At 59.9% G+C, this 56552-nt stretch carries 55 protein-coding genes (1 of these 55 running past the window's edge); 14 read left to right on the forward strand and 41 right to left on the reverse strand.

The annotated features are described in order from the left end of the window. The 3 genes from ACB039_RS09040 to rluA form a co-directional block, all read left to right on the forward strand. The coding region (locus tag ACB039_RS09040) for a hypothetical protein (protein ID WP_371165536.1) at positions 1 to 182 on the forward strand (182 nt) is incomplete at its 5' end. A gap of 339 nt (positions 183 to 521) precedes the next feature. Continuing rightward, complete coding sequence (rapA, locus tag ACB039_RS09045) at positions 522 to 3389, forward strand: RNA polymerase-associated protein RapA (protein WP_041206378.1); 2868 nt, start codon at positions 522 to 524, stop codon at positions 3387 to 3389. Between the two features lie 132 nt (positions 3390 to 3521). After that, entirely contained in the window at positions 3522 to 4178 is a 657-nt protein-coding gene (rluA, locus tag ACB039_RS09050) for a bifunctional tRNA pseudouridine(32) synthase/23S rRNA pseudouridine(746) synthase RluA (protein WP_371165537.1), read from the forward strand. A 71-nt stretch (positions 4179 to 4249) separates the two neighbouring features. Here rluA and ACB039_RS09055 read toward each other — a convergent pair whose 3' ends face one another. From ACB039_RS09055 to ACB039_RS09075, 5 genes are all read right to left on the reverse strand, one after another. Further along, positions 4250 to 4438: a hypothetical protein gene (locus tag ACB039_RS09055; RefSeq protein ID WP_041206379.1), complete on the reverse strand. Its 189-nt coding sequence runs from the start codon at positions 4436 to 4438 to the stop codon at positions 4250 to 4252. 58 nt (positions 4439 to 4496) lie between these two features. After that, positions 4497 to 6428, reverse strand: a complete 1932-nt coding sequence (locus tag ACB039_RS09060; RefSeq protein WP_041206381.1) for a bifunctional diguanylate cyclase/phosphodiesterase — start codon at positions 6426 to 6428, stop codon at positions 4497 to 4499. Positions 6429 to 6453: 25 nt separating this feature from the next. After that, positions 6454 to 6951, reverse strand: coding sequence for a molybdopterin-binding oxidoreductase (locus tag ACB039_RS09065; RefSeq protein WP_041206383.1), 498 nt, complete (start codon positions 6949 to 6951; stop codon positions 6454 to 6456). 95 nt (positions 6952 to 7046) lie between these two features. Further along, a complete protein-coding gene (gene groL, locus ACB039_RS09070) occupies positions 7047 to 8681 on the reverse strand; it encodes a chaperonin GroEL (RefSeq protein WP_005331807.1) in 1635 nt (544 codons plus the stop codon). Between the two features lie 44 nt (positions 8682 to 8725). Continuing rightward, positions 8726 to 9019 carry a co-chaperone GroES gene (locus ACB039_RS09075; protein WP_005309514.1) on the reverse strand — a complete coding sequence of 98 codons (294 nt, stop codon included), beginning with the start codon at positions 9017 to 9019 and terminating at the stop codon, positions 8726 to 8728. 242 nt (positions 9020 to 9261) lie between these two features. Between ACB039_RS09075 and ACB039_RS09080 the strand changes: the two genes are divergently transcribed. After that, complete coding sequence (locus ACB039_RS09080; protein WP_005331804.1) at positions 9262 to 10596, forward strand: MATE family efflux transporter; 1335 nt, start codon at positions 9262 to 9264, stop codon at positions 10594 to 10596. A gap of 37 nt (positions 10597 to 10633) precedes the next feature. Here the strand turns inward: ACB039_RS09080 and ACB039_RS09085 are convergent, their stop codons facing one another. Beyond that, on the reverse strand, positions 10634 to 11110 hold the full coding sequence (locus tag ACB039_RS09085; protein ID WP_041206385.1) for an FxsA family protein: 477 nt from the start codon (positions 11108 to 11110) through the stop codon (positions 10634 to 10636). A gap of 448 nt (positions 11111 to 11558) precedes the next feature. Between ACB039_RS09085 and aspA the strand changes: the two genes are divergently transcribed. Together aspA and ACB039_RS09095 are read left to right on the forward strand one after the other, a co-directional pair. Then, complete coding sequence (gene aspA / locus ACB039_RS09090; protein WP_005331800.1) at positions 11559 to 13001, forward strand: aspartate ammonia-lyase; 1443 nt, start codon at positions 11559 to 11561, stop codon at positions 12999 to 13001. 129 nt (positions 13002 to 13130) lie between these two features. Next, positions 13131 to 14450: an anaerobic C4-dicarboxylate transporter gene (locus tag ACB039_RS09095; RefSeq protein WP_041206386.1), complete on the forward strand. Its 1320-nt coding sequence runs from the start codon at positions 13131 to 13133 to the stop codon at positions 14448 to 14450. A gap of 128 nt (positions 14451 to 14578) precedes the next feature. Here the strand turns inward: ACB039_RS09095 and gshA are convergent, their stop codons facing one another. From gshA to ACB039_RS09115, 4 genes are read right to left on the reverse strand one after another with little or no spacing between them, the layout of a single operon-like run. Next, positions 14579 to 16177, reverse strand: a complete 1599-nt coding sequence (gshA, locus tag ACB039_RS09100) for a glutamate--cysteine ligase (protein WP_042648807.1) — start codon at positions 16175 to 16177, stop codon at positions 14579 to 14581. A 60-nt stretch (positions 16178 to 16237) separates the two neighbouring features. Further along, entirely contained in the window at positions 16238 to 19051 is a 2814-nt protein-coding gene (locus ACB039_RS09105) for a pitrilysin family protein (RefSeq protein ID WP_139751228.1), read from the reverse strand. 27 nt (positions 19052 to 19078) lie between these two features. Continuing rightward, on the reverse strand, positions 19079 to 19516 hold the full coding sequence (locus ACB039_RS09110) for a YqaA family protein (RefSeq protein WP_005331793.1): 438 nt from the start codon (positions 19514 to 19516) through the stop codon (positions 19079 to 19081). Further along, positions 19513 to 20487, reverse strand: coding sequence for an NADP-dependent oxidoreductase (locus tag ACB039_RS09115; RefSeq protein WP_042648809.1), 975 nt, complete (start codon positions 20485 to 20487; stop codon positions 19513 to 19515). Before ACB039_RS09115 ends, ACB039_RS09110 begins: the two co-directional genes overlap by 4 nt. Before the next feature lie 56 nt (positions 20488 to 20543). Here ACB039_RS09115 and ACB039_RS09120 point away from each other — a divergent pair, with 56 nt between their 5' ends. Then, positions 20544 to 20711, forward strand: a complete 168-nt coding sequence (locus ACB039_RS09120) for a hypothetical protein (protein WP_162472074.1) — start codon at positions 20544 to 20546, stop codon at positions 20709 to 20711. 44 nt (positions 20712 to 20755) lie between these two features. On the opposite strand, the gene ACB039_RS09125 is transcribed toward ACB039_RS09120, so the two are convergent. Next, positions 20756 to 21754 carry a hypothetical protein gene (locus tag ACB039_RS09125; protein ID WP_042648810.1) on the reverse strand — a complete coding sequence of 333 codons (999 nt, stop codon included), beginning with the start codon at positions 21752 to 21754 and terminating at the stop codon, positions 20756 to 20758. Positions 21755 to 22000: 246 nt separating this feature from the next. Between ACB039_RS09125 and ACB039_RS09130 the strand changes: the two genes are divergently transcribed. Then, entirely contained in the window at positions 22001 to 22291 is a 291-nt protein-coding gene (locus ACB039_RS09130) for a hypothetical protein (RefSeq protein WP_042648811.1), read from the forward strand. A 26-nt stretch (positions 22292 to 22317) separates the two neighbouring features. Beyond that, positions 22318 to 22698 (forward strand): hypothetical protein, encoded by a 381-nt coding sequence (locus ACB039_RS09135; RefSeq protein ID WP_005331789.1) that lies wholly within the window; start codon positions 22318 to 22320, stop codon positions 22696 to 22698. 497 nt (positions 22699 to 23195) lie between these two features. Here ACB039_RS09135 and ACB039_RS09140 read toward each other — a convergent pair whose 3' ends face one another. The 4 genes from ACB039_RS09140 to rpsF form a co-directional block, all read right to left on the reverse strand. Beyond that, positions 23196 to 23939 (reverse strand): ferredoxin--NADP reductase, encoded by a 744-nt coding sequence (locus tag ACB039_RS09140; protein WP_042648812.1) that lies wholly within the window; start codon positions 23937 to 23939, stop codon positions 23196 to 23198. 113 nt (positions 23940 to 24052) lie between these two features. Further along, the gene (gene rplI / locus ACB039_RS09145; RefSeq protein WP_005331773.1) at positions 24053 to 24499 is read right to left on the reverse strand and encodes a 50S ribosomal protein L9; all 447 of its coding nucleotides are present in this window, start codon (positions 24497 to 24499) and stop codon (positions 24053 to 24055) included. A 49-nt stretch (positions 24500 to 24548) separates the two neighbouring features. Further along, positions 24549 to 24779 (reverse strand): 30S ribosomal protein S18, encoded by a 231-nt coding sequence (rpsR, locus tag ACB039_RS09150; protein ID WP_005313392.1) that lies wholly within the window; start codon positions 24777 to 24779, stop codon positions 24549 to 24551. A gap of 32 nt (positions 24780 to 24811) precedes the next feature. Next, positions 24812 to 25198: a 30S ribosomal protein S6 gene (gene rpsF, locus ACB039_RS09155; protein WP_005331771.1), complete on the reverse strand. Its 387-nt coding sequence runs from the start codon at positions 25196 to 25198 to the stop codon at positions 24812 to 24814. 236 nt (positions 25199 to 25434) lie between these two features. Here rpsF and ACB039_RS09160 point away from each other — a divergent pair, with 236 nt between their 5' ends. Together ACB039_RS09160 and ACB039_RS09165 are read left to right on the forward strand one after the other, a co-directional pair. Continuing rightward, on the forward strand, positions 25435 to 26658 hold the full coding sequence (locus ACB039_RS09160; protein ID WP_042648813.1) for an Nramp family divalent metal transporter: 1224 nt from the start codon (positions 25435 to 25437) through the stop codon (positions 26656 to 26658). A gap of 113 nt (positions 26659 to 26771) precedes the next feature. Next, positions 26772 to 27620, forward strand: a complete 849-nt coding sequence (locus tag ACB039_RS09165; RefSeq protein WP_042648814.1) for a hypothetical protein — start codon at positions 26772 to 26774, stop codon at positions 27618 to 27620. Between the two features lie 27 nt (positions 27621 to 27647). On the opposite strand, the gene ACB039_RS09170 is transcribed toward ACB039_RS09165, so the two are convergent. The 5 genes from ACB039_RS09170 to rnr all read right to left on the reverse strand — a co-directional run bounded on the left by ACB039_RS09170 (position 27648) and on the right by rnr (position 32817). After that, entirely contained in the window at positions 27648 to 28484 is an 837-nt protein-coding gene (locus tag ACB039_RS09170) for an EamA family transporter (protein ID WP_371165538.1), read from the reverse strand. 104 nt (positions 28485 to 28588) lie between these two features. Continuing rightward, the gene (locus tag ACB039_RS09175) at positions 28589 to 29044 is read right to left on the reverse strand and encodes a GNAT family N-acetyltransferase (protein WP_005331762.1); all 456 of its coding nucleotides are present in this window, start codon (positions 29042 to 29044) and stop codon (positions 28589 to 28591) included. Positions 29045 to 29100: 56 nt separating this feature from the next. Next, a complete protein-coding gene (locus ACB039_RS09180) occupies positions 29101 to 29667 on the reverse strand; it encodes a Crp/Fnr family transcriptional regulator (protein ID WP_041207080.1) in 567 nt (188 codons plus the stop codon). 10 nt (positions 29668 to 29677) lie between these two features. Then, on the reverse strand, positions 29678 to 30427 hold the full coding sequence (gene rlmB, locus ACB039_RS09185) for a 23S rRNA (guanosine(2251)-2'-O)-methyltransferase RlmB (protein ID WP_005331757.1): 750 nt from the start codon (positions 30425 to 30427) through the stop codon (positions 29678 to 29680). Continuing rightward, positions 30424 to 32817, reverse strand: a complete 2394-nt coding sequence (gene rnr / locus ACB039_RS09190; RefSeq protein WP_042648815.1) for a ribonuclease R — start codon at positions 32815 to 32817, stop codon at positions 30424 to 30426. The genes rlmB and rnr overlap by 4 nt, the downstream gene beginning before the upstream one ends. Before the next feature lie 133 nt (positions 32818 to 32950). Here rnr and ACB039_RS09195 point away from each other — a divergent pair, with 133 nt between their 5' ends. Further along, positions 32951 to 33973 (forward strand): GGDEF domain-containing protein, encoded by a 1023-nt coding sequence (locus ACB039_RS09195; RefSeq protein ID WP_042648816.1) that lies wholly within the window; start codon positions 32951 to 32953, stop codon positions 33971 to 33973. A gap of 58 nt (positions 33974 to 34031) precedes the next feature. Here ACB039_RS09195 and luxS read toward each other — a convergent pair whose 3' ends face one another. From luxS to ACB039_RS09235, 8 genes are all read right to left on the reverse strand, one after another. Continuing rightward, positions 34032 to 34541: an S-ribosylhomocysteine lyase gene (gene luxS / locus ACB039_RS09200; RefSeq protein ID WP_017782209.1), complete on the reverse strand. Its 510-nt coding sequence runs from the start codon at positions 34539 to 34541 to the stop codon at positions 34032 to 34034. A gap of 17 nt (positions 34542 to 34558) precedes the next feature. Further along, positions 34559 to 35152: a transglycosylase SLT domain-containing protein gene (locus ACB039_RS09205; RefSeq protein ID WP_139751230.1), complete on the reverse strand. Its 594-nt coding sequence runs from the start codon at positions 35150 to 35152 to the stop codon at positions 34559 to 34561. A 61-nt stretch (positions 35153 to 35213) separates the two neighbouring features. Then, positions 35214 to 35552 carry a nitrogen regulatory protein P-II gene (gene glnB, locus ACB039_RS09210; RefSeq protein ID WP_005308848.1) on the reverse strand — a complete coding sequence of 113 codons (339 nt, stop codon included), beginning with the start codon at positions 35550 to 35552 and terminating at the stop codon, positions 35214 to 35216. A 9-nt stretch (positions 35553 to 35561) separates the two neighbouring features. After that, positions 35562 to 37184: an NAD+ synthase gene (locus ACB039_RS09215; protein ID WP_270823653.1), complete on the reverse strand. Its 1623-nt coding sequence runs from the start codon at positions 37182 to 37184 to the stop codon at positions 35562 to 35564. A gap of 86 nt (positions 37185 to 37270) precedes the next feature. Next, positions 37271 to 39370: a prepilin-type N-terminal cleavage/methylation domain-containing protein gene (locus tag ACB039_RS09220; protein ID WP_042648819.1), complete on the reverse strand. Its 2100-nt coding sequence runs from the start codon at positions 39368 to 39370 to the stop codon at positions 37271 to 37273. An 11-nt stretch (positions 39371 to 39381) separates the two neighbouring features. Then, a complete protein-coding gene (locus ACB039_RS09225; RefSeq protein ID WP_042648820.1) occupies positions 39382 to 40512 on the reverse strand; it encodes a PilX N-terminal domain-containing pilus assembly protein in 1131 nt (376 codons plus the stop codon). A 1-nt stretch (position 40513) separates the two neighbouring features. Then, positions 40514 to 41158, reverse strand: a complete 645-nt coding sequence (locus ACB039_RS09230) for a PilW family protein (protein ID WP_081000885.1) — start codon at positions 41156 to 41158, stop codon at positions 40514 to 40516. Further along, the gene (locus tag ACB039_RS09235) at positions 41152 to 41685 is read right to left on the reverse strand and encodes a GspH/FimT family pseudopilin (protein ID WP_042648821.1); all 534 of its coding nucleotides are present in this window, start codon (positions 41683 to 41685) and stop codon (positions 41152 to 41154) included. Before ACB039_RS09235 ends, ACB039_RS09230 begins: the two co-directional genes overlap by 7 nt. A gap of 93 nt (positions 41686 to 41778) precedes the next feature. On the opposite strand from ACB039_RS09235, the gene ACB039_RS09240 reads away from it, so the two are divergent. Beyond that, complete coding sequence (locus tag ACB039_RS09240; protein WP_042648822.1) at positions 41779 to 42156, forward strand: type IV pilin protein; 378 nt, start codon at positions 41779 to 41781, stop codon at positions 42154 to 42156. A gap of 364 nt (positions 42157 to 42520) precedes the next feature. Here the strand turns inward: ACB039_RS09240 and ispH are convergent, their stop codons facing one another. From ispH to murJ, 6 genes are all read right to left on the reverse strand, one after another. Next, positions 42521 to 43456 carry a 4-hydroxy-3-methylbut-2-enyl diphosphate reductase gene (gene ispH, locus ACB039_RS09245; RefSeq protein ID WP_042648823.1) on the reverse strand — a complete coding sequence of 312 codons (936 nt, stop codon included), beginning with the start codon at positions 43454 to 43456 and terminating at the stop codon, positions 42521 to 42523. Continuing rightward, positions 43456 to 43908: an FKBP-type peptidyl-prolyl cis-trans isomerase gene (gene fkpB, locus ACB039_RS09250; RefSeq protein ID WP_042648824.1), complete on the reverse strand. Its 453-nt coding sequence runs from the start codon at positions 43906 to 43908 to the stop codon at positions 43456 to 43458. The genes ispH and fkpB overlap by 1 nt, the downstream gene beginning before the upstream one ends. Next, complete coding sequence (gene lspA / locus ACB039_RS09255; protein WP_042648825.1) at positions 43905 to 44408, reverse strand: signal peptidase II; 504 nt, start codon at positions 44406 to 44408, stop codon at positions 43905 to 43907. The genes fkpB and lspA overlap by 4 nt, the downstream gene beginning before the upstream one ends. After that, a complete protein-coding gene (gene ileS, locus ACB039_RS09260) occupies positions 44408 to 47269 on the reverse strand; it encodes an isoleucine--tRNA ligase (protein WP_042648826.1) in 2862 nt (953 codons plus the stop codon). Before ileS ends, lspA begins: the two co-directional genes overlap by 1 nt. After that, positions 47269 to 48243: a bifunctional riboflavin kinase/FAD synthetase gene (gene ribF / locus ACB039_RS09265; protein ID WP_042648827.1), complete on the reverse strand. Its 975-nt coding sequence runs from the start codon at positions 48241 to 48243 to the stop codon at positions 47269 to 47271. The genes ileS and ribF overlap by 1 nt, the downstream gene beginning before the upstream one ends. 120 nt (positions 48244 to 48363) lie before the next feature. Then, positions 48364 to 49926: a murein biosynthesis integral membrane protein MurJ gene (gene murJ, locus ACB039_RS09270; RefSeq protein WP_042648828.1), complete on the reverse strand. Its 1563-nt coding sequence runs from the start codon at positions 49924 to 49926 to the stop codon at positions 48364 to 48366. A 191-nt stretch (positions 49927 to 50117) separates the two neighbouring features. Between murJ and rpsT the strand changes: the two genes are divergently transcribed. Beyond that, the gene (gene rpsT / locus ACB039_RS09275) at positions 50118 to 50381 is read left to right on the forward strand and encodes a 30S ribosomal protein S20 (RefSeq protein WP_005308808.1); all 264 of its coding nucleotides are present in this window, start codon (positions 50118 to 50120) and stop codon (positions 50379 to 50381) included. A 49-nt stretch (positions 50382 to 50430) separates the two neighbouring features. On the opposite strand, the gene ACB039_RS09280 is transcribed toward rpsT, so the two are convergent. The 7 genes from ACB039_RS09280 to ptsP form a co-directional block, all read right to left on the reverse strand. Continuing rightward, on the reverse strand, positions 50431 to 50733 hold the full coding sequence (locus ACB039_RS09280; RefSeq protein WP_005332359.1) for a metalloregulator ArsR/SmtB family transcription factor: 303 nt from the start codon (positions 50731 to 50733) through the stop codon (positions 50431 to 50433). A 49-nt stretch (positions 50734 to 50782) separates the two neighbouring features. Next, the gene (gene nhaR / locus ACB039_RS09285; RefSeq protein ID WP_005332358.1) at positions 50783 to 51715 is read right to left on the reverse strand and encodes a transcriptional activator NhaR; all 933 of its coding nucleotides are present in this window, start codon (positions 51713 to 51715) and stop codon (positions 50783 to 50785) included. Continuing rightward, entirely contained in the window at positions 51702 to 52082 is a 381-nt protein-coding gene (locus ACB039_RS09290) for a hypothetical protein (RefSeq protein WP_371165579.1), read from the reverse strand. The genes nhaR and ACB039_RS09290 overlap by 14 nt, the downstream gene beginning before the upstream one ends. Before the next feature lie 20 nt (positions 52083 to 52102). Further along, the gene (gene nhaA, locus ACB039_RS09295) at positions 52103 to 53293 is read right to left on the reverse strand and encodes a Na+/H+ antiporter NhaA (RefSeq protein ID WP_042648830.1); all 1191 of its coding nucleotides are present in this window, start codon (positions 53291 to 53293) and stop codon (positions 52103 to 52105) included. A 285-nt stretch (positions 53294 to 53578) separates the two neighbouring features. Then, a complete protein-coding gene (gene thyA / locus ACB039_RS09300; protein ID WP_171272655.1) occupies positions 53579 to 54373 on the reverse strand; it encodes a thymidylate synthase in 795 nt (264 codons plus the stop codon). Continuing rightward, the gene (gene lgt, locus ACB039_RS09305; protein WP_041207083.1) at positions 54370 to 55197 is read right to left on the reverse strand and encodes a prolipoprotein diacylglyceryl transferase; all 828 of its coding nucleotides are present in this window, start codon (positions 55195 to 55197) and stop codon (positions 54370 to 54372) included. The genes thyA and lgt overlap by 4 nt, the downstream gene beginning before the upstream one ends. A 67-nt stretch (positions 55198 to 55264) precedes the next feature. After that, positions 55265 to 56552 carry the 3' portion of a phosphoenolpyruvate--protein phosphotransferase gene (ptsP, locus tag ACB039_RS09310; RefSeq protein WP_041206408.1) on the reverse strand. Its footprint extends 992 nt past the window's final position, so 1288 of the gene's 2280 nt are visible here — the last part of the coding sequence; the start codon falls outside the window, past its right edge; the stop codon is at positions 55265 to 55267.

A 56552-nucleotide genomic window follows, 5' to 3' on the forward strand; every position in this document is an offset into this window, starting at 1 on the left:
CAACCGAAGTTGTCTTGGTCACTTCACCAGACATTGAAAATCAACAAAATTGTTTGATGTTCGATGCTGTGAGTGCCCACACAGATTGCTTGATTCAAATTGTTAAAGAGCGATGCAAAAGTGTGCTGCTGCGGGAGTGGAATTCTACTCAACCGCTTTCTCGAGTCAAGCCTTATTTTTAAAGGCTTTTCGAGGTTATCAACCAGGTTGTTTGCGTTGCCGCTTGCCCTGTCGATGGAGGCGCATTATAGGGAGCTGGCTCGGATTGGCAAGGGTGATTTCGCATAAAATTCGCATTTCCAGCTCAACCGCTCACCAATCAACCAAGGTGGTGTTTTAATGCTCATACAGGGTTCCGTATGCAGGCACTTTCTGCCCCTTGCGGGGTCAAGGGTGTCAGTAGATCAAGGTTGTATCGAATTGCCTTTCCCGAATACCACAACCATGGTGATCGGGATCCGGCCTTCGGGTAACATAGCGCCCCTTTGCGATTCTCACACTCTTGGGCTTTGGAGAGTTTAATGCCTTTTGCACTTGGCCAGCGTTGGATTAGTGATACAGAGACGGATCTGGGGTTGGGGACTGTCGTTGCTGTTGAAGGACGCATGGTTACCCTGTTGTTTCCGGCTACCGGTGAAAACCGCATGTATGCCAAAGAAGAGGCGCCGGTCACCCGGGTCAGCTTCAATGTGGGCGATCAGATTGCCAGTCACGAAGACTGGACCATGATGGTCGAAGAAGTGCAGGAGAAAGACGGCCTGCTTATATATGTCGGTGTTCGCACCGACAATGATGAGCCCGTTGCCCTCAAGGAAGTGTTTCTCAACAACTTCATCAAATTCAACAAGCCGCAGGATCGCCTGTTTGCCGGTCAGATTGACCGGATGTCCCGCTTTACCCTGCGCTACGAGGCGTTGGTCAACCAGCACCAGCGTCGTCGCAACCCGACCCGCGGTCTGGCCGGTGGCCGGGTCAGCCTGATCCCGCACCAGCTCTATATTGCCCACGAAGTGGGTCACCGCTACGCCCCGCGCGTATTGCTGGCTGATGAGGTGGGTCTGGGTAAGACCATAGAAGCGGGCATGATCATTCATCAGCAGTTGCTCTCCGGTCGCGCCCATCGGGTGCTGATCCTGCTGCCCGAAACTTTGCAGCACCAGTGGCTGGTCGAGATGCTACGCCGCTTCAACCTGCACTTCTCCCTGTTTGACGAGGAGCGCTGCATCGAGGCGTTCGCCGATGCGGAGAACCCCTTCGAGACCGAACAGCTGGTGATCTGCAGCCTCGACTTCCTGCGCAAGAAGCGTCGTCGCTTCGAACAGGTGCTGGAAGCCGAGTGGGATCTGCTGGTTGTCGACGAAGCACACCATCTGGAGTGGAGCGAAGAGGCCCCCAGCCGCGCCTACGAAATGGTGGAAGCGCTGGCCGAACAGGTGCCGGGCGTGCTGCTGCTGACCGCCACCCCGGATCAGTTGGGCCACCAGAGCCACTTTGCCCGTCTGCGCCTGCTCGATCCCGAGCGTTTCTACGACTACGACGCCTTCCTCGCCGAGGAGCAGGCCTATGGCCAAGTCGCCAGCGCCGCGCAAGAGCTGCTGGAAGGCGAAACCCTGAGCGATGCAGCCAAACAGATCCTCGCCAGCCAGCTGGAAGGGCTGGATTTGAGCGATGCTGCTGCCCGCCAACAAGCGGTCGCAACGCTGCTGGATCAGCACGGCACCGGCCGGGTGTTGTTCCGCAACAGCCGCGCCAATATTCAGGGCTTCCCCGAGCGTCACCTCAACGTCTACCCCATGCCACTGCCGGATCAGTACAAGACCGCCATCAAGGTGATGGGCATGATGGGTGGCAACGGCGGCGATCTGCAGACCCGCGCCCTGCGCTACCTCTATCCCGAGAAGATCTTCCAGCAGTTCGAAGGCGACAACGCCACCTGGACCCAGTTCGACCCGCGCGTTGACTGGTTGCTGGGGCTGCTGCTTTCTGCCCGCCAGCAGAAGGTGTTGGTGATCTGCTCCGAAGCGGCCACCGCCATCGCACTGGAAGAGGCGCTGCGCACCCGTGAAGGGATCCGCGGTACCGTGTTCCATGAAGGGATGTCCATCCTCGAGCGGGACAAGGCCTCTGCCTATTTTGCGCAAGAGGATGGTGGCGCCCAGGTGTTGCTCTGCTCCGAGATCGGTTCAGAAGGTCGCAACTTCCAGTTTGCCAGTCATCTGGTGCTGTTCGATCTGCCGCTCAACCCGGATCTGCTGGAACAGCGCATCGGTCGACTGGATCGTATCGGTCAGCAGAATACCGTCGAGATCCACGTTCCCTATCTGGAGGGCACCTCCCAGCGCGCCCTGCAGCTCTGGTATCACGATGGTCTGGACGCATTCGAGCAGACCTGCCCGACCGCTCGCCCGGTATTCGAAGCAGTGCGCGATGAACTGTTCGAGCTGCTGGCTGCCAACACCGGCGATCAGGCCACCCTCGACGCCCTGCTGATCAAGACCCGCGAACTGCACGAGCCGCTCAAGGCCCGTCTGGAACAGGGCCGCGATCGCCTGCTGGAGATCCACTCCAGCGGTGGCGCCGCCGCCCAGCAGCTGGTTGACAAGCTGGCCGCCGAAGATGGCGACACCGGCATGATCTCCTTCGCCCTCAAGATGTTCGACGAGATCGGCGTCAATCAGGATGACCGTGGCGAGAACGCGCTGGTGCTGACCCCCGGGGATCACATGCTGGTCTCCAGCTTCCCGGGGCTGCCGCAAGATGGCATGACCATCACCTTCGATCGCAACACCGCCCTGTCGCGGGATGACATGGCGCTGCTCTCCTGGGATCACCCCATGATGCGCGGCGGTATCGACCTGATCCTCGGCTCCGAGATCGGTGCTACCTCGGTCGCCCTGCTCAAGAACAAGGCGCTGCCCATCGGCTCCATCCTGCTTGAGCTGATCTTCGTTGCCGAGTCTGCGGCCCATCCCCAGCTCTACCGTTTCATGCCGCCGACGCCGATCCGTCTGCTGATGGACAAGAACGGCCAGAATCTGGGTGAAAAAGTGGCGTTCGATGCCTTCAACCGCCAGCTGACTCCGGTCAACCGCCACCTCGGCAGCAAGCTGGTCACCGCGTCGCAACCGGTGATCCACGGTCTGATTGGCAAGGCTCAACCGATTGCCGAAGAGCTGAAAGCCGGGATTGTCGACAAGGCCCGTACCCAGATGGCGCAGACCCTGCAGCAGGATCTGGATCGGCTGGAAGCGCTCAAGGCGGTCAACCCGAACGTGCGCGACAGCGAACTGGATTATCTGCGCAATCTGCAGGCAGAATTGCACCACCTGATCGATCAGACCCAACTCAAGCTGGATGCAATCCGCTTTATCGTGGTCACTCATAACTGATAAAGCTGTGAAGGCATCATCTGGTTGATAACGACCAGACCCAACGCGAGTTGGCTGCCATGCACTTTATGATTGTGGTTACCCATAACTGATGGGGGCTTGCCCCCGCTTTGACCAAAGATGCGAGACGCTATGTTTGTATACTCACCGCCCCTGGAACCCTGGCTCGATATCCTGTTCAAGGACAAGGACATCATGGTGGTCAACAAGCCCACTGGCCTGCTGAGCGTCCCCGGGCGCGGCCCCGAGAATGAAGACAGCGTCCTGCATCGGGTGAAGCAGCAGCACCCCAAGGCGGCGGCAGCTCATCGCCTCGACATGTCCACCACTGGCGTCATTGTCATTCCCCTCAATCCCAACTCTCATCGGGAGTTGAGCCGACAATTTCGCGAGCGGGAGACCGAGAAGCACTACCTCGCCTGGGTGTGGGGCGAGCCGGAGGCAGAGTCGGGTCAGATTGACCTGCCGCTCTGCGTCGACTGGCCCAACCGCCCGAAACAGAAGGTGGACTTTGAGGAGGGACGTCACGCTCTGACCCTGTGGGAGAAACTGAAGGTGGAGAACGGCAACAGCCTGATCAAGCTGACCCCCATCACCGGTCGCTCGCACCAGCTGCGCGTCCATATGTTGGAACTGGGGCATCCGATCCTGGGTGACAACCTCTACGCCCATCCGGATGCGCTGGCGGCAGCGCCCCATCTCTACCTGCATGCGGCCAGCCTGACCATCAGCCACCCACGCAGTGGCGAGCGGATGACCTTCGAGGCACCAGCCCCCTTCCCGCTCTGAATGGAAGAGACTGCGCCAAATCGCAGAGATAAAAAAGCCCCCATCGCGAGATGGGGGCTTTTTCATTAGGGTCAGACGCGAATATCGATCTTGCTTCCCAGAGAAGCGCTGGCCGATGTCGGTGCTGCTGGAGCTGACTGAGCTGCTGTTGCCAGCAGTTTCAAAGCCGACTCGCCCTCCTGGGTCTGCTGTTTTTTGGCCAGGCTGGCCACCATCAGTGCAGAACCAAACGACGCATTTGCAGAACTAGAAATATCCATTGTGTACCTCCTGCCTAATCACTATCGGCCAGAGAATGGCAGACATGAGACCTATCGTTCAGAGCAGGTATGCCTTGTCTGGTGCACGCCGTGCGAGCCAACGTTCCTCCATCTCCAGCAGGGTCTGATAGGCCTTTGATGCCTGCTCCGGGCGACTGAACAGATAGCCTTGTCCGTAGAGATGGATGTCGGTCAATGAACGCAGCACGTCGAGCTGGCCCTGGGTTTCAATCCCCTCGCATACCAGCTTCTTGCCCAGCATGGAACCCATGCGGCAGATGTTGGCCACCAGCTCGGCCGCCTCGATGGAGGTGTCTATGCCCTGGATGAAGGATCTGTCTATCTTCACCTTGCTCACGGGCAGCTTCTGCAGATAGCTGAGAGAGGAGTAACCGGTCCCGAAGTCATCTAGCGCCAGATGAACCCCCTGCTGACTGAGATCCTGCATCAACTGCAGCGAATTCTTCACCTCGCGCATGGTGGTGTCTTCCGTCACTTCCAGCACCAGGCAGGAGGCCGGAATGTGGTGTTCCATCAAGGCCTTGGCCACCAGCTTCAACAAGTTGCGCTGGTACATGCCAGGGGAGATGTTGACGCACATCTGCAGATCGACCAACCCCAGGTGTTGCCACTGGTGGAGCTGCTCGCACGCCGTGTTCAGTACCCAGCTGCCAAGCTTCTCGGCCAGCTGGAACTCTTCCGCCACCTGGATCACCTCGTTGGGAGGAATGAAGCCAAGCTCAGGATGACGCCATCTCAGCAGCGCCTCGACCGCCTCGCAGCGACCGCTTTCCAGGTTGACGATGGGTTGGTAGTAAAGCTCCAGGGCGTTGTGTTCAAGAGCCATCACCATGTCGGAAGCGAGGTGCTTGCGCCTGGTGGTTTCGTTGAGCAGGGAGCTGTCATAGATGACATAAGGGACATGGGTCTTGCGGCTGTGGAACAGCGCCTGCTCCGCCCGGCTCAGCAGCTCCTGGGTCTGGTTGCTGTCCGTGGGGAAGAAAGCGATACCTATGCCCACTTCTAGCCGGAAGGGATAGTTGTCGATGATGATGTCTTGTTTGATGGAGTGGAGCACTCTCGCCACCAGCTCCCTGACCTGACGCAGATCGCTGCTGTCCCGTTGCAGCATGGCGAGCTGATCGCCCCCCAGACGAGCCACCCACTCGCCGTTTTCACACAGGGCCCGCAGCCGCTTCGCCAGCTCCTGCAGCAGTATGTCCCCAGTGCTGTAGCCAAACTTGCTGTTGATGTCACGAAAGTCATTGATGTCGACCAGTACCAGGCCAAAGGGGGTATCACGGCTGACGTAAGACTCCATCTTCTCCAGCAAGGCCAATCGGTTGGCCAGGCCGGTCAGCGGATCGACCCGGGCCGTTCTGAAATGACGCCTGGCTTCACGCACCAGCAGACCGCTAAGCAGAATGACGGATATCACCAGGCCCAACACCATGAATAACAGCGCATCGCGCAGTTGGCCGAAGCGCTTGTCATTGCCCGAATAGACGTTGATGTTCTTCTGCATCATGGAGGCGAGAGAGTAGGAGAGCGGCTCCTGCAAGGGCGCAAGGGTCATCATGATCTGCTGGTAATCCGACATCCCCGGCTTCAGCTTGGTCAGCTCCGGCTCCAGCTTGCGGATGTTGTTCTCGGTCAGCTGCACCAGCCGCAGCGTCTTCGGATTATCCGACAGGCTCTTGCGCAGCTGCCCACTCAGCAGAATCGGCGTCCGGCTCCACAGGATGTCGTAACGCAGCAGCAGGGTTTCATGATCGATACCGCCGTAGTGGTAAATCTCGACGGCATTGAGAAAGCGCCCCAGCTCTAGCTGCAACTGCATCAATGCCCAGGAGACGTCATAGGTGTACTTCTCCATTACCCGGGTCGCATTTTGTATCTGCACCAGGCAATACAGCGTGCTACCCGTGAATAACAGAATGGATAGATAAAGAACGCCGAGTAAGGGCCAAGCCCTGGTCTTCGCTTTCACCCAGTACTCCCGTAAGCCACCGTCTTTACTGCTGAATATCGATCGCGCTCAGTTGCCAGATCATCATGTCGGTGAACTCGGATCGCTTGAGTTCAGGATGCTGATCCAGCGGCAGGATAAACCAAAGCGGCCCTTTGTCACGTACCCGCATGGTTACCCCATCATCTTGCCAGGCCAGAATGGGATCGTATTGCCTGACCTTATCCCAGTTGATCCGGATCTGAAAGCTGTTCAAGGCAGTGAGCGTGATGCTCTTGCCATTGGCCTTCACCGCCGTCAGCACGTCCGCCAGCTTGGGCCCCACGTATTTGTGCGGTTTGTCCACCCAGGGATTGCTCGTCACTATCTCATGCTGTGGCAGGGCCTGGATCATGGCCATGTCGAAATCAACTTCACCATCAGCCGGGTTGGCGGGGTCCAGATTCCCTGTCACCTTGAGGATCACCGGCCCCTCGGGAGCGGCCAGGACCATGGTGGGAACGACAAGGGAAAACAGTAGCGGGATCAAACCTAATGTTCGCATGCTCACCTCAGATCATTTCACTATCAACAGCTTCAGCTTAGTAGCACTAAAAAAAACGGCCCGCAAAAGCGAGCCGTTTGATGACTATGACGGAATTACATCATACCCATACCGCCCATGCCACCCATATCAGGCATGGCAGGGGTATCTTTCTTCGGCAGCTCGGAGATCATGCACTCTGTGGTGATCATCAGGCCAGCGATGGAAGAGGCGAACTGCAGGGCAGAACGGGTCACCTTGGTCGGATCCAGGATGCCCATGGCCAGCATGTCACCGTACTGCTCGGTGTAGGCGTTGTAGCCGAAGTTACCCTCACCGTTCTTCACGGCGTTGGCAATGACGGAGGCTTCTTCACCGGCGTTGATGACGATCTGACGCAGCGGTGCTTCCATGGCGCGCAGAGCGACCTTGATGCCCACGTTCTGGTCTTCGTTGTCACCACGCAGGGAGGCCAGCTTGGCGGCCACGCGCACCAGCGCCACACCACCACCGGCAACCACGCCTTCTTCTACTGCAGCGCGAGTGGCGTGCAGGGCATCGTCAACACGGGCTTTCTTCTCTTTCATCTCGACTTCGGTGGCAGCGCCAACCTTGATGACAGCAACACCGCCGGCCAGCTTGGCCACGCGCTCTTGCAGCTTCTCACGGTCATAATCGGAAGAGGTATCTTCGATCTGCTGACGGATCTGAGCCACGCGGCTCTCGATCAGGGCTGCATCACCCACGCCATCGATGATGGTGGTGTTCTCTTTGGTGATGACGATGCGCTTGGCACGGCCCAGATCTTCCAGGGTCGCTTTTTCCAGCTCCATGCCCACCTCTTCGGAGATCACGGTACCACCGGTCAGGATGGCGATATCCTGCAGCATGGCCTTGCGACGGTCGCCGAATCCCGGCGCCTTGACGGCGGCGACTTTTACGATGCCGCGCATGGTGTTGACCACCAGGGTAGCCAGCGCTTCACCTTCCACATCTTCGGCCACGATGATCAGCGGTTTGCCCGCCTTGGCCACGCCTTCCAGCACCGGCAGCATTTCACGGATGTTGGAGACTTTCTTGTCCACCAGCAGGATGAAGGGATCATCCAGCTCGACGGAGCCGGTTTCCGGCTTGTTGATGAAGTAGGGGGAGAGGTAGCCACGGTCGAACTGCATGCCTTCTACCACAGCCAGCTCGTCTTCCAGACCCTGACCGTCTTCCACGGTGATCACACCGTCACGGCCGACCTTATCCATGGCTTCGGCGATCAGTGCACCCACTTTCTCGTCGGAGTTGGCGGAGATGGTACCGACCTGAGCGATGGCGTTGTTGTCGGCGCAGGGCTGGGACAGGGCCTGCAGCTCGGCGACGGCAGCTACAACGGCCTTGTCGATACCGCGCTTCAGATCCATGGGGTTCATGCCGGCGGCAACGGCCTTCAGGCCTTCGTTGACGATGGCTTGCGCCAGTACGGTAGCGGTGGTGGTACCGTCACCGGCGGCGTCGTTGGCCTTGGAAGCAACTTCCTTGACCATCTGGGCGCCCATGTTCTGGAACTTGTCTTCCAGCTCGATCTCGCGGGCAACGGAGACGCCATCCTTGGTGATGGTCGGGGCACCGAAGGACTTGTCCAGTACCACGTTGCGGCCTTTCGGGCCCAGGGTCACCTTGACGGCGTCGGCCAGGATGTTGACGCCTTCCAGCATTTTGATGCGGGCTTCGTTGCCAAACTTAACTTCTTTAGCTGCCATGTTCTTCAGTCCTTAAATCAATTCGGGAAAAAGGGGGGAGGTGATTACTCTTCGACAATCGCCAGGATGTCGGTCTCGGACAGGATCAGCACGTCCTGGCCATCCAGCTTCTCGGTCTTCACGCCGTAGCCTTCGTTGAAGATCACCTTGTCACCCACCTTGACGGCGAGGGCTTTGACATCGCCATTGTCCAGAATTCGGCCAGTCCCCACGGCAAGAACTTCACCACGGGTGGACTTCTGGGCCGCAGTGCCAGTCAAGACGATGCCGCCAGCGGATTTGGCTTCAGCTTCGATGCGCTTGATGATGACGCGGTCGTGCAGTGGACGAATTTTCATCGATAACTCTCCCAAAATGAGTCTCTGTGTTGCTTGAGGAATGGCCGCAGTCGGCCAAATTTGTTATGCCCCTGATCTGGGGCAATTTGGGTAGCCCTTCAAGGGCAAATACAAAAAAAATATTTTCACGTACTATGAGTATCTTTGATGGATCACCCACCCCCAATCAGGAAGGCGGATGGACGCGGCCAGCATTTCGGCCCAGAGCACATAGAGACCCTGCCTTGAGCCGACCCAACCCCATGCTGACCGCCCCCATGACGCCAATGCTGCTGCGCATGACGGGGCCCATGATCCTCGGCATCGTTGCCATCCTCGCCTTCAACCTGGTCGATACCTTCTTCATCGGCATGCTGGGCACGGAAGCGCTCGCCGCCATCAGCTTCACCTTCCCGGTCACCTTCGTGGTCACTTCCCTCACCATGGGGCTGGGAGCTGGACTGTGCGCCCTGCTCGGCCATGCCCTGGGCCAGGGCCGTCACGACGAGGCCGCCCGCATCACCACCGACTGCCTGTTCCTTGCCGTCATCCTAGTGACCCTGCTCGCCGTGCTGGGGGCGCTGACCATAGAACCCCTCTTTACCTTGCTGGGCGCCAGCGCCGAGCTCATTTCTCTCATCCACGACTACATGCTGATCTGGTATCTGACCGTACCCATGCTGGTCATTCCCATGGTCGGCAATGCCGCCATCCGGACCACGGGGGATACCAAGACCCCCAGCCTGGTGATGGGGGTGGCCGGTCTGGTCAACGGGGTGCTGGATCCCCTGCTCATCTTCGGGCCCGGCCCTTTCCCCGAATGGGGCATTCGCGGCGCCGCCATCGCCACCTCCCTCTCCTGGTTGATGGCCATGCTGGTCAGCCTGCACATACTGCGCCAGCGGGAGCAACTGCTGTCATGGCGCCTCTCCCCTCGCCCGCAGCGGCTGGCCCACTGGCGCGCCCTGCTGCAGGTGGCCGTGCCCGCCTCCTTTACCAACATGCTCAATCCGCTGGCCAGCGCCGTGCTGATGGTCATCTTCGCCGGTCTGGGTACCGAGGTGGTGGCCGCCTATGGAGCCGCCTCCAGGGTGGAGGCGCTGCTGCTGATCGTGATGATGGCGCTCTCCTCGGTGCTGGCACCCTTCGTCTCGCAGAACTGTGGAGCGGGCAATCCGGCGAGGGCCAGGGCCGCCCTGCTGCTCTGCATGCGGTTCGCCCTGCTGTTCCAGCTCGCCATCTACGGCCTCGTCTGGCTGCTGGCGCCGCTCATCGCCAACCTGTTCAGCGATCACCCTCAGGTCGTTCGGCTGATCGTGCTCTACCTGCATTTGGTGCCCATCGGCTACGGTTTTCAGGGCATGGTGATGTTGCTGGCTTCGGCACTCAACGGCGTCAGGGCCTCGACGGTGTCATTCGTCTTCAACGGCATGCGGCTGTTCGTCTTCTTGCTGCCAGGGGCCTGGCTGGGGGCAAAGCTGGGGGGTGAGCAGGGGATCTATCTGGGGATATTGCTGGCAAACCTGGCGGCGGGGCTGCTGGCCTGGGGCTATGCCCACCGCAGGTTTGAGAGGCTCTGCCATCAGGTCAACCCCTGACGGCAAGGGCCCCAGGATGGCGGCCGATTCCGTTCACTCACTCTTTGCGTTCAAATTCCCCTTCAATCGTGGTTCCGCCACCCTTGGCCTGATCCGGCTGCCCCTCGCCAGGGTGCGCCCCGAACGGCGGTTGCTGTGCCTGGAAGCCCCCCATCTGCATCCTGAACTGGCTGCTGCTCACCAGCTTGTCGGCCAGCTTGTTGCGCAGCCAGGGCTGCAGCAGCAGGATGCCGAAGAAGTCGGTCACGAAGCCCGGAATGATCAGCAGCAGACCGGCCAACGCCAGCAGCATGCCGCCCATCACCTCGCGGCCCGGCATCTCTCCCTGTTGCATCTTCTGCTGGGCGCTGAACAGGGTCTTGATCCCCTCGCTGCGCACCAGAGAAGAGCCCAGCACCGCGGTCAGTACCAGCAGGCCCACGGTCGGCAAGGCACCTATCACCGAGCCCACCTCTATCATCACGGTGAGCTCCAGCAATACCAGGCCAACCAACAACAGTAACAACTTGCCCATAGCAACCTCAGTGCGGTGAATAAATGAACCTGCAATCACACAGTCAGCGGAGTATGGCCCATACCAACTCGCCATCATGCAGGTCTCTTGTCACTAAAATGGGGAGTCATGCCGGTTTTTCAAGTCTGCGACGCCAGACACCTCGGGATCGGAAGAAATATTTGGTCGCCCAACTGTGATTGAAGTGATTGTTCTGTCAAAGTTAATCGCTCAATTGCAATATCTGTTTAATGACCACAAGATATTTGAGGTTGCCTCAAATTTAGTGATCTAAGTCTAATATCAGATACCCCAATTGAGGTAAAATCTATTCCAGTCATTGCACAGGGAACCACGGGTTCCCCACTGCCCCACCCGATGTGTGGTGCTTCAGGATGAAATGTGCGTAAGGATGTCGCGGCCACTCGGTGAGGATCGTTTCCATTTATCTGATTTCTGAGGCATTACAATGAGCGACATCAAGAACGTCCGCATTGAAGAAGACCTGCTGGGCACCAAAGAAGTTTCCAACGATCTCTATTACGGTGTGCATACCCTGCGCGCCGTCGAGAACTTCAAGATCAGCACTCAGAAGATTTCTGACGTTCCCGAATTTGTCCGTGGCATGGTGCTGACCAAGAAGGCCGCCGCACTGGCCAACGGTGAGCTCGGCACCATACGTCCCGAAATTGCTGACAAGATCATCGAAGCCTGTGATCTGATGCTGAATACCGGCAAATGCTTCGACCAGTTCCCGGTCGATGTCTATCAGGGCGGCGCCGGTACCTCCGTCAACATGAACACCAACGAAGTGCTGGCCAACATCGCCTTGGAAATCATGGGTCTGGAGAAGGGACGTTACGACGTCATCAACCCGAACGACCACGTCAACAAGTGCCAGTCCACCAATGACGCCTACCCCACCGGTTTCCGCGTCGCCGTGGTCAACAGCACCGACACCACCCTGTATGCCCTGGAAGCGCTGATCGCAGCCTTCGATACCAAGGCCCAGGAATTCAAGAGCATCCTGAAGATGGGCCGTACCCAGTTGCAAGATGCTGTCCCCATGACCCTGGGTCAGGAGTTCCATGCCTTCGCCGTGACCCTGCGCGAAGAGATCAAGTCCATCAAGCGTTGCCAGGAACTGCTGCTGGAAGTGAACCTGGGTGCCACCGCCATCGGGACCGGTCTGAACACCCCGCCCGAGTACTCCGCCCTGGCCATCAAGCGGCTGGCCGAGATCACCGGTCGCGCCTATGTGCCGGCAGAGGATCTCATCGAAGCGACCTCCGACTGCGGTGCCTATGTGATGCTGCACGGTGCCATCAAGCGTCTGGCCATGAAGCTGTCCAAGATCTGCAACGACCTGCGTCTGCTCTCCTCCGGTCCGCGCACTGCCCTGAAGGAAATCAACCTGCCGGAAATGCAGGCTGGCTCCTCCATCATGCCGGCCAAGGTCAACCCGGTCATTCCGGAAGTGGTCAACCAGTCCTGCTTCAAGGTGTTCGGCAATGACGTCACCATCACCTTCGCCGCCGAAGCCGGTCAGCTGCAGCTGAACGTCATGGAGCCGGTGATTGGTCAGGCCATGTTCGAATCCCTGAGCCTGATGGAAAAAGCCTGCATTTCCCTGCGCGAGAAGTGTGTGGAAGGCATCACCGCCAACCCGGACATCTGCATGAACCACGTGCTGAACTCCATCGGCATCGTGACCTACCTGAACCCCTTCATCGGTCACCACGAAGGCGACATCGTCGGCAAGATCTGTGCCCAGACCGGCAAGAACGTCCGCGAAGTCGTGCTTGAGCGCGGCCTGCTGACCGCCGAGCAGCTGGACGAGATCCTCTCCATCGAGAACCTGATGAACCCGCAATACAAGGCCAAGCGTTACACCCGCGAAGCCACCGTATAAGCGAGCAGATGGGCCGGGTTTATCCCGGCCCATTAAAGTCAATTCCCGAGCGACCTCCTGCAAGTCCCATCGGGAATTGGCTTTTCAGCCCAATAAAACCTAAAAAAACTGGAAAATGGAGTGTTCGCTATGATTGGAATCGAGTTACTTGTGGTGCTCGCCGCTATCTATCTGGGAGCCCGGATAGGCAGCATAGGTATCGGCTTCGCCGGTGGTCTGGGGGTATTGGTGCTGACCTGGGGGCTGGGCATGCCCATCCCGAGCGATCAGCTGGTGACCTACCTCCCCTGGGACGTGATCATGATCATCGCGTCCGTCATCTGCGCCATCGCCTGCATGCAGCTCGCCGGCGGGATGGACTATCTGGTGCACCTGGCCGAGAAGGCCCTGCGCAAGAATCCCAAGCACATCACCTTCGCCGCCCCGGTCGTCACCTACCTGATGACCATGCTGGCCGGTACCGGTCACACCGCCTTCTCCACCCTGCCGGTGATCGCCGAAGTGGCCAAGGAGCAGGGCATTCGTCCCTCCCGTCCGCTCTCCATCGCGGTCGTTGCCTCCCAGATAGCCATCACCGCCTCCCCCATCTCGGCGGCCGTGGTTGCCTTCTCCGGCATGCTGGAGCCGCTGGGCGTTGACTACCTGACCCTGCTGGCCATCTGCATCCCGTCCAGCTTCATCGCCTGTCTGCTGGGGGCCTTCGTGGCCAACATGCTGGGCAAGCCGCTGGAGCAGGATGAGGTCTATCTGGAGCGCAAGGCCAAAGGCCTGATCAAGCTGCGCGGCACCAGCAAGGTGGAGCTCAAGCCCTATGCCAAGCTCTCCGTCGGCATCTTCATCGTCGCCATCGTCGCGGTCATGGCCTATGCCACTGCCATCTCAGGCAACGTGGGCCTGATCGCCAGCCCGCCCATCCCCCGCGATGGCGCCATCATGGGCATCATGCTCTCCGCCGCCACCCTGATGGTGCTGTTCTGTAAGCTGGACGCCGCCCAGATCACCAACATGCCGACCTTCAAGTCCGGCATGTCGGCCTGTATCTGCGTGCTGGGCGTGGCCTGGCTCGGCAACGTCTTCGTGAAAGGCAACATGGTCGAGATCCAGGCGTTCGCCGGCGATCTGCTGAGCCAGTACAGCTGGCTGCTGGCCGTGGTGCTGTTCTTCTCCTCCATGCTGCTTTACTCCCAGGGCGCCACCACCAAGGCCCTTATGCCGGCTGCGCTGGCACTGGGTGTCAGCCCGCTGGCGGCCATCGCTTCCTTCGCTGCCGTGAGCGCCCTGTTCGTGCTGCCGACCTACCCGACCCTGCTGGCGGCGGTCGAGATGGACGACACCGGCTCCACCCGGATTGGCAAGGCGGTGTTCAACCACCCCTTCTTCATCCCGGGCGTGGCCACAATCGCCATGGCAGTGGCACTGGGCTTCTTCTTCGGCGGTCTCATCCTCTGATAGCGGTCCCCTCCTTTGCGAAACGGCCCTCCGGGGCCGTTTTTTTATGTCCGGCCGCCGCGGATGGTTCCTGAACGCCCATGAAAAAGCCGCTCAAGGGAGCGGCTCTCGTCACTGTGATGGCACCCTCAGGCGGTGGTCTGCCGGGTCCCGAAATAATCGGCGAGGAAGTCGTCGAAGGAGAGGCTGTCGCCGCGCTCCCGCTCCCGCTGCTTGGCCAGGGACTCACGCGCCTCACCGGCGAAGTAGGCCTCATCCCAGTACTGCAGCTCACCGGCCAGCATCTCTTCCCGGTAGCGGCTCGCCAGCTCGTCGCCGAAACAGCCGTTGTCCTGGCCGCTTTCCAGCAACTGCTTGAGCAGGCGGGCGGAATAGGTCAGCTCGGGATTGAGCAGCTTCTCGCGGTGCATGGCCAGCGTCTCGCGGTAGCGGTTGCGGCCGCAGCAGCGATCCAGCAGCCCGGCGACCTGGTCCAGCTCGTCGAACAGCTGGAGCCCGAACTCCTTGAGGCCGATGGCAGCACCCTGTTCATCTTCCAACTCCAAACCAGGACGGCGCCCTTCCAGCACCACCTTGTTCTGGTTGCGGCGGTTACGGGCAATCTCCTCCTCGGTCAGCAGCGGGGAGGGTCGCAGCAGGCACCAGACCAGGAACAGATCGAAGAAGCGGATCTGATCCACCTCGATGCCGAACGGGGTGAAGGGGTTCACATCCACGGTGCGCAGCTCGATGTATTCGATGCCGCGCTGCTCCAGCGCATCCGAGGGCTTCTCGCCGCTGCGAGGGGTGCGCTTGGGCCGGATAGGGGCGTACAGCTCGTTTTCCAGCTGCAGCACGTTGTCGTTGAGCTGGCGGTACTCGCCGTTCACCTTGACCCCAATCTTGGCAAACTCGGGATCATGGGTGTTGATGGCGCGGCGCAGGCTGCTCACGTAGGCCGGCAGGTTGTCATGGCTGATCTTGAGCCCCGCCTGGGCGCTGTTGGTGTAACCGAGATCGGACAGGCGCAGGGCGGTGGCATAGGGCAGATAGAGGGTTCCCTTGCCGGTCTTCTGGAATGGCAGGCTGCTCTTGCGCCCCTTGAGGAAGGAGTCGCAGATGGCCGGGGAGGCGCCGAACAGATAGGGCACCAGCCAGCCGAAGCGGTAGACGTTGCGAATAAGCCCCATGTACTTGTCGGAGATGAAACGCTGGCTGCAGCACCCCTCTCCCACCAGATCCTGCCACTCGCACCAGAAGCTGTCCGGCATGGAGAAGTTGAAGTGCACCCCGGCGATCACCTGCATCAGGCTGCCGTAGCGGTTCTTCAAGCCTTGGCGATAGAGGGTCTTCATGCGCCCGATGTTGGAGCTGCCGTACTGGGCCAGCCGGATGCTCTCCTCGTCGCCGACAAAGCAGGGCATGGAGAGCGGCCAGATCCGCTCATCCCCCAGGTGGTGAATGGCGTGACGGTGGATGTCGCCAAGCTGCTCGATCAGGCTCTCGATGGAGTCGGTGGCCGGGGTGATGAACTCCAGCAGGCTCTCGGAGTAGTCGGTGGTGATGTTGGCATGGGTCAGCGCCGACCCCAGGCCTCTGGGGTGATCGGTCTGGGCCAGGGTCCCTTCGGGGGTGATGCGCAGACATTCACGCTCGATCCCGCGCCGGATCCCCTTGAGGGCGGTCACCCGTTCCGGGGTTCCCAGCGCGGTCAGCAACTCGGTGAGCGACAAGCTAGTAGTAGTCATATTCACGGCTCATGTATGGCCGCCCCACCTGGGGCGGCGCTCATTTTTATGCAACGCCCCTCAAGGCAATTGCAGTGGATAGATGGGAAGATGAAGCTCGCTCAAGGGTTTTTCAAGCTTTTGCTTGTCCCCCACCACCACAATCACCATGTCGGCGGGATCGAGCCAGCGGGCTGCACTGGCTTTTAGCGTCTCGGGTGACACCGTTTTGATCAGCTGATTCTGGGCCTGCACATAGTCCGGCTTCAGGTCATACATGATCATCTGCAGCAGGAAGCCCGCCTTCTGGCCCAGGGTCTCGTAGGAGAGCGCATCCTGCTGGGAGACGGCGCTGCGCATGTAGGCCAGCTCCACCGGGGTGGGCCCGCTCGCACGGTAGCCGTCCATCTCCTTGAGGAACTGACGGATGGCATCCGCGGTGGCGTCGATGCGCACGTTGGCGCCGGTGGCGAAGATGCCGGCCTCGCGGTTCGCCTGGAAGCCCGAGCTGGCGCCATAGGTGTAGCCCTTGTCTTCCCGCAGGTTGAGGTTGATGCGGCTGTTGAAGTTGCCCCCCAGGTTGAAGTTCATCAGGTTGGCGACGAAGTACTCCCCCGTGGTGTCAAACGGCATGGCACGGCGACCGATGCGGATCACCGACTGGGGCGCCCCCGGCTTGTCCACCAGGTAGATGCCCGCCCTGGCCTGCTCCCCCTTGAGCTTGAGATCCCCCAGGGTCGGGGCCGCCCCCTGCCACTCGGTGAGGAAGCCCAACTGCTGTTCCACCTGCTGCTGGGTCACGTCCCCGGTCACCACCACCTTGGCATTGGTCGAGTTGTAGTAGGCATGATAGAAGCGCTTCACGTCCGCCAGGGTCAGCCTCTCGACGTCGGTCAGCACCCCGTCGGTCGGCTGGCCGAGGCGATTCTGCTTGCCGTACACCAACTCCCGGAACGCCTGCCCCGCCAGCCACTCGGGCTGCTGTTCGCTCTGTTTCATCCCTTGCAGCGTCTGTGCCTTGAGCCGCTCGAAGTCCGCCTCCCGCAGACCGGGTTGCAGCAACACCTCGCGCACCAGTGCCAGCGTCTGGGGCAGCTTGTCGGTCAGGCTGCTGATGGTGATGAGATTGTTGTACTGGGCGGTCGAGACGCTGATGCTGGCGCCGAGCTTTTGCAGCTCGTCGCTGAGCTCGGCCTCGGAGAGGCGCGCCGTCCCCTGCCCCAGCATGGCGGCGGTGAGGCTGGCCAGCCCCAGCTCACCCTTGCCCTCGGCCCGGATGCCCCCCGGCAGGGCAATCATGATGGAGACGGCCGGGATCTCGTCACTTCGGGTACCGATGATCTCGATGCCCTTGTCCAGCTTGCCATGCCAGATGGCGGGCACCTTGACGCTGACCGCCTCTGCCGTCCTGGGCTGCACGCTGCGATCGAAGCTGTCTTTGATCGTTTGCTGGGCCAGCTGCTCCCCATGCTGGCTGTAATCCGGCAGCTCGCGCTTGGCCGGGGTGAAGTTCGGCGTGCCCGCCTGCCACTGGGTCTTGCCCTTGGGCACCACGCTCAGCACCACGGAGTGCCTGTTCGCGATGAACTTGTCGTAGGCTGCCTTGACCTGCTGGGCATTCACCTGGCTGATGGCATCCAGGTTCTTGAACACATAGTTGGGGTCCCGGGTCATCACCTGACCCATGGCGAGCTGGCTCACCTTGCCCTCGATGCTGTCCAGCCCCCAGATGGCGGAGGCACGGTAGCTGCTGATGGCCTTCTCCAGATCCGCGGGCTTGATGCCGCGTTGGGCAAATTCGCCGATCACCTTGTCCACCTCCCCCTTGAGGGTCTTGAGGCTGCCATCCACCGCCGGGTTCGGGTAGGCGTAGACCGCCAGGGTACAGGCCAGCTCCTCGCAGGAGTGGGACGCCCCCACCTCGATGGCCTTGCCGGTCTTGACCAGGGACTGATAGAGCATGGAGCTGGCGGAGCCACCGAGCACGTCGGCAAAGATGTCCAGCGCCGGCTCCTGCGGATCGCCAAGGGACACGGTCGGGTAGCTGATATAGAGCAGCGGCAGGTGCACCTTGTCTTCCAGCGTCACGTAGCGGGTCTCGGGCAAGATCGCAGGTTTCGGCGTCGGCTCGGCCACCTCGGGGCCACGGGGAATGGGGCCGAAGTATTGCTCAATCCAGGCCAGCGCCTGCTTGGTGTCGAAGTCACCGCCCAGGGTCAACGTGGCGTTGTTCGGGCCATACCAGCGCAGGAAGAACTGCTTGAGGTCGTTCACATCGACCCTGTCCAGATCCTCCACATAGCCGATGGGCTGCCAGGAGTAGGGATGGGTGCGCGGATAGAGCGCCTCCCCCACCTTCTCGCTGAGCAGGCCGTAGGGCTGGTTGTCGATGCGCTGGGCCCGCTCGTTCTTGACGGTGGCACGCTGGATCTCGAACTTCTTCTGGCTCACCGCATCGAGCAGGAAACCCATGCGATCCGCCTCCAGCCAGAGCACCTTCTCCAGCTGGTTGGCCGGTACCGTCTCGAAATAGTTGGTCCTGTCCTTGTTGGTGGTGCCGTTCATCTCGCCACCGGCCTCATTGATGATCCGCATGTGCTCCTGATCGCCCACGTGTTTGGAGCCCTGGAACATCATGTGCTCGAAGAAGTGGGCAAAACCCGACTTGCCGACCGTCTCCCGCGACGACCCCACGTGATAGGTGACATCCAGGTGTACCAGGGGATCGGATTTGTCCGGCGCCAGGATCACGGTCAGGCCGTTGTCCAGCCTGTACATCTGATAGGGAATGCCAAGCTTGCCTTCCTGCCTGACCTGCTCGGACACCAGGGTGGGCGCTGCCAGCACGGGCAGGGAAAGTCCCAGGAGAATGCTTAATGGAATGAGTTTGTTCACGGTTACCTCGTGAGTGACAAAAATGGGCTAGAAGATCTGGCTGGCCAGCAGAAACACCAGGGCATAACGAAGCAATTTACCGAGCCCGATCAGGATGAGAGAGCGCCAGAAGGAGAAGCGAAGCCAACCGGCCAGCAGGCAGAGGCCATCGCCGATCACCGGCGTCCAGGCGAGCAGCAGGCACCAATGACCATGCTGTTTGAGCCAGGCGAGCGCTTTTTGTTCCCCACGGCCTTGAAAATCTTCCGGTTTTTTCTTGTGTGTGGCGAGCCGACCGAGCCACCAGGTGGTCATGGAACCCAGGGTGTTGCCCAGCGTCGCCCACAGCAGCAGGCTGGCCATGCTCCACTCTCCCCGGGTGGCCATGGCCCCCAGCAGCACTTCCGAGCTGCCGGGCAGCAGGGTGGCGGAGGTGAAGGCGCTCAGAAACAGCCAGCCCAGCCCCATCTCGGCGATGTCGTTCATCCGGGCTGGCCGTCGGCGGCAGGCATGCGCAGCAGCAGCTTGCCCCGCACATGACCGCCCTCGATGGCGCCATGGGCCAGTGCCCCTTCCGCCAGGGGGAACTCACCGGAGAGGGTGATATGCACATCTCCCTGACGCAGCAGCATCAGTACCTGGGTCAGCTGTTTTTGATCGGGGTGGACCAGCATGCCGAGCACCTCTATGCCCGCCTCGGCCCCCGCCTCCTTGATCTGCTGGGCCGTGATGGTGGGCACAGTCACCAGGCGGCCACCCGGTTTGACGCAGGCCAGCGCCGCCTTGCCGCTCTCGCCCCCCATCAGATCCAGCACCAGATCGACCTGACCGCCGGCCACCACTTGAGCAACCCAGTCTGCGTCATTGTAATCCACCATCTGGCTGGCCCCCAGCCCGTGCAGGAAGCTGTGGTTGTCGCGACTCGCCGTCGTCACCACCTCGGCGCCATAAGCGCTGGCAAACTGCACCGCCAGATGGCCCACACCGCCGGCACCGGCCAGGATCAGCACGCGCTGCCCGCCCTTGAGGGCACCGTGTTCGAACAGCCCCTGCCAGGCGGTAAGGCCCGCCAGCGGCAGCGCAGCCCCCTGCTTGAGACTGACCCCGTCGAGCCTGACCAGCTCGTCCTCGCGTACCACCACAGATTCCGCATAGCCACCGGCCGTCAGGGGAAAGCCCACCATGCCGCACACCGCATCCCCTTCCACCAGAGTGGCGACATGGGGGCCGACCTTCTCCACCACGCCGGAGACGTCATAGCCCGGGGTCCAGGGCAGCTTGTCCTTGTTCTGGGCCGCCGCCCAGCCGAGGCCGGCCCGGGTCTTGGCATCGATGGGGTTGACCCCCGCAAAACAGATGCGTACCCGGACTTCCCCCTCGGCGGGCACCTTGTCCAGGGAGGGGTTGAGCCGAAGTACCGAGGGGTCGCCGAATGCGGTAATCTGTAGCTGCGTCATTGCACAATCCATCCTGTTGATTGATCAAGGGTCAACAGAATAACAGCGAGGACACCATGGCTCGAATGTTTCTTATTCCTCTGTTGCTGGCCCTGGGGTGGTGGGCGTTTCTGCTCTACTTCCGCATTCCGCTCAAGCAGGGTGCCAAGGGGTTTTACTGGATCATCGGCATAGGTGGGGGACTTGCCGCCTTCTTCAGCCTGATGATGGTGCTCACCCACTGACGCGCCTGCGGCAACAAAAAGGCCACCCTGAGGTGGCCCGGATCTCAACCCGCCTGCGCACTGAGGTGGTAGTGGCGATTGCTGCCCTGCCCCAGCACCCCCTGGGCCAGCAGATGCTGGAACACCCTGTCCACCTCTTCCAGCGAGAGGGAGAGGGCCTCGGCCACCTTGCGCTTGCTGCACTTGAGCTCTCCGCTCTCCAGCGCGCTGCGCACCTGGGCCACCACGGCCGGTGCGGGCTCTGGTCTGCTCACCACCATGGGTGCGGCGACAGCTGACTCGACCTGGCGAACCTCGGCTTCTTCCCGCGCCCGTTGCAACTGCCATTGACGGCGGAAGCGGTTCTCCTCGCCGATCAGGCTGACGAAAAAGGCACCGAACGCATCCAGCAACACCGAGAGGAAGCAGACCAGCAGGAACTGTACCTGGCTGATGCTCATGCCCACCCCGTCCGCCAGGCTGCTCATCAACCCCAGCATGGAGGACTGCTCATTGACAGGCTTGGCGTCGCGCTCCTGGCGCAGCTCATCCTGCTTCAGCCTGAGCTTGGTGTTGGCCTGCTGCAATCCGCTCACCCCGCTGGAGATCCGCGCCATCTCTATGTATTTGCGCGCCGCCTCCTCGTTGAGCTGGATCTGCCGCTCTATGCTGGCAATCTGCTCGTCGAAGCGGGCGATCTCCCGCTCGTGGCGCGCCTGCTGGCTCAAGATGGTGTTGGTGGCGCTGTTGATGCCGCCAATGCTGCCACCGATGGAGATGGCAGCCAGCACGCTGTAAAACAGCAGCGACCAGAAGGCACCGCCGAGATCCCGCCGTGCCTTGCACTCGCCATATTCATACCAGACATAGAACTTGCCCAGTTCGAAGATGATGGCCAGACCGCCAAACAACCACTTCATCAGGGGGTTGTCGTCGATGGAGAGAAACAGCAGCAGGGAGAAGACGATGGAGGCCAGAATGGCCAGCCCGGTAAAACTGTACACCGTGGTCAGTGCGAACCAGCCCTTGGGATAGCGCAATGCGGCGGGAGCCTGTGTGGTCATGATGGAGAGGGTATGCCGTGCAGGAAAAGTTGGCTGCCGATTATAGTCACCGGGCGGTCGGAGAGAAGGGCAAATACCTGAATTCCCTCATATGGATAACCAGCTGTCCATAGTGCGACCAAAACGGACGAATCGGCAGCAGAAAACCGCTACAATCGACCTCAGACTTGAAGGGAGTATTTCGTTGTGCCTGGGTTCAGCCCGGCGCGCTACACTGACTCCCTATTGCCATTATCCGAGGACATCATGAACAGAACGACTACGCTGCTGCTCTCCCTGCTTCTGGTTGCCGGCACCTCCATCTCATCGGTCCAGGCTCAGGAGCAGGGGAATAACGCTTTCTCCGTTGACGAGCTCACCTTCAATCTGGACTGGAATGACACGCAATTTGACTGGTCGCAGACAAGTTGTCTCGATCTGGGGGTCGGTGAGGATGCCTCTGCCGATTGCAAGGGCGTCAAGCTCAACCTGGATGATGAGACGCCCCGCAACCAACCCCCCAGCACCAACCAGATCCCGGCCAGCCCGGAACAGTGACTAGTCACGACAGGAGCCTCTCTGATATGACACATCCCAAGCGCAATACCATGATCAACCGCACCGCTCTGCTGCTCTCTCTGTTCATTGTCCACGGCGTCGCCTTTGCTGCGCCTCCTTCCAAGAACAACGACGACATCAAGATCTCCACCGATCGGGGCCAAATCAGCCTGGATTGGGACGACAAGGAGTACGACTGGTGGCAGAACAACTGCCTGAATATCAGCACCCGCAGCAGCAGTATCAAACTCAACTGTGACAACATGGATGGCAAGTATCGCGACCACTACAACCGTAGCATCCACAGCGGCAACAACCCGGGCAAGGGCCACGACAAGAACGACTGGGACAGCAACGACAACGCGAAATACAAAGAAAAAGGCAACGGGAAAGGCAAGAACAAGTAATGGCTCAGGGGCTCCGGCCCCTGAATGCGTTCACTGACGCTGATAGTGGCCAACTTATTGCCAAAGCTCAGAACTCATGAAACTCTGTGACTGTTGACTTCCCCCCCATCAAGACTCGATAGCCCCCTCCATGGTCTTGGCAAAAAGTTGAATCATGTCATTTTACGAACGTTCACCACCCATTCCTCACCAGATCAATCACCATGGTGCCAAGGTGTTGTTCCGCCCCGGTTAAGGCTGGCGGCGATAGACTGCCTCTCCTCCAGCCGTCATCGAGGCCATCATGCGCAACCCCATTTCCCACCTGCTCGCCCGGTTACTGAACAGCGGCGCAGCATTTGAAGCCCCTCTTACCCGGCGCAGCCCCACCCAAGATGCTGGCTCCCATCAGGAAGAACAGGGAGCGAGAAGGCAGCCACTTGGCGATATTCCCCGCACTGAGGGCTCTTGCAAGCACGATGGTGACAAGATAGGTCGCTGACCGCCCCTGCTGGCGTCTACCAGTAATTTTCCATGCTGATGTTGCCGGGGGCCCGGCGCAGGTTCTTGGCAAGACCAAGCTCCAGCAGGGTTTGCTGCGTCTCCTTCACCATGGCGGGATTGCCGCAGATCATCACCTGGCTGTGCTCAGCCGAGAATGCGAGCCCGACCCTGGCCTGCAGCTCGCCGCTGGCAATGGCCGCCGGGATCCGACCGGGCAACGCGTCGGGCCAGGGTTCGCGGCTGACGAAAGGCACGTAGTGAAAACGGGGCCCATACTGCTCGACCAGGCTGGTAATCAGGCCCTGATAGGTGAGCTCCTCCCCCTTGCGCACCCCGTGCACCAGCACCAGATTCTCGAAACGCTCGAAGACCTCCCTCTCAGCCAGCATGGCGAGGAAGGGGCCTATGGCCGTGCCGGTGGAGAGCAGCCAGAGATCCCGTCCCGGCGGGAGCTCGTCCAGGGTCAGGAAGCCCGTGGCCTGAGACTGAACCAGCAAGGAATCCCCCGGTTGCAAGGCACCGAGGGAGGGGGTCAGTTCGCCGTCCGGGATCTCGACCAGATAGAATTCGTGGTAGGGGGCGGAGGGGGGATTAACGAAGGAATAGGCGCGCTGGATCCGCTGATCGCCCCGTTGCAGGGCAAGCTTGGTAAATTGCCCCGCCTTGTAGGGGGCGAGATCCGCCGCTATGCGCAAGGAAAACAGGGTGGGCGTCCACTCGATGCGCTCGAGTACCCGACCTTCGACCCAGGCTGCCATACAGGTTCTCCTCCAAAGAAACAGAACCTCACTCTACCCCTTGATCCCCTCTTGATTCAAAAAGAAAAAAACCCGCGCATGTGCGCGGGTTTTTTCTGCAAAGCGAATCGCTATTACAGAGCAACAACCTGGATCTGTACGGTTGCCTTGACGTCAGCGTGCAGCTGAACAACAACTTCGTACTCGCCGGTGTTACGCAGAACGTTGCCCATACGGACTTCGCTCTTGGCAACGGCGACGCCGGCAGCAGTGATGGCTTCAGCCACGTCACGGGTACCGATGGAACCGAACAGCTTGCCTTCGTCGCCAGACTTGGAGGCGATGACAACGGCAGCCAGTTCACCCAGCTTGGCAGCGCGCTCTTCAGCGGCAGCTTTACCGGCAGCCAGTTTGGCTTCCAGTTCAGCACGGCGAGCATCGAAGGTCTCGATGTTGGCCTTGGTAGCCATAACGGCCTTGCCTTGCGGGATCAGATAGTTACGGGCGTAGCCAGCTTTAACAGCGACTTGATCACCCAGACCGCCCAGTTTGGCGATTTTGTCGAGCAGGATAACTTGCATTACCTTTCCTCTATAAAAGTTGAGTTAGGCTTAAGTGCCGGACCGATTCTTACTTGTTGTGCAGATCGGTGTACGGCAGCAGAGCCAGGTAACGAGCACGCTTGATGGCGCGTGCCAGCTGACGCTGATACTTGGCGCGGGTACCGGTGATACGGCTCGGTACGATCTTGCCAGATTCAGTGACGTAGTTTTTCAGAGTAACGATATCTTTGTAGTCGATCTCGGTAACGTTCTCGGCGGTGAAGCGGCAGAACTTACGACGACGGAAATAACGTGCCATGGCCTTTATCCTCTAATGCGGTGATCTAAGAATTACTCTTCGGAAGACGCTTCAACAGCATCTTCGCGGCGCTCGTCGTCACGACGGGTGAAGCGCTCTTCCTTGGCCTTGGCCATCGGAGAAACTTCAGTCACGGCGTGCTTGGTGCGCATGATCATGTTGCGGATAACGGCATCGTTGAAGCGGAAGTTGGTTTCCAGTTCGTCGATAACGGCCTGCTCAGCTTCTACGTTCATCAGAACATAGTGAGCCTTGTGCAGCTTGTCGATCGGGTAAGCCAGCTGACGACGGCCCCAATCTTCCAGGCGATGAATGGTGCCACCAGCGGTGGTGATAGCGCCGGTGTAACGCTCGATCATGCCAGGTACTTGCTCGCTCTGGTCCGGATGAACCATGAAGACGATTTCGTAATGACGCATTTTAGCTCCTTACGGATTAATTCAGCCTCCGCCCAGGTGCAGCCAGACCTCGGAGGCAAGGAACATAGTGGTGTTTAGACGCTGCTTTCTAGGGCGGCGTATTGTACGAAATAGCCTCTCCCACTGCAACTGGCGTCGACAGATGTTTTTGTCGATGACCCTGATGCAAAACTTCAATTGATAGTAATTATCATTTAGATCTATTCTATCTCCATGCTCTTATGGAGGGTGACACCATGCAACCCGCATTGACCACGGCCATCCCGGCCCGCAAATTCAAGCTGACCCTGCTTGGCCCCGCCTTCATCGCCGCCATCGGCTACATAGATCCGGGCAACTTCGCTACCAACATCCAGGCCGGTTCCACCTTTGGTTATCAACTGCTGTGGGTGGTGGTCTGGGCCAACCTGATGGCCATGGTGGTGCAGACCCTCTCCGCCAAGCTCGGCATCGTCACCGGCAAGAATCTGGCGGAGCACATCCGGGACAAATTACCCAAACCGGCAGTCTGGGCCTACTGGGTGCAGGCGGAGATCATCGCCATGGCCACGGATCTCGCCGAGTTCATCGGCGCAGCTGTGGGCTTCAAGCTGCTGTTCGGGGTGACGCTGCTGGAAGGGGCCTGCATCACTGCCGTGGTCACCTGGGGCATTCTCATGCTGCAATCCCGCGGCCAGAAGCCGCTGGAGTTCGTGGTGGGAGGTCTGCTGCTGTTCGTGGCCGCCGCCTACATAGTCGAGCTGGTCTTCTCCCGCCCCCATCTGCCCAGCCTGCTGGAAGGCGCCCTCTTCCCCGGCCTGCCCAACGGCGATGCCGTCTATCTCGCCGCTGGCGTGCTCGGTGCGACAGTCATGCCCCACGTCATCTATCTCCACTCGGCGCTGACCCAGCACACCCAGGATCAGGGCAGCGTGCCCCAGCGGCTGCACAGCACCCGGGTCGATGTGGCCATTGCCATGACCATAGCCGGCTTCGTCAACCTGGCCATGATGGCCATGGCCGCTGCGGCCTTCCACGACGCGGGCCACCAGCAGGTGGCGGAACTGGAAACGGCCTACCAGACACTCACTCCCTTGCTGGGTCAGGCTGCCGCCACCCTGTTCGGGCTCTCTCTGGTCGCGTCTGGCATCTCCTCCACCGTAGTCGGGACTCTGGCAGGCCAGGTGGTGATGCAGGGCTTCGTGCGCTTCACCATACCGCTCTGGCTGCGCCGGGCCATCACCATGGCCCCCGCCTTCGTGGTGATCGCCATGGGACTCAACACCACTGAGATCCTGGTGCTGAGCCAGGTCATCCTGAGCTTTGGCATCGCCCTCGCGCTCATTCCGCTGCTGATCCTGACCGGCGATCGCACCCTGATGGGGGAGCATCGCAACCATCCACTGACCCAGGCAATCGGTCGCGTCATAGTCGCGCTGGTGATCGGCCTCAACGCCTATCTGCTGGTCACCATGATCTAGTGTTCACTCCGCCATCTTCGAGCCGGCTCGTTAACAGAGGTTAATGAGCCGGCCCCCGCTTTGGCGTATGCTGCCGCTTTCTCTTCTCTATTTCTCGTTGCGGAAGCCTTGCCATGGAACACACCCGAGTCAGCTTCGTGCTGGGCCATCATCAGGAACAGGCCAGCGTCGTCTATTGCGAGCAGGGGCAACCCAGCCTGCTGGTCACCAACCTCACCCCCTTCCATCCCCAGAGCCACCTCTGGCCCGATCAACCGGGGGATGTGGGCACTGTGCGCTGGGATGGGGGCGAGGCGGCCGTGGGCCCCTGCAGGATGGGAGCCATCAGCCCGGAAGGCAGGCTGTTCGTGGATCAGGATATTCCGGTCAAGCGGGGCGCCGAGGGCTGGGCCTTCGTGGTGGTGCATCCCCTCGCCGGCTCCCATCAGCTTGCCATCGGCACGCAGGTGGAACTGAGGGTGGATGCCGAGGCCCGCCACTCCCTGAGTCTGGGTCACAGCGGCTGCCATCTGGTGGCGCTGGCCCTCAACCGGGCTCTCATCCCCTACTGGCGCAAGGAGGTGAGCGAGCGCGATGCACTGGATCAGCCCGATTTCGACCGCCTCGCCATCCAGACCTCGCGGGTCGAACCTCTGAGCTCCCGGGAGCAATACCGCATCGGCAAAAGCCTGCGCAAGAAGGGAGTCAACAGTGAGGCACTGCTGGCGGATCTGGCGCTGATAGAAGAAAAGGTCAACCGGCAACTCGCTAGCTGGCTGGCTGCGGGTGGCGAGATCAGTCGCTCGCGAGCAGACGAGGCCATCATCGACTCCCGCTACTGGCACTGCACGCTTGAGGGAAAAGAGCTGACCATCCCCTGCGGCGGCACCCATGCCGGCACTCTGGCGGAGCTGGGTCAGGTCAAAGTACAGCTCGCCCCCGCAGAGGAGGGGTTCAGCCTGCTCTCCGAAGTCACCCCCTGAGTCGACGACAGATCCGGCTTCTCCCCATCAGCCAAGCCGGATCAACAATATGCCGCAGAGGATCACCAGGGCCGCCATCAGCCTGACTCGCCCCAGCCGCTCCCCCAGCCAGAGCCAGGAGAGCAGCACGGCAAACAGCACGCTGCTCTCGCGCAGCGCCGCCACCAGCCCGATGGGAGCCAGGGTCATGGCCCAGATGACGATGCCGTAGGCAAGCAGCGAGAGGGCGCCGCCCAGGGCGCCCGAATACCACTCGGCCCGGGTCAGGCTGCGCAAGGCGGTGCGGCTCTGCCATCTCATCAGCAGCGGCATCACCAGGGCCGTCAGGGTAAAGAGCCAGAGGGTATAGCGTATCGGCTCCCCCGCCGAGCGGGCCCCGACCCCGTCAGACAGGGTATAGGCGGCGGTAAACAGCGCCGTGATCAGCACGGCGCACAGGGCCGCAGGCGCCAGCCGGATGCCGCCGCGCCAGGCCATCAGCAAGACCCCGCCCACCAGCACCATGGCCCCCGCCACAGCCACGACACCGGGCACCTCCCCCAGCAGCAGGGCGCCGAGCAGCAAGGTCACCAGGGGCGCGCTGCCACGGGCCAGTGGATAGATCTGGCCAAACTCCCCCAAACGGTAGGCCCGGCCGAGAAAGAGGCTATATCCGCAGTGCAACAGGATGGAGAGTGCCAACCAGGGATGTTCGACCGGGGCCGGCCACCCCACCAGCGGCAGGAAAGGCAGGGAGAAGAGGCCGGAGCAGAGGGAGACCAGCAACACGCTGACACGCCCCTCGGCCTGGCGCTTGGCCAGCGCATTCCACAGGGCGTGCAGCAAGGCGGCCAGCAAGATGGCCGCGAAGATGGAGAGGGTCACGACGGGGTTCCAATCAACAAGGGAGTGGGATCATACCCGTTTGTGTCGCAACAAGGTGGGAGCCCGCTCATGTCTGCCCCCTATCCCTTTCACAGCACAGAGAGTCAGCCCGGCAGCTTGCGCATGCCAACGTGAGGAATATCGTCCTCCAGATAGCCCTCCCCTTCCGGTGCGAAGCCGTGCTGGCCATAGAAGCCCTGCAGGTGAGCCTGGGCGCCGAGCCAGATGCTGTGCGCCGGCCAGCGGGCCGTGCAGGCGGTCACCGCCTCATCGAGCAAGCTGTGGCCCAGACCGCCCCCTCTCGACTGGGGGGAGGTGACCACCCGGCCTATGGCGGCGCCATTGTCGTCACCGATGCCGGGGGCCATGATGCGGGCATAGGCGGCCAGATGATCGCCTTCATAACCGAGCAGGTGCAGCACACCGTCCCGGCGATCCACCCCATCCAGATCCTGGAAGGGGCAACTCTGCTCCACCACGAACACCTCGGCCCGCAGTGCCAGCAACTCGTACAACTCGTCCGTGGTCAGTGCAGACCAGGGTTTCAGGATCCAGTTCATCGGCGACTCCTTATCAATTCGGCCTGCCAGCATAGGTGAGCGCAGCCAGGGCGGCATTAACCTTTGTTAAGACTCTTAAGCCGTTTGCGAATGCGACTAAGACTGATGGGACTGATGCCGAGATAGGCGGCGATCTGGTGATCCGGCACCCTGGCATCCAGTGCGGGGAAGCAGTCCAGGAAGTGCTGATAGCGGGCCTGGGGGCTCTCGGTCAACAGCAGCAGCTCTTTTTCTTCCTTGATGCGCAGCTGCACTTCCAGCAGGTGCTGATACCAGGCGGACCAGCAGGAGAGCGGACGCAGGTCGGCCAGCTGGAACAGCTGCAAGCGGCAGGGTTCCAGCGCCTCCACGCTGTAGCGGGCGGGTTCGCCACTGAGCAGGTGATGGAAGTCGAGAAACTCGTCCCCCTCCCAGTAGAACTCCTTGATGTACTCCCGCCCATCCGCCAGCACCACCCTGGCCCGCAGCAACCCCTGCTCCACCCTGATCAGCAGATCCGGACTGTCGCCGGCGTGCCAGAGGCAAGATCTGGGGGCGAGCGTCAGCGGCCGGGCAAAAGAGAGGAGGCGCCTGGCCTCCTGCTCATCTGTGACCCTGTCCCGGAAAAAGGGAGGTCTGTCCATCATCACGGCGTCAGCTGCGGCGCTGACGCACGGCTTCGAACAGGCAGACGCCGCTCGCCACCGAGACGTTGAGGCTCGATACCGCCCCCGCCATCGGTATGCTCACCAGTTCGTCGCAATGTTCGCGGGTCAGGCGACGCATCCCCTTGCCCTCGGCGCCCATCACCAGCGCCATGGGGCCGGTCAGCTTGGCCTGATAGAGGTCGTGGTCCGCCTCGCCGGCGGTGCCGACTATCCAGACACCGCGCTCCTGCAGCTCGCGCAGGGTGCGCGCCAGGTTGGTGACCTGAATGAGCGGCACCACTTCGGCGGCGCCACAGGCGACCTTGCGCACGATGGAGGTCAAGCCGGTGGCCTTGTCCCGCGGCACTATCACCGCATGGACCCCGGCCGCATCGGCGCTGCGCAGGCAGGCGCCGAGGTTGTGCGGATCGGTCACGCCGTCCAGCACCAGCAGGAGGGGGGCGGTCTCTTGCACCGCCAGGCCGTCCAGCAGGCTGGCCAGGTCGTGCTCGGCCAGCTTGGGCGCCTCTATCACCTTGGCCATGATGCCCTGGTGATTGTTGCCCTCGGCTTTATCATCAAGCGTCTTGCGGTTCACGCTCTGCACCTTGATGCCGAGGGATTCCAGCTCGGTCAGCAAGGGTTGCAGCCGGTCGTCATCGCGGCCCTTGAGGGCCCATACCTCGATGAAACGCTCCGGGGTGCGCTCAAGCAGCGCGGATACAGCGTGAATGCCGTAGATCAGTTCTGTACTCATTTAGTGCTCTTGGCCTTGTCGCGAGCGTTTTTGCTCGGTCGTCTGTTGCTGGGCTTGGCGCGGCCACCTTTGTCGGATTTGCCGTGATCCTTGCCCTCTTTGCGTTTCTCGTGGCGCTGGGCGCTCTTGGCCTTCTCTTTCTTGATCTCGGCCTGCTTGCGCGCCATCTCCTTGGCGTTCTTGCCGGTGGCCTGGAGCGGCTCTTCCACCATCACGAAGTCGATCTTGCGATCGTCCAGGTTCACGCCCATCACCTTGACCCGCACCTTGTCACCCAGACGGTAGCGACGACGGAAGTTCTCGCCGATCAGCTGCATGTGCAGGGGATCAAACTGGTAGTAGTCGTTGGTGAGGGTACTGACGTGTACCAGACCGTCGATGTGGATATCCGCCAGGCGCACGAAGAAGCCAAAGCCGGTAACGCTGGCGATCACGCCATCGAACTCGTCACCCACGTGATCCAGCATGTACTCGCACTTGAGCCAGTCGGCCACGTCGCGGGTCGCATCGTCGGCACGGCGCTCGGTCATGGAGCAGTGCTCGCCCATCGGGTCCACTTCTTCCAGCTGGTAGTGGTAACCACCGCTCGGGGTCCACTTGTGACGCAGGTTGCCCTGCTGCTCTTTTGCAGTCTGGTACTTGATGGCACGGTGCAGAATGAGGTCGGGATAGCGACGGATCGGCGAGGTGAAGTGGGCGTAGGACTTCAACGCCAGACCGAAGTGACCGATGTTGTCAGCCTGATAGACCGCCTGACGCATGGAACGCAGCAGCATGGTGGAGAGCAGCTCGGCATCCGGGCGCCCTTCAAACTTGGCGGCCAGCTCGGCAAAGTCCTTCGGCTCGGGCTCGAGGCCGCCCTTGAGCTCCAGACCCAGTTCTGCCAGGAAGTCACGGAAACCGGTCAGGCGCTCTTCGCCCGGACGGTCGTGCACCCGGAACAGGGCAGAGGCTTCGTTCTTCTCGATGTAACGGGCCGCGGCCACGTTCGCCTGGATCATGCACTCTTCGATGATCTTGTGGGCATCGTTGCGCACCAGCGGCACGATCTGGTCGATCTTGCGCTGGGCGTTGAAGATGAAACGGGTCTCCTCGCTCTCGAACTCCACCGCACCACGCTGGTGACGGGCGTGCTTGAGCGCCTTGTAGAGGTTGTTGAGCTCTTCGATGTGGCCCACCAGCGGGTCATATTGCTGACGCAGCTTGGGATCACCATCCAGAATGGCCGCGACCTTGCTGTAGGTCATGCGGGCATGGGAGTTCATCACCGCTTCGTAGAACTTGTAGCCGGACATGCGGCCAGCGGCGGAGATGGTCATCTCGCACACCATGCAGAGGCGGTCAACCTGCGGATTCAGGGAGCACAGCCCGTTGGAGAGCACCTCCGGCAGCATGGGCACCACGAACTCGGGGAAATAGACCGAGTTGCCGCGCTGATAGGCTTCAGCATCCAGCGCAGTGCCGGGCTTCACGTAGGCGGAGACATCCGCAATGGCAACCCACAGACGCCAGCCGCCGCCACGCTTGGCTTCACAGAAGACGGCGTCATCGAAGTCGCGGGCATCTTCCCCATCAATGGTGACCAGCGGCAGGGCACGCAGATCGATGCGGCCCTCTTTGGCTTTCTCCGGTACCTGTTCGCCCAGACCGGCGACCTCCTTGGTCACCTCCTCCGGCCAGGTATGCGGGATACCGTGGGTACGCAGGGCGATCTCGATCTCCATGCCAGGGGCCATGTTCTCGCCCAGCACGTCCAGTACGGTACCGACCGCGTTGATGCGGGAGTTGGCGCGCTGGTTGATGCGCACCACCACGACCTGGCTCTGGCGAGCACCCTTGTTTTCGCCTTCAGGGATGATGATGTCCTGACCGATGCGGCTGTCATCCGGCACCACGAAACCGACGCCGTTCTCGACGAAGTAACGGCCGACGATGTCTGCCTCACGGGGCTTGAGCAGGCGAACCAGACGTGCTTCCTGACGACCCTTGCGGTCGATCTCGGTCGGCTGCACCAGGGCATAGTCACCGTGCATCAGGCGCTGCATCTCGCGGTTGTTCAGATACAGATCCGGTCCACCACCTTCCGGGCGCAGAAAACCGAAACCATCTTTATGGCCGAGTACATACCCTTTGACCAGATTCAGACGATCCGGCAGGGCGTAACATTGGTTGCGAGTGAATACCAACTGCCCATCGCGCTCCATGGCGCGCAGACGACGGCGCAAGGCTTCCAACGGCTCTTCGTCAGTCAGCTTGAGTGCCTTGGCCAGCTCTTCGCGGGACATCGGCTTTTCGTGACCCTTGATGAGTTCGAGGATCAGCTCGCGACTGGCGATGGGGTTTTCGTATTTTTCGGCCTCGCGTTGGAGGAAAGGATCTTTTTGAGACATAAGCAGGCCTTAGGGTAGGTAGTAACCCAGACATTATATCGAAGGGGGGAGCTAATGGCATCCATCGACTGCCTTTTGGCCAATCTCTCTGTCATACTGGCGACAGTTTGCAGGTATGTGAGACTCGGAACTCATGAGCAAGGACTCGTTCGCCCAATCGGCCGCCTATTTGAAACAGGCGGTCCCCCTGATGATCAAGTATCAAATCCCCACCACCCCGAACAATTACCATCTTTGGTACAACTATGTCTCTGGCGCCATGCCCGAGCTGAATAACGCCGTCGATCACGCGATAAAACTGCAGGGTACCTTCTCCCTCACCACCTGTGAGCGTCTCTATCACCAGCATCTGGCCAGCCAGGACGAGCAACAGATGGAGGCGATGAAGCTCAATCTGGTCGCCATGGCCAATGAGCTCGGCCACTCCATGCAGGATGCGCTGGTCGATACCGGCCAGTTCCAGGCCATGCTCGACAAAAGCTTCGACAAGTTGAACCTCATCGATGATGAGGGACTGAGCCTGGACGACACCATGGCCATCTTGCGGGAACTGGTACGCGAGTCGCGGGACGTGCGCATGTCCACCCTGCACTTTCGCAACCAGCTCAGCAGCGCCGAGAAGGAGATCAAGGAGCTCAAGGCAGCACTAAACGAGACGCGCAAGATGGCCACCGAGGACGCACTCACCTCGCTGCTCAACCGTCGCGCCTTCGATCTGGAGATGGACAGCCTGATCCGCAGCAAGCAGCCCTTCTCGCTGATCATGACCGATATCGATCGTTTCAAGAACTTCAACGACGAATATGGCCATCTGCTGGGAGATCAGGTGCTGCGCATCGTCGGCAAGCGGCTGCGGGAAGTGAGCAAGGAGGGCATCACGGCCTATCGGCTCGGAGGGGAAGAGTTTGCCCTGCTGGTGCCGGGCCGAGTGTTGGCACTGACTCGCCAGATGGCGGAGAGCCTGCGCCGGGTCATCGAGCGGATGTCGCTGCTGGATCGCAAATCAGGCCGGCGCATCGATCACATCACCGCCTCCTTCGGTGTGGGGGAATATAATGGGCAGGAGACGGCGGACGCCCTGATAGAGCGCACCGACAAGCTGCTCTACAAGGCCAAGGAGCTGGGTCGCAACCGGGTGATGCCACTCCCCTCCTGAACCGCCAGATATGAAAAGGCCGGTCACAGACCGGCCTTTTCATTTTTCCGCATTCTGCTCAGAGGCTTTTCAGCTTCTCTTCCGGTAGCGCCAGCTCGTCGTTGTGGTTGACGCCGATGCCGCGCTCCAGCACGTGGCGGGCGATGGCATGGGCCTCTTCCAGGGAGTGCATGCTGTAGGTACCACACTGGTATTCGTTCAGCTCGGGGATCTTGCCCTGCTCCTGCACGGTCAGCACGTCGCTCATGGCGGCCTGCCAGGCTGCCCCCACGCGGGCCTCGTCCGGCGCGCCGATCAGGCTCATGTAGAAGCCGGTACGGCAGCCCATGGGGGAGATGTCGATGATCTCGACCCCGTTACCGTTCAAGTGATCCCGCATGAAACCGGCAAACAGATGCTCAAGGGTATGGATGCCGCGCTCGGAGAGGATCTCCTGGTTCGGCACACAGAAGCGCAGATCGAACACGGTAATGGTGTCCTTGTTCGGGGTCTGCATGGTCTTGGCCACCCGGACTGCCGGGGCTGCCATGCGAGTATGGTCGACGGTAAAACTGTCCAATAACGGCATTTCTGACTCCTGATTGGTTACGAGAACCAGCCCCCGCTGGGGAGCCGATCCTTGCATTGTCGATACTGGGCGCCGTAGCGTTGGGCACGGGCCTCCACCTTGCGAGAGACCTTCATCAGCCACCCCTTGCTGCGGTAGCTGCCGCGCCGGTAACCACCCCAGCCTTCGTGATAATTGAGATATTGACCGTAGGCATCCCACTTGGAAGTGCCATTGAGCCGCTGCGCCTTGTGAGTGTACCAGCCCATGAAATCGATGGCGTCGGCGAAGTCGTCACGATCGCTCCAGCCGTTGCCGCTCTCCCGCTGGTAATCATCCCAAGTCTCATCCTTGACCTGGGCATAGCCATAAGCAGAGCTGGCACGCCCGGTCGGGATGAAGAGAAAATATTGCATCGGCGGCTGGGCATCGTGCACGAAGGAGGACTCCTGATACATCATGGCCATAACCACATGTACCGGGGTCCCCCACTTTTCGTTCATCTTGAGTGCCGCCTTGTGCCACTCGGGTTTTTCCCGAAAGATCTGGCACAGGTTTTCCGGCTGGGCCGGTGGCTGACTACTGCAAGCAGTCAGCACCATCAGCAGGCCGGCTGCCACCATGAGACGCATCCTTGGCATCGGATGGGTTACATTTTCGTTCTCTTGGTCGTTACGAGGCACATCCATCACATCAAATCGCGTCTTCGTTCTCTTCACCGGTGCGGATGCGGATCACACGCTCCACCTCGCAGACGAAGATCTTGCCATCACCGATTTTGCCGGTACGGGCAGTGTTCTGGATCGCTTCCAGACAGGCGTCGAGATCCTCGTCCTGCACCACCAGCTCTACTTTTACCTTGGGCAGGAAGTCGACCATGTACTCGGCACCGCGATAGAGCTCGGTATGGCCCTTCTGGCGCCCGAAGCCTTTGACTTCGGATACGGTCATGCCGTTGATGCCGATCTCGGCCAGGGCTTCGCGCACATCGTCCAACTTGAACGGTTTGATGATGGCTTCAATCTTCTTCATGGTGACTCCTTACCAGTTCTGTTTACCGAACCCGGACGTAATGGGGTAGCGGCGATCCTTACCAAAGTTGCGGGTCGTGATACGGGGCCCGACGGCAGCCTGACGGCGCTTGTACTCGTTGAGATCCACCAGACGGATCACCTTGCGCACCACGGCTTCTTCGAAGCCCTCCGCCACCATGTCGGCGACCGAGGCATCTTCTTCCACATAGCGCTTGAGGATGGCGTCCAGAATGTCGTAGGGGGGCAGGCTGTCCTGATCCACCTGATCCGGTGCCAGCTCTGCCGAAGGGGGACGATCAATGACCCGCTGCGGGATCACATAGTCGACGGAGTTGCGGTATTCGCACAGCTTGAAAACCAGCGTTTTGGGCACGTCCTTGAGCACGTCAAAGCCGCCCGCCATGTCACCATACAGGGTGGCATAGCCGACCGCCATCTCACTCTTGTTGCCGGTGGTCAATACGATACGGCGACGCTTGTTGGAGAGCGCCATCAAGAGCACACCACGGCAGCGGGCCTGCAGGTTCTCTTCGGTAGTGTCGCGGGCCGTCCCTTCAAACAGCGGCGCCAGCTGAGCCATAAAGCCCTCGAACATGGGCTCGATGGAGATGATGTTGAACTCGACCCCCATCCGCTCGGCCTGCTCCTTGGCATCCTCCACGCTCATCTGGGCGGTGTAGCGGAACGGCATCATCACCGCCTGCACCTTGTCGGCGCCGATGGCATCGGCCGCGATGGCGAGCGTCAGGGCGGAGTCTATGCCACCCGAGAGGCCCAGCACGGCCCCCTGGAAACCGTTCTTTGTGACGTAGTCATGCACCGCCAGCACCAGCGCCTGATAGGTCTCGGCCAGGGGCGCCAGCGGCGCGGCGGGTTCCCGCTCTTTCAGCGGCTGACCGTCGACAAAACGCACCAGCGCCAGCTCTTCGGTAAAGGGGGCCAGCTTGTGGGTCAGCTCGCTCTGGCTGTTGAACACCTTGGAGCAACCGTCGAATATCAGTTCGTCCTGACCACAGACCTGATTGAGGTAAACCAGCGGCAAGCCGGTCTGATCGCAGCGCTCGGCCATCAGCTCGCGACGGATCCAGGGTTTCTCCTGATCGTAAGGGGAGGCATTGATGGTGAGCAGCAGCTCGGCCCCCGCCGCCTTGGCGGCCAGCGCCGGACCCGGTTGCCACAGGTCTTCGCAGATGAGCAAGCCCAGCTGGTGGCCACGGAACGGCACCACGCAGGTATCGCTCGCCGCAGTGAAGTAGCGCTTCTCGTCGAACACCCCGTAGTTGGGAAGATCCTGCTTGAAGTAACGGGCGATCAGCTTGCCCCGCTCATAGAGAGAAGCGGCATTGTAGAGCGCTTCTCCCTCACGCCAGGGGTGACCCACCAGGATGGCGCAACGACCCTGCCAGGCTGCGACACGAGCCAGAGCCGCCTCCACCCGGACCATCAGATCGCTGCGCAGCAGCAGATCTTCAGGCGGATAGCCGGTCAGCGCCAGCTCGGAGCAGACCAGCAGATCGGCGCCTTGCTGGTCGGCCTCTGCGGCGGCAGCCAGCACCTTGTCACAGTTATCTTCGATGGCGCCTACCGTCAGATTTAACTGGGCAAGCATCAGAGAGAGGGCTTTTGCCATGGCGATGCATCTTGAATTCGAAAATGATGGGGAATGATAAAGAAAAGGCGCTGGCTGTGCCAGCGCCTTGGCTCCCTCAGCAAACCTTAGGGAGAGCAGGTCAGGTTTGCGGCATTGGTGACGCCATTGTCTACCAGCAAGGTGCAGGGACCGCTGATGACCTGACCGCTGGCTGGCGGAGTCATGGGGATACTCAAAGAACTCGGCTTAACCAAGAAGGTCGTGTTGCCCGAGTAGGAGAAGTTCACCACCAGAGTGCTGTTCTGCTCAGCCGTGCAAGTATAGATTGCCGTCTGGTTGTCGCTGCTCGGCTTGTCTATCTGGCAAGTGGCCCCGGAGGTCGAGGTATTCATCGACAGGTTATTGAAAACATTTTTCTTGCAGGCGATTGGGGTCGGATCATTGTTCTTGGTTTTCTCCAAGCACTGTACCTTGCCTGTGACCGTCAGCAGAGGCTGCGTGACAGTTCCGGAGTCAATCTTGACGGCCAACTCTGTACTGAGAGCCAGGCTCTGATCCCTTGGTGAAATCAGCGTAGCGGTAATCCCCGAATTACCCTGATAGACGGTGGCTTTTACCTTCACACTCTGCAGCACCTGGCTACTGTCCTTGGTGGATTTCTTGGCAGCCAGGTAACCACGGCTGTAACTGCCGAAGTAATAGTTATTGAGATCCACTATGGTATCGACCGGTTCATTGCTGACTGTGGCATAGTCGGTCACGGCCCCCCCGAGCTGGCCACTGAGCGGTGTCATGGACCACTCCGCCAACATGGTCAGGTTGATATCCTGAAATGGCACCTTGGCCAGATAGCCAGTGATACTGGTGTCTATCCCGGTCAGATAGGTAGGATTCAGAACATCGACATATATTCCACGGGCAATCAGCTGGCGCGTGCCGGTATTGATCGTGATCCCCGTAACGGCGTCCCCACCAGGCGCAACGTTGGCAGGAGTCTGAAGCCATGTGGGAAAATCACTTATCGCAGGCGCGCTCACCGTCGGGGTCGAGGTCCAGTTCAGGGTCTGTTTCTGCCAGTCGATATAAGCCTTGACCACATACTGGATGTAATTCTGGTAACTGACCTGATTCGCCGCCTTGGCCAAGAAATCCGAGGTAGTGACAATAACCTGGACCAGGTTCCAATCAGGGAGGGGGCGATAGTACCCATCCAGTCGCACAAACCGGCAAGCATCCACATAGGTGCCGCTGGCCGCTACGGACAGGGTGCTGTTATAGCGCTGCCGACTGGTATTGAGCGGTGCGTAGTAGCTGAGAAAACTTCCTCCCGAGCCATCAAAATGATCTTTGCAGCAGCTTGTGCAGAGCGCTGGCTGGTTATTGCCGCTGACTGTTCCGGTCTGCTTGGTCTGTTGTGCTCCTGTCTTCCAATAGAGCTGGCTGGTGGCAGTACTGTAGGCCTGGCCCGGCAGATAGGCACTCAAAGTGGAACCATAAGTGCAGGCGCAACTTACTGAGCTGATATCTTGCTGGATTTGTTGGGTATTTCCCTGGTTTGCAGGCTGGTAGGTCACTGTTTCAAACTGCACCTCCTTGCCGACAGTGTTGTTTTTGGCCACCACTGTTGGAGAAGGTTTGCTGGTTTCCTGTCTGCTGCCGTTGCCGAGATCGATTGAGATCACGTCCGGCGCAACCCCCGGGGTGTAATTGATCTTCGGCCCTGTCCGAGCTGTATCCAACCCCCCATTCAACTGATCCACGGTCAATGATTCAGTGGGAGAGACATAACCCGTAAGCGCGACCGAGGTAGTCACCCCTTCGCTGTTGGTCCAGCTCACTGTGGTATTGATCTGCTTTCGCCCAGGGTAGTTCAGCAAATACCCTGTAGGAGCCGTGTTCTGCCATGCAGAAGTGGCTCCGTTCCAATATTGGTTGGCCACAGTCCAGGCCAACGTGTAGCTGTCGCCAGACTGGCTCTTGGTCGTATTACCACTCGCAATGGCCGTATAGGCAGTGAGCGGGGCCGTCGCCGTCACCAGACTGTTGAAGTTACGGAATTCCTCGATCTTGGATTCTGCGAGTCGCATGGCAATTTCATAACGCCGCCCATCCTGGGAGGCCGTCAGGGTCGACTTCGAAAGCATCACCAGACCGACCACCCCCACCCCCAGCACAACCAGGGTTACCAGTATCTCAAACAGGCCAAATCCTTTTTGCCGTTTCATTTACTTGTCCTCTACCAGTCGCGCCAGCTACCCGGCACCTGTTTAAGAGTCTGGAAGGCGGCGCCTGTCCTGATATTGCTCAGTGCGGCCTCATCATATTTGGCATCATAGGTACCATTGGCCTTGCCCAGCTCAAAGTTGGCAGCCAAGGCACCGTTCACGATGGCCCCGCCAGTGAGCTTGATATCCGTGGTTGCCGTAGCTGGATGTGAAGAGTACGCAAATACCAGCCCATACAGTTGACGGTTGCCATTGATGGTCAGGCTGCCATCCTTGATGATCAACACAACAGGGGCAGATTGAGTACCAATATTGGAACCGGGATTGCAATCGCCATTGACAATGACAAGCCCTGTCGTCGTCGGCCCCAGACCATTGCAATTATTGACTATCTGGTTGGCTCTTGACTCTATGTTGGCCCAGCCAGCGGCATCGTCATTCTCATTGAACAGATACCACACCAGGTCGGTTGGAAAATCGGGATCGCTATCCTTGATATCCGACTGCTTATTGCCCGGTTGGCTGATATTGGCACTGCAGCCACCGGCGTAATCACCCTGATGGCAGGTCTGGCCGGACCCCGTATTCAGATCTACATAATCATTGGTCCAGATGGAAAGCGGCACTCCAGGTCCCCCTCCATTGGGATTGGCAACAACGGTAAAGTTACCCCCGACCGCCATTCCCCCTGCGACAGTCAGAGGCGCGGCAGGTGTCCCAGCCAGCACGTTGCTTTGCACATATCGAGCCTCGACAGCCGCTTGCGCCTGGCTGTTGCTCAGGCTGGCCACAGAGCGAATCCGGATAGGTGCGATGGGCGTGGTACTCCCAGCCACCACGGGAAAGGGAGTTATGCATTCGACCGTCAGGGTATAAGTCCCCCCAGCACCTGATGGAGAAAACGAGTTCCCTGACCAAGCGGGCAGCAAAGAGGGGCAAGATGAACCTTCAGCAGATAGTCGACCAAAGCCATAGGACAACCCCTGTTCTGCCAAGGCCATCACTTGACGATAGAGGGTTTCATTCAATGTGATGCGACGATCGGCCACCAGCAGCTTGCCCACCAGCAGGGTGACTGCCAGCAGGATCAACAACAGGATCAGTGTGACGGTGAAAGTCGTAAAACCGGACTGGATTCTCATATCAGTATCCGTCATTGCGCAACTTGATATCACGCTGCAAGTTCAAGGTCAGCTCAGTATTGTCCTTGTAGCGGCCCGAAATGTTGAGTTGAATTGCCCTGGCACCGCTCACTTGGCTACTGGAGAGCAGGCGATAGGTAAGCTGGGTGATCTCTATGGTGTTATCGGTCGAAATGAGGCTACCGCTATTACAAGTGGGACTGGTTCCCGTAGCGAGTTTGACTCCCTTATCTCCGCTACTGTAACTATAAAGCCGAGTTTCCAGGCTGCTGGATGGGCTGTTGTTTAGCACACCGTTTTCATTGTCATCATAACTGATCCTGATGCAGCGATAGATGTTGGAACCTGTTGCGGTCTGATCCATCAGGTCGGTGCTTGCGTCGAAATAGAAGGGCGATGGGAGTGCACCAGATACCAATCGAGTCGAGGTAGCAGCACTGGCATCATAACCTGCACGCTCAATATCGCGGGCCATCATGTCGGTGATTGCCTGAACCTCCTGATTGAGTCGACTCACCTTCATAGCCGTGCTATTTGCCCTGAGAATCGTTGCGAAGAGCGTCGTCACGGCAGCCACCAGTAACAAGCCCGCCACCATGGCGACCATCAACTCCACCAGACTGAAGCCTGCATGTCGCCTCAACATGTCGGCACCCCACTCACATTGCTGACAGCACAGGTACGAACCCGCCCAACATTGTTAGTAACGACTCGCATGGCGTAGCTACCGGACGAGATGGCGATGTTGCCAGCCGTCAATGTACCTCTGCGGGGAGAAATATTGAGCGGCCTGATATTGGTAGCCGACTCACTGTAACTCGCCACTAGGGTGATACCCGGGAATTCGCTGGCATTCACCCCTTTTCGCCCCTCGATGCTGGAACAAGCATCGGCACAGCTATTACAGCTACCATCGATATGCACGCGGTAGCACCAGTTACTGGTACCGCTATTGAACAGCAGCAGATTGAGCGTCTGATTGCGTTTGACCGCCTCGGATTTGAGCAACATGACATCGGTATAGATAGCCTGCGTGGCAGCCCTGACCATCTGCTCCTGCCGCAATGACTGATAGCTGGGCAGGGCTACGGCAAGCAGCAATGCAGCCACCGTCAGTGCCAGCAACAGCTCAATCAGGGTAAAACCGGAAACACGTCCTACTGTGCGCATCATTTAGCTCAAGACTCCTTTCTTTTTGCCCATGCCAGTAGAGCTCACTGTCAGTACTATTCTATAGTATCAAACCGTTTCCAGAGCGTGCCGCCCATGAGAACCAAACAATCAGGTATTACATTGCTGGAGCTGCTGGTTGTGGTGGCTGTCGTCGCCATCCTGGCAGCTGTGGCCTATCCGAGCTTTACCTATGGGCTGCATAAGTCCCGTCGTGCCGAGGCAATCAAGGGGTTGCTGAGCATGCAACTCAAGCAGGAAGAATTTCGCATATCCAATACGAGTTATAGCGGAACACCATCTCAAGTGGGTAACCCAACAAGCGATTACTACACCTTTACCATCTCTGGCGCTACCGCTACGGTTTATACCCTGATAGCCACAGCCAAAGGCAGCCAAAGCAATGATTCAGGCTGTACCACTCTGACTCTCAACAAGGCCGATACCAAGACGCCATCTGACTGCTGGAAGTAACTCGCTGCGGGTCAGTTGCACCGAAGCCACGAACTGATTCGCCTGAGCTGTCAGGCTCATGTTTCAGATCAATGAGTTAAAAGAAGGAACTCCCAGCGTCAGCAGGATAGACAAGAGTACTACGATGGCCATTAGCTCGATGAACGTGAAGCCAAGGGGCGCAAACATCCTGTTGTGCACCGTGTCAAACCCTCCGCAAGTTCCATCCATGGTTGGGGTCGGCATGCGAAAATGTCGAAAATTCAATCAGCACTGTCGACAGTGTTAATGGCAGAGCAGATCTCCAACGAGAACTGTCGCTGCTTTTATATATGGGAAACGGGATGCCTGTCGCAAAAATGCCGGCGTGGTGCCGGCATTTCCATCAGAGGATACGCAACTCTGGCGGCACCTCGAATACTACGTTTTCCTCGCGACCAGGGTGTTCTGTCACTATCGTGCCCCCCAACTCACGCAGACGGGCGATGACATTTTGTACCAGCACATCGGGGGCAGAGGCCCCCGCGGTCACCCCGATACGCTCCACACCGTCCAACCAGCCCGGTTCGATCATGGAGGCATCGTCGATCAGGTAGGCTCGCGCCCCCACCTTCTCGGCCAACTCCCGCAGGCGGTTGGAGTTGGAGGAGTTGCGCGACCCGACTACAAGCATGGCATCCACCAGCCCCGCCATCTCCCGCACCGCATCCTGACGGTTCTGGGTGGCGTAGCAAATATCGTCTTTGCGCGGCCCCTGGATCTTGGGGAAGTGCTTGCGCAGCGCATCGATGACGTCAGAGGTCTCGTCCACGCTCAGGGTGGTCTGGGTGACGAAGCAAAGATCATCCGGGTTCTTCACCTTGAGCCTGGCCACATCCTCCGGCGTCTCCACCAGATACATACCCCCTTCCGTATTCTCGTACTGCCCCATGGTGCCGATCACCTCGGGGTGGCCCGCGTGACCGATGAGTACGGCCTCGGATCCCTTGCGACTGGCACGATGGACCTCCATGTGCACCTTGGTCACCAGCGGACAGGTGGCATCGAATACCTTGAGAGCACGGGACTTGGCCATCTCGCGCACCGTCTTGGCCACGCCATGGGCGGAGAAGATGACGATGCTGTCGTCCGGCACCTCGTCCAGTTCCTCGACAAACACGGCTCCCGCCTCCTTCAGCTTGTTCACCACATAGCGGTTATGCACCACCTCGTGACGGACATAGATGGGGGCACCGAACTTCTCCAGCGCGCTCTCGACTATGCTGATGGCACGGTCGACACCGGCGCAGAAGCCACGCGGGTTAGCCAGCAAAATATCCATCAGCTCACCTTTTCCTCGTCATCCACGCCCAGGATCTCCACCTCAAAGGTAACGGTGTGACCCGCCAGCGGATGGTTGAAATCGACCGTCACCGACATTCCTTCCACCGCCCGGATGATCCCCGGCAATTCGCTGCCGTTGGGCTGATCGAACAGGATGATGGTACCGACCTTGGGCTCCACATCGGCACCAAACTTGGCTCTGTCCAGATGGTAGATGTTGTCGGGATTGGAGAGGCCAAAGGCCTCTTCCGGCGGCAATGTGAAGCTCTTGCTATCACCTTGCTTGAGCCCCAGCAGGCACTGCTCGAAGGTGTTGGTCAGGCTGCCATCCCCCATCCGCAGGCGGGCTGGTTTGCCGTGCAGCGCCGTGCTGTCAGCTACCGAGCCGTCTTCCAACTTGATGGAGAAGTGAAACAGCACACAGCTGTCTGCAACAATCAGCTGGCTCATTGCGTCACGTCCTTCTTCTTTTCACTGCGAAAACCGTCCAGCACTATCATGGCGGCGCCGATGAAGATGAAGCTGTCGGCCAGATTGAATGCAGGCCAATGAGCACGCTGCCAATAGAAGTCGAGGAAATCGACCACGTGGCCCAGCACCAGCCGATCAAAGACATTGCCAAGCGCCCCGCCGATGATGAGCGAATAGGCGATGCCGCTCCAGCGCTGAGTCACCGACTGTTTGCGCAACCAATGGATCAGCAGACCACAGATGGCAAACGCCAGCACGGCGAAGAACCAGCGCTGCCAGCCGCCCTGATCAGCCAGGAAGCTGAAAGCCGCCCCCTTGTTGTAGACATGGACCAGGTTGAAGAAGGGGGTGATCTCCACTCCCGGGTAGCCAAATGGCAGCAGCTTGACCACGGCGAGCTTGCTCGCCTGGTCCAGTACAAAGGCCAGCACTGCCAGCCACAGCCAACGCAGGCCGCTTTTATGGTGAGTCATGTTCATCAGGCAAATTGACGAGTTTCGCCGTCACCCTCGACGTTGGTGACACAGCGGCCACAGATCTCTTCGTGACCCGCGATGGTGCCCACGTCTTCCACATGGTGCCAGCAGCGGTCACACTTGGCGGCGGCAGACTGGGCCACGCTCAGCCACAGGTCGTCGCGCTCGGTCGCCACGGCGTCTGCCGGGGCAGCATCGACGCTGACGACCTTGGCCTTAGAGGTGAGCAGCACGAAGCGCAGCTCATCGGCCAAGGCGTTCAGACGCGCAGCCAGTGCCGGCTTGGCGAACAGGGTCAGTTCGGCCTGCAGGGAGCCACCGATGCGCTTCTCGCCACGGGCCACTTCCAGTGCCTTGTTCACTTCACCGCGCACGGTGAGGATTTCGGCCCAGAAATCGTCGTTGAGGGTTTCACCTGCTTCCAGCCCGAACAGGCCGTCATACCACTCCTCGGTGAACACGAACTCGCCGCGCTCACCCGGCAGCAGAGCCCAGATCTCGTCGGCAGTGAAGCTCATAATGGGCGCCATCCAGCGCACCATGGCTTCGGCGATGTGATAGAGGGCGGTCTGGCAGGAGCGACGGGCCAGACTGTCGGCCTTGGCGGTGTACTGGCGATCCTTGATGACGTCCAGATAGAAGGAGCCCATCTCGATGGAGCAGAACTGCATCAGCTTCTGGGTCACGCCGTGGAAGTTGTACTCGTCGAACGCCGCCATGATCTCGGCCTGTACCGCTTTGGCACGACCTACGGCCCAGCGATCCACCACTACCATGTCGGCAGGCGCCACCATGTCGGTCGCCGGATTGAAGCCGTTCAGGTTGGCCAGCAGGAAGCGGGCGGTGTTGCGGATACGGCGATAGGCGTCGGCAGAGCGCTTGAGGATCTCGTCGGAGACGGTCATCTCGCCGGTGTAGTCGGTGCTGGCGACCCACAGACGCAGGATGTCGGCACCCAGCTTGTTCATCACGTCCTGCGGGCTCACCACGTTGCCGATGGACTTGGACATCTTGCGGCCCTGACCGTCCACAGTGAAACCGTGAGTCAGTACCTGGTTGTAGGGGGCCTTGTCTTTCATCGCCACGCCGATCATCAGGGAGGACATGAACCAGCCGCGGTGCTGGTCAGAGCCTTCCAGATACATGTCGGCCGGATTGCCATTGAACTCGGGACGGGCATCGACCACGGAGGAGTGGGTCGAACCTGAGTCGAACCAGACGTCCAGGGTGTCGGGCACCTTGTCGTACAGGTTGGCGTCGCTGCCCAGCAGTTCGGCCTTGTCCAGATCCCACCAGGCCTGGATGCCGGACTGCTCGACCCGCTTGGCCACCTCTTCCATCAGGCGCACGGACTCCGGGTGCAGCTCCTGGGTCTCCTTGTGAACGAACAGGGAGATGGGCACTCCCCAGGTACGCTGGCGGGAGATACACCAGTCAGGACGGTTCTCGACCATCGCCTGGATGCGGTTCTTGCCCCAGGCCGGTACCCAGCCGCTCTGGCCGTGCTGGGCAATGCCATCTTTCTCGATGCGTTCGATCTCTTCCAGCGCACGCTTGCGCAACCCCTTCTGCTCCATGCTGATGAACCACTGGGGGGTGGCACGGAAGATGATCGGGGTCTTGTGACGCCAGCAATGCGGGTAGGAGTGGTTGAACACCTTGTGGTGCAGCAGGGCACCGCGCTCGGTCAGTACCTCGACCACGGAGGCGTTGGCCTTGAACACATGCTGACCGGCAAACAGTTCGGTATCCGGCAGGTAGACGCCGTTGCTGCCAACCGGGTTGGCGACTTCCAGACCGTACTTCTGACCGACCACGAAATCTTCCTGACCGTGGCCAGGGGCGGTGTGCACGGCGCCGGTACCGGCATCCAGGGTGACGTGATCACCCAGTACCACGGGGACGTCGAAACTGTAGAAGGGGTGGTTGAAACGCAGCAGTTCGAGCGCCGCACCCTTGGCATAGCCCAGGTTGTGGAACTTCTCGATACCGGCTCTGTCCATCACGTCCTTGACCAGCTCGGCGGCCAGGATCAGGCGCTCGGGGTTGTCACCTTCCACCTGTACCAGGGCGTAGTCCAGATCGGCGTGCATGGCGATGGCGCGGTTGGCCGGCAGGGTCCAGGGGGTGGTGGTCCAGATCACGGCAGAGAGCGGGCCCTTGCCGGCATGACCTTCAGGGCAGTCGAACTTGGCTGCCACTGTCGCCTCGTCGACGGCCTTGAAGCGTACGTCGATGGAGGGGGAATTTTTGTCGTAGTACTCCACTTCGGCTTCCGCCAGCGCGGAGCCACAGTCGGTACACCAGTGCACCGGCTTGGAACCCTTGTGCAGGTGACCATTGGCGACAATCTTGGCCATGGAGCGGATGATGTTGGCTTCGGTGCCAAAGTCCATGGTCAGATAGGGGTGTTCCCAGTCACCCAGTACGCCCAGGCGGATGAAGTCGGTCTTCTGCGCTTCGATCTGGGTCTTGGCGTATTTACGGCACTCGGCGCGGAACTCGGCGGCGGAAACCTTCTCCCCCGGCTTGCCGACCATGCCTTCCACTTTCAGCTCGATGGGCAGACCGTGGCAATCCCAGCCCGGCACATAGGGGGAGTCGAAGCCGGAGAGGCCCTTGGACTTGATGATGATGTCTTTGAGGATCTTGTTGACCGAGTGACCGATGTGAATGCTGCCGTTCGCGTAGGGAGGGCCATCGTGCAGAATGAAAGAAGGCTTGCCCGCTTTGGCGCGGCGAATGGCGCCGTAAAGATCCTGATCGTACCAACGCTTGAGCATGTTGGGTTCACGCTTGGCCAGATCGCCACGCATCGGAAACTCGGTTTCCGGCAGATTCAGGGTGTGTTTATAGTCGCTCATCAGTCCTGGGTTCCCTTCTTTTCTAAAAGAGTGCTGGGTAAATTGAATGGTGGCAGCCCGAACCAGGCTCGGGCCGCCAGGGCATCTCGTTCGATCTGCTCTTTCAAGGCGGTGAAAGAGGCAAACTTCTGCTCTTCGCGCAGCTTGTGGCGAAGCAGCACCTTGACCTGCTGACCGTATAGATCACCAGAAAAATCAAATAGATGTACTTCCAATCTAGCTTGTGTACCGCTCAAGGTCGGCCGTACACCCACATTGGCGACACCGGGGAAGGTCTTGCCGGAACATAACACTTCCACCGCGAACACGCCACCGACCGGGATCACCTGCCGTTTAAGCGCGAGATTGGCGGTGGGAAAACCTATGGTGCGCCCCAGCTTGTCGCCGTGGGCCACCCGACCGCTGATGGCGTAGGGGCGGCCGAGCATCAGCTCCACCTCCGCCATGCGACCAGCTGCCAAGGCCTCGCGCACCAGGGTGCTGCTGACCCGCTGGCGTTCGACCTGGAAGCTCTGGGTGCTGATCACTTCAAAGCCGAAACGACGGCCCGCCGCCTCCAGCAGATGGAAATCCCCCTCTCGCCCCTTGCCGAAGCGAAAATCATCGCCCACCACCAGATAATGCACGCCCAGCTTCTCCACCAGCAGCTGCTCGATGAAGGTGCTGGCAGCCTGTTCGGCGAAGCGATGCGTGAAACGCACGCAGAGCATGCGATCTATCTGCATCCCCTTGAGCGCTTCGTACTTCTCCCGCCAGCGGCTGAGACGAGCAGGAGCGGCATTCCCCGCAAACAGCTCCAGCGGCTGCGGCTCGAACAACATGACGCAGGCGGGCAGGCCAAGCTGCACGGCTTTCTCCTGCAATCGGACCAGCACCGCATGGTGGCCCTGATGAACCCCATCGAAGTTGCCTATGGTCAATACACAACCCCGGTGGCGGGGCTTGATATTGTGAATGCCGCGAATGAGTTCCATCAGTGCCTTGTGCGTTGCTGCCATGGAAATCGGCGGATTATATATCAGGCAGCAGGCAGGGTCAGCCCTGCTGTTGAGCCGATTTCAGGTATCTGGCCCGGAATCCGGGCCTCATCAGCCTCATTGCTGACCCGATTTCAGGTGTCTTGGCCTGACCCCCAGCACCAACAGGACGATCCCGTACAACGCCCCCCCAAGGCAGAGCAGCAGGGTCAGCTCCAGGCTTGCCTTGCCCATGCTCCAGGCTCCCCACTGGGCGAGATCCGGCGACAGATAACCAAGCAGGCCCCCCATCAGCAGGGTCGCTGCCAGCAGCTTGAGGCAGAACACCCCCGTGTTGCGGGAAGGACGATAGACCGCCTGCTGATACAACCCCTTGAACAACAGAGCCGCATTCAGGGTACCGGAGCAGGCGGTGGCGAGCGCCAGCCCCACATAGCCCAGGGGATAGATGAAGATGAGGTTGCATACCATGTTGGCCACCATGGCCATGATGCCGATCCGCACCGGGGTCCTGGTGTCCTGGCGGGCGTAGTAGCCAGGGGCCAGCACCTTGATCAGCATCAGCGACAGCAAGCCCGTGGTGGATGCCAGCAGGCTGGCGCTGGACATGGCCACCTCGTGCATGCCGAACTCGCCGCGCATGAACAGCACCCGCAGTATGGGCTCGCGCAATACCGCAATCCCTACCATGGCGGGCAGGCCGAGCAGCATCACCATGCGCACCCCCCAGTCCATGGTGCGGGAGAAGTCGGCCGGATCCGCATCCACATGCTTCCTGGCAAGCGCCGGCAGGATCACAGTGCTGATGGCGACAGCAAACAGGCCAAGGGGAAACTCCAGCAGGCGATCCGAGTAATAGAGATAGCTGATGGCACCGGTCGCCAGGAAGGAGGCCAGCATGGTGTTGATCAGCAAATTGATCTGGCTGACCGAGACGCCGAACAGCGCCGGTATCATCAGGGTGCGGATCTTCACCACACCGGGATGGTGCCAACCCCACTTGGGCCACACCAGCATGTTGATCTGACGCAGGAAGGGGTACTGGAACAGAAACTGCACCAGGCCGCCGAGGAAGACGCCGATCGCCAGCGCGATCTCGGGCCGCTCCAGCAACGGGGCTATCCACCAGGCCGCCGCAATCATGGTGAGGTTGAGAAACACCGGCGTGAAGGAGGAGACGGCGAAGCGACCGAAGGTGTTGAGAATGGCCCCGGCCATGGCGGTGAAGGTGATGAACCAGAGATAGGGGAAGGTAATCTTGAGCATCAGGCTGGCCAGCTCGAACTTCTCGGCCGCCGGCCCGCCGTGCAGCCAGTCCCAGAACCAGCCCCAGCCGAACAGGGCCGTCAGCACACCGGAACCCAGCACACCGAGCAGGGTGACTATGGTGACAATGCCGCCAAGGGTGCCCGCCACTGCGGCCAGCAACTCGCGAACAGCCTGTTCGTCACCGTTTTTCTTGTACTCCGTCATCACGGGAACAAAAGCCTGGTTGAAGGCCCCTTCGGCAAACAATCGGCGCAGGAAGTTAGGAATGCGGTTGGCGAAGAAGAAGACGTCTGCGGCCACCCCGGCACCGAGCAGATTGGCGATGACCACATCGCGCACCAAGCCCATCACGCGGGACGCCAGCGTCATTCCGGACACTATCATGCCGGATTTGATCAATTTCTTACTCAAGACGAGGCCTCTGGAACTGTCAGAAAGAAAAGAATGCTGTTAGAATCGGCCGACAGTTTAACCGTCTCCCATCTGACACACCACCGGGGGGCGGTGTTTATTTGCACAAATCATTTGACAATATGTGGTTGGGAAGGCATATTTCCGGGCCTTTTCAATACACTCGCTAAGACAGTTTTAGGAGTTTTACCTTGGCTAACATCAAATCTGCTAAGAAGCGTGCTCTTCAGTCAGAGAAACGTCGTCAGCACAACGCCAGCCGTCGTTCCATGACCCGTACTTACCTGAAGAAAGTGATCGCTGCCATCGCCTCTGGCGACAAGGCTGCTGCCACTGCCGCTTTCGCTGTTGCTCAGCCGATCATGGATCGTATGGCGACCAAAGGCCTGATCCACAAGAACAAAGCTGCTCGTCACAAGAGCCGCCTGTCTGCCCAGATCAAAGCTATGGCTTAATCAGCTTCGGCTGAACAAAGCTAAAAAAACCGGCCTTAGTGCCGGTTTTTTATTTGGGTTCGCTACAATACAACCTGTGCAACAATCCAATCATCTCGCGTACCTCATGGCTGCGCAGCGAATAGTAGACCGTCTGGGCCTCTTTTCGTGTCGTCACCAACTCATCGCGCCGCAACACCGCCAGATGTTGTGACAGCGCCGATTGACTCAGTCCAAGTACCTCGTTGAGTTCCCCCACCGACAACTCCCGCTCCAGTAACTGGCACAGAATGAACAAGCGCCGCTCATTGGCCAGCGCCTTGAGCAGGGTGACCGCACGTCCGGCATTCGCCTCCATCTCTTCCAACTGCATCGCATTCCCTCCCCTGCAAGACAGGAATCATACCCCCTGACTCATCGATTTAAAATGACAGGGTTGCTGGCTGAATGGTGGTGAAGTCCTCCTGACCGGCAAACAGGAAGGAGAAATCACTCTCACACACCCGCTTCACCGCCGGATGCTGGATCATCCGCTCTGCAAAGATGACGTAGTACTCCTCCATCAGATCCTGGGTTTCTCCGATCAGCATCACCTCCTCCCCCTCCAGAATCTCCTCCCGATAGATGGTCGGCGCCATGAAAATACCCTGATTGAAGAAGCCAAACGCCTTCATCAGAGCCGCATCGTCGAACTCACCCAGGATGCTGGGAGAGATGCCCTGCTGCTCGAACCACTGCGTCAACTGTCGACCCATGGCGGTACGCCGGCCCGGAATGAGCAGCTTGCGCTCCTCCAGACAGGCGGGAAAAGGCTTTTCGGGCAGCGGCGCCTTGCAGAAGAAGCTGACGCCACACCCCCCCAACCGCTTGGAAAGCAGACCGGCGTGCTGGCTGGAATCCACCGGGCAGTCGGAGAGGATCATGTCGAGCTTGTGTTCGCTCAGTTGCTCCAGCAGCAACTCGTGAGTCGATTCGAAGCAGCGCAGGTGGATGGAGCCGTCATTGGGGATGACAGAGAGCAGCACCCGACTGGCGAGGCGCTTGGAGAGTGCATCGGCGATGCCGACGTCGAACAGGATCTGGCTCTCCTTGCGGTAGTTGACGATATCCAGCATCTCGTAAGAGAGGCTGAACATCTTGTCGGCATAGCGAAACACCAGTTGGCCCAGCTCGGTGGCCTCGAGGGAACGCCCTTTTCGGATCAACAGCTTGCCGCCCAGGCGCTGCTCCAGCAGCTTGATCTGACCTGTGACGGTCTGGGGAGTGAGAAAGAGGGCTTCCGCCGCCTGGGTGACGGAGCCCTTCTTCTGAGTCATCCAAAAATAATAGAGATGGTTGTAGTTAAGGTGTGACATCCGGTGGGGTTCCCGCGCCGCGCGGGCTCCGATAGCAGCTGAGTTCAACCGCCAGAATGTCATACATGTCGCTGATCGAGTCAACTTTGTTTGCGCCGAACTGCTCTTGCAGGGTGATCTTGAGGCGGGCCGGATCCGGCATCCGCTCCCCGCAGTAACGCTTGTTCGACTGCTTGACTCTCTCGCCAGCCCGGCTGCTCAGGGCCCGTTCAGCAAAGGTCTCGCCGAATTGGGCCTTGGCCTGCTTGTCTCCCAGCATAAGGGCGCTGTCTACCACGCCATTGAGGTAAGCCGAACAACTGGCCGACGTTGCATCCTGCTGGCACTCCGCCAGACTATTCGCCCAGAGTGCCGGACTCGCCAGCATGACTAACCATCCGAGTCTTCTCATAACCCCTCCGTGCTTTGATTCGCCTCCCGATTGGGCAGCGATATCCGCAGGGCGATAAAACCGATCACGGCCGCCAGGGTGGATCCCACCAGGATACCGAGGCGTGAGTAGCTGCCGTAGTCCAGTCCGCCATGCTCGAATGCCAGCGACGCGATGAACATCGACATAGTAAAGCCGATGCCACACAGGATGCTGACGGCAAAGATCTGCTTGAAGTTGACGCCACTCGGCAGCTGGGCAATGCCGAGTTTCACCGACAGCCAGCTGATGGTGAAGATGCCGAGGGGCTTGCCGATGAAGAGCCCCAGTATGATGCCCATGGGCACCGGGCTGAGCAGATCTGACAGCTGGATCCCGTCGAGGGAGACACCAGCGTTGGCAAAGGCAAACAACGGCAAGATCAGATACGCGCTCCAAGGATGCAGCGCATGCTCCAGGTGCTTGAGCGGCGAGGCATAACGCTGCCCGGAGATAGGGATCATGAAGCCAACGATGACGCCAGCCAGGGTCGCATGAACACCTGACTTGAGCACGGCCACCCAGAGCACCAGACCCACCAGCATGTAAAGGCCGATCCTGTCCTCACCACGGCGATTCATCCAGAGCAGAGTAAGGGTCGCCACTATACCGACCGCCAGTGCGGTCAGCGACAGCTGTTGGGTATAGAACAGCGCGATGATGATGATGACCCCCAGGTCATCCATGATGGCCAGGGCCAGCAGGAAAACCTTCAGGCTGGTCGGCACCCGTTTGCCAAGCAGCGCCATCACCCCGAGGGCGAAGGCGATATCGGTCGCAGCCGGGATGGCCCAACCGGCCCGGGTGACTTCGTCCTCGTAGTTGAAGAAGGCATAGATGAGTGCAGGGGCCAGCATGCCGCCCACGGCGGCGATGGCCGGGAAGGTGGCCTGCACCCGGGATGAGAGCGCCCCCTCCAGCATCTCACGCTTTACTTCCAGCCCGACCAACAGGAAGAAGAGCGCCATGAAGCCGTCGTTGATCCAGAGCAGCAACGGCTTGTTGATGTCCAGGGCGGCAATGCGCACCTGTACCTGAGTATTGAGGAAACTCTGATAGTGCTCCGCCAGGGCAGAGTTGGCCAGACCGATGGCCAGCAAGGCGGCCAGGATCAGAATTATTCCGGAGGCTGACTCCAGTTTGAGAAATCGCTTGAACACATCGCTCATGGTCTAACTATCCATAAAATTGTACTTTTTCAGTCTAGGGGCCGAGTGAACTAATGAAAAATCGTTTCTAACTGCCAATAACAACGGAAAAACCGAAGGCAAAATAAATCATGTCTGCTATAAGCACGTTTTACCCCGCCTTCTCGAACCTGTTCGCCATTCATTTCTTTGCATATTCATTCTGATCTGGAATAAAAAAGGCGCCCGCAGGCGCCTTTCGAACAGATGGAATAGCATAGCGGGAGATCCCGCCGAGAGCCGCTCGCCATCATGGCGGATGCGGGATCAGATGGCGACAGGGGCCTTGATACCCGGGTGAGGATCATAGCCCTGGATCTCGAAATCCTCGAACCTGTAGTCGAAGATGGAGTCCGGCTTGCGCTTGATCACCAGCTGCGGCAAGGAACGCGGCTCGCGGGAGAGCTGCAGCGCCGTCTGCTCCATGTGGTTGGAGTAGAGGTGCACATCGCCACCGGTCCAGACGAAGTCGCCCACGGCCAGATCGCACTGCTGGGCCATCATGTGGGTCAGCAGGGCGTAGCTCGCGATGTTGAATGGCAGACCGAGGAAGACGTCGCAGCTGCGTTGATAGAGCTGGCAAGAGAGCTTGCCGTCCGCCACATAGAACTGGAAGAAGGCATGACAAGGGGCGAGCGCCATCTTGTCCAGCTCACCCACGTTCCAGGCGGAGACTATGATGCGGCGGGAATCCGGGTTGTGCTTGATGTCATCCACCGCCTTCTGGATCTGGTCGATGACAGTGCCATCGGCCGCCGGCCAGGAGCGCCATTGGGCACCATAGACAGGGCCCAGATCGCCGTGCTCGTCAGCCCACTCGTCCCAGATGCTGACGCCGTGCTCTTTCAGGTAGGCAGTGTTGGTGTCGCCATTGAGGAACCACAGCAATTCATGAATGATGGAGCGCAGGTGACACTTCTTGGTGGTGACCAGCGGGAAGCCTTCCGCCAGATTGAAGCGCATCTGATGACCGAACAGGGAGACGGTCCCCGTGCCGGTGCGATCGGATTTGACTGTGCCTTCATCCAGGATCTTCTGCATCAGGTCGAGATAGGCCCTCATTGCTTTGCCTCCTTCGCTGCGTTGCCGAACAACTGCGGACGCTTGTAGGCAACCCAGATCATCAGGGCGCCGATGATGATCATCGGGGTGGAGAGGATCTGGCCCATGCTGATCTCCTGGAAGTAGAGACCCAGCTGACTGTCAGGCTGGCGTACGAACTCCACCAGGAAGCGGAACAGGCCGTAGAACAGCAGGAACATGCCGGAGATGGCGCCCCGTGGCGGGTTCTTGCGCCAGAACAGGTTCAGGATGATGAAGAGCACCACACCTTCCAGGGCGAACTGGTAGAGCTGGGAGGGGTGACGCGGCTCGGGGCCTGCCTCCGGGAAGATGATGGCCCAGGGCACGTCCGTGACCCGGCCCCACAGCTCGCCGTTCATGAAGTTGCCGATACGGCCGACGCCGAGACCGAATGGAATGAGCGGTGCCACAAAGTCCGCCACGGTGAAGAAGTGACGCTTGGTCTTGTGCGCAAACCAGATCATGGCGGTGATGACCCCGATCAGACCGCCGTGGAACGACATGCCCCCGGTCCAGATCTTGAACAGGTAGGTGGGATCGGCCAGGAAGAGATCGAAGTTGTAGAACAGCACATAGCCGATACGACCGCCCAGGATCACCCCGAGGAAGCCGTAGAACAGCAGGTCAGACACCTCGTTGCGGGTCCAGCCACTGTTGGGCGCGTCGGCGCGGCGGCCCGCAAGCCACATGGCAAAGGCGAAACCAAACAAATACATGAGACCATACCAGCGTACCGATAGTGGTCCCAAACTGAATGCTACGGGATCAATCTGCGAGAAAACCCAATATCCGTCGTGCTGCATGGCGCGGCCCCAGTCATAAGAAAAGCCGCATTCTCCGATCATTCGTCAGCAGGAACAAGACTGAATATCAATCGGGCAGCTTGGTCTTGTGACCCGCGCGCAGCAAACCGCCAAGACCGTGCTCTTCCAGGTAGCGGGCAAACAGGCCACGGAGCACGTGGGGATTGTCGTGCTTGAGGCCATCGGCCATCAGCGCCTTCAGCTCGCCGAGATCGGATTGACGCAACACGTACTTGATGCGGGAAATGTTGTGGGTGTTCATGCTGAAACGGCGATAGCCCATGGCCAGCAACAGCAGCACGCCGACCGGATCCCCGGCCAGCTCGCCGCAGACCGAGACCGGCTTCTGGTAGCGATGGGAGGCATCGACCAGCAGTTGCAGGGCGCGGATCACCGCGGGGTGGAAGGCGTCATAGATACTGGCGACCCGGGCGTTGTTGCGATCCACCGCCAGCAGATACTGGGTCAGGTCATTGCTGCCCACCGACCAGAAGTCGATGAGGGGGGCCATCTCCGGCAGGATGTAGAGGGCGGAGGGCACCTCTATCATCACCCCCAGGCTGGGGTAGCGGATCACCGCATCGCGGCTCGCCGCCTCTTCCGACACTTCACGCCAGGCCTGATCCAGCAGCCGGCGGGAGGCCTTGATTTCACTGACGCTGCTGATCATCGGCAGCATGATGGCCAGATTGTCCAGCCCTTCGCTGGCGCGCAGCATGGCCTTGAGCTGCACCAGGAACAACTCGGGGTGATCCAGGGTGAGCCGGATCCCCCGCCAGCCAAGGAAGGGATTTTCCTCCACGATGGGGAAATAGGGCAATTGCTTGTCCCCCCCCACATCCAGGGTGCGCATGCAGACGGGGCGATCCCGATAGGTCTCCAGGATCCCACGATAGCGCGCCGTCTGCTCCCATTCGGAGGGGAAGCTGTCCTGCAGCATGAAGGGGATCTCGGTGCGATAGAGTCCGACCCCATCCGCCAGATGGTTGAGGGATATCTCGGTGTCGGCGCTGAGGCCGGCGTTGAGCAGCAGGGAGACAGGGGTGCCGTCTGCGGTCTCCGAGGGTTGATTGTCGACGCTGCGCACCAGGGTATCGAGCGCCCGCTCCTCATTGAGCAGTTGCCGGTACTCGGTCAGGATCACCTGATTGGGCTCGATGAAGAGATCGCCGCTGTAGCCGTCGACCACCAGAGTGCGCCCGCCTATATCGCCGAGCGGCAGATCCACCCCCATGATGGCCGCTACCCCCATGGCACGGGCCAGGATGGCGGCATGGGAGTTGGTCCCGCCCTTGAGGGAGACCACACCGCTCAGAAACTCCCGCGGGATCTCGGCGAGTATGGTGGCGGTCACC

The organism is Aeromonas sp. S2(2024), from assembly GCF_041402505.1.
Taxonomy (GTDB): Bacteria; Pseudomonadota; Gammaproteobacteria; order Enterobacterales; family Aeromonadaceae; genus Aeromonas; species Aeromonas media.

Coding starts and splice junctions, on each gene's coding strand:
- rapA (WP_041206378.1), top strand. CDS start 522: ATGCCTTTTGCACTTGGCCAGCGTTGGATTAGTGATACAGAGACGGAT.
- rluA (WP_371165537.1), top strand. CDS start 3,522: ATGTTTGTATACTCACCGCCCCTGGAACCCTGGCTCGATATCCTGTTC.
- ACB039_RS09055 (WP_041206379.1), bottom strand. CDS start 4,438: ATGGATATTTCTAGTTCTGCAAATGCGTCGTTTGGTTCTGCACTGATG.
- ACB039_RS09065 (WP_041206383.1), bottom strand. CDS start 6,951: ATGCGAACATTAGGTTTGATCCCGCTACTGTTTTCCCTTGTCGTTCCC.
- groL (WP_005331807.1), bottom strand. CDS start 8,681: ATGGCAGCTAAAGAAGTTAAGTTTGGCAACGAAGCCCGCATCAAAATG.
- ACB039_RS09075 (WP_005309514.1), bottom strand. CDS start 9,019: ATGAAAATTCGTCCACTGCACGACCGCGTCATCATCAAGCGCATCGAA.
- ACB039_RS09080 (WP_005331804.1), top strand. CDS start 9,262: ATGCTGACCGCCCCCATGACGCCAATGCTGCTGCGCATGACGGGGCCC.
- ACB039_RS09085 (WP_041206385.1), bottom strand. CDS start 11,110: ATGGGCAAGTTGTTACTGTTGTTGGTTGGCCTGGTATTGCTGGAGCTC.
- aspA (WP_005331800.1), top strand. CDS start 11,559: ATGAGCGACATCAAGAACGTCCGCATTGAAGAAGACCTGCTGGGCACC.
- ACB039_RS09095 (WP_041206386.1), top strand. CDS start 13,131: ATGATTGGAATCGAGTTACTTGTGGTGCTCGCCGCTATCTATCTGGGA.
- gshA (WP_042648807.1), bottom strand. CDS start 16,177: ATGACTACTACTAGCTTGTCGCTCACCGAGTTGCTGACCGCGCTGGGA.
- ACB039_RS09110 (WP_005331793.1), bottom strand. CDS start 19,516: ATGAACGACATCGCCGAGATGGGGCTGGGCTGGCTGTTTCTGAGCGCC.
- ACB039_RS09115 (WP_042648809.1), bottom strand. CDS start 20,487: ATGACGCAGCTACAGATTACCGCATTCGGCGACCCCTCGGTACTTCGG.
- ACB039_RS09120 (WP_162472074.1), top strand. CDS start 20,544: ATGGCTCGAATGTTTCTTATTCCTCTGTTGCTGGCCCTGGGGTGGTGG.
- ACB039_RS09125 (WP_042648810.1), bottom strand. CDS start 21,754: ATGACCACACAGGCTCCCGCCGCATTGCGCTATCCCAAGGGCTGGTTC.
- ACB039_RS09130 (WP_042648811.1), top strand. CDS start 22,001: ATGAACAGAACGACTACGCTGCTGCTCTCCCTGCTTCTGGTTGCCGGC.
- ACB039_RS09135 (WP_005331789.1), top strand. CDS start 22,318: ATGACACATCCCAAGCGCAATACCATGATCAACCGCACCGCTCTGCTG.
- ACB039_RS09140 (WP_042648812.1), bottom strand. CDS start 23,939: ATGGCAGCCTGGGTCGAAGGTCGGGTACTCGAGCGCATCGAGTGGACG.
- rplI (WP_005331773.1), bottom strand. CDS start 24,499: ATGCAAGTTATCCTGCTCGACAAAATCGCCAAACTGGGCGGTCTGGGT.
- rpsR (WP_005313392.1), bottom strand. CDS start 24,779: ATGGCACGTTATTTCCGTCGTCGTAAGTTCTGCCGCTTCACCGCCGAG.
- rpsF (WP_005331771.1), bottom strand. CDS start 25,198: ATGCGTCATTACGAAATCGTCTTCATGGTTCATCCGGACCAGAGCGAG.
- ACB039_RS09160 (WP_042648813.1), top strand. CDS start 25,435: ATGCAACCCGCATTGACCACGGCCATCCCGGCCCGCAAATTCAAGCTG.
- ACB039_RS09165 (WP_042648814.1), top strand. CDS start 26,772: ATGGAACACACCCGAGTCAGCTTCGTGCTGGGCCATCATCAGGAACAG.
- ACB039_RS09175 (WP_005331762.1), bottom strand. CDS start 29,044: ATGAACTGGATCCTGAAACCCTGGTCTGCACTGACCACGGACGAGTTG.
- ACB039_RS09180 (WP_041207080.1), bottom strand. CDS start 29,667: ATGGACAGACCTCCCTTTTTCCGGGACAGGGTCACAGATGAGCAGGAG.
- rlmB (WP_005331757.1), bottom strand. CDS start 30,427: ATGAGTACAGAACTGATCTACGGCATTCACGCTGTATCCGCGCTGCTT.
- rnr (WP_042648815.1), bottom strand. CDS start 32,817: ATGTCTCAAAAAGATCCTTTCCTCCAACGCGAGGCCGAAAAATACGAA.
- ACB039_RS09195 (WP_042648816.1), top strand. CDS start 32,951: ATGAGCAAGGACTCGTTCGCCCAATCGGCCGCCTATTTGAAACAGGCG.
- luxS (WP_017782209.1), bottom strand. CDS start 34,541: ATGCCGTTATTGGACAGTTTTACCGTCGACCATACTCGCATGGCAGCC.
- ACB039_RS09205 (WP_139751230.1), bottom strand. CDS start 35,152: ATGCGTCTCATGGTGGCAGCCGGCCTGCTGATGGTGCTGACTGCTTGC.
- glnB (WP_005308848.1), bottom strand. CDS start 35,552: ATGAAGAAGATTGAAGCCATCATCAAACCGTTCAAGTTGGACGATGTG.
- ACB039_RS09215 (WP_270823653.1), bottom strand. CDS start 37,184: ATGGCAAAAGCCCTCTCTCTGATGCTTGCCCAGTTAAATCTGACGGTA.
- ACB039_RS09220 (WP_042648819.1), bottom strand. CDS start 39,370: ATGAAACGGCAAAAAGGATTTGGCCTGTTTGAGATACTGGTAACCCTG.
- ACB039_RS09225 (WP_042648820.1), bottom strand. CDS start 40,512: ATGAGAATCCAGTCCGGTTTTACGACTTTCACCGTCACACTGATCCTG.
- ACB039_RS09230 (WP_081000885.1), bottom strand. CDS start 41,158: ATGTTGAGGCGACATGCAGGCTTCAGTCTGGTGGAGTTGATGGTCGCC.
- ACB039_RS09235 (WP_042648821.1), bottom strand. CDS start 41,685: ATGATGCGCACAGTAGGACGTGTTTCCGGTTTTACCCTGATTGAGCTG.
- ACB039_RS09240 (WP_042648822.1), top strand. CDS start 41,779: ATGAGAACCAAACAATCAGGTATTACATTGCTGGAGCTGCTGGTTGTG.
- ispH (WP_042648823.1), bottom strand. CDS start 43,456: ATGGATATTTTGCTGGCTAACCCGCGTGGCTTCTGCGCCGGTGTCGAC.
- fkpB (WP_042648824.1), bottom strand. CDS start 43,908: ATGAGCCAGCTGATTGTTGCAGACAGCTGTGTGCTGTTTCACTTCTCC.
- lspA (WP_042648825.1), bottom strand. CDS start 44,408: ATGAACATGACTCACCATAAAAGCGGCCTGCGTTGGCTGTGGCTGGCA.
- ileS (WP_042648826.1), bottom strand. CDS start 47,269: ATGAGCGACTATAAACACACCCTGAATCTGCCGGAAACCGAGTTTCCG.
- ribF (WP_042648827.1), bottom strand. CDS start 48,243: ATGGAACTCATTCGCGGCATTCACAATATCAAGCCCCGCCACCGGGGT.
- ACB039_RS09280 (WP_005332359.1), bottom strand. CDS start 50,733: ATGCAGTTGGAAGAGATGGAGGCGAATGCCGGACGTGCGGTCACCCTG.
- nhaR (WP_005332358.1), bottom strand. CDS start 51,715: ATGTCACACCTTAACTACAACCATCTCTATTATTTTTGGATGACTCAG.
- ACB039_RS09290 (WP_371165579.1), bottom strand. CDS start 52,082: ATGCTGGCGAGTCCGGCACTCTGGGCGAATAGTCTGGCGGAGTGCCAG.
- nhaA (WP_042648830.1), bottom strand. CDS start 53,293: ATGAGCGATGTGTTCAAGCGATTTCTCAAACTGGAGTCAGCCTCCGGA.
- thyA (WP_171272655.1), bottom strand. CDS start 54,373: ATGAGGGCCTATCTCGACCTGATGCAGAAGATCCTGGATGAAGGCACA.
- lgt (WP_041207083.1), bottom strand. CDS start 55,197: ATGCAGCACGACGGATATTGGGTTTTCTCGCAGATTGATCCCGTAGCA.